Annotated in this window: 54 protein-coding genes, 1 tRNA gene and 1 pseudogene (2 of these 56 running past the window's edge); 25 read left to right on the plus strand and 31 right to left on the minus strand. The window is 68.8% G+C overall.

Annotation, left to right across the window (positions count from 1 at the left end; all coding sequences use genetic code 11):
- Window positions 1–519, minus strand: the 5' portion of a protein-coding gene (locus tag DAT37_RS04505; RefSeq protein WP_109523408.1) for an SAM-dependent methyltransferase. It extends 288 nt beyond the left edge of the window; the window shows 519 of its 807 coding nt (coding positions 1–519); the start codon lies at window positions 517–519; the stop codon falls past the left edge of the window.
- 219 nt (window positions 520–738) lie between these two features.
- Here DAT37_RS04505 and DAT37_RS04510 point away from each other — a divergent pair, with 219 nt between their 5' ends.
- The 5 genes and pseudogenes from DAT37_RS04510 to DAT37_RS04530 all read left to right on the plus strand — a co-directional run.
- The gene (locus DAT37_RS04510; protein ID WP_232839515.1) at window positions 739–2,760 is read left to right on the plus strand and encodes a putative bifunctional diguanylate cyclase/phosphodiesterase; all 2,022 of its coding nucleotides are present in this window, start codon (window positions 739–741) and stop codon (window positions 2,758–2,760) included.
- A 45-nt stretch (window positions 2,761–2,805) separates the two neighbouring features.
- The gene (locus DAT37_RS04515; protein ID WP_109523410.1) at window positions 2,806–3,528 is read left to right on the plus strand and encodes a Mut7-C RNAse domain-containing protein; all 723 of its coding nucleotides are present in this window, start codon (window positions 2,806–2,808) and stop codon (window positions 3,526–3,528) included.
- Between the two features lie 157 nt (window positions 3,529–3,685).
- Window positions 3,686–4,471: a bestrophin-like domain gene (locus DAT37_RS04520; protein WP_109523411.1), complete on the plus strand. Its 786-nt coding sequence runs from the start codon at window positions 3,686–3,688 to the stop codon at window positions 4,469–4,471.
- A gap of 8 nt (window positions 4,472–4,479) precedes the next feature.
- Window positions 4,480–5,256 carry a hypothetical protein gene (locus tag DAT37_RS04525; RefSeq protein ID WP_109523412.1) on the plus strand — a complete coding sequence of 259 codons (777 nt, stop codon included), beginning with the start codon at window positions 4,480–4,482 and terminating at the stop codon, window positions 5,254–5,256.
- Window positions 5,257–5,652: 396 nt separating this feature from the next.
- Window positions 5,653–11,736: pseudogene (locus DAT37_RS04530) on the plus strand (amino acid adenylation domain-containing protein); the annotation flags it as partial.
- A gap of 7 nt (window positions 11,737–11,743) precedes the next feature.
- Here DAT37_RS04530 and DAT37_RS04535 read toward each other — a convergent pair.
- The 3 genes from DAT37_RS04535 to DAT37_RS04545 form a co-directional block, all read right to left on the minus strand.
- A complete protein-coding gene (locus DAT37_RS04535; RefSeq protein WP_109523414.1) occupies window positions 11,744–12,433 on the minus strand; it encodes a hypothetical protein in 690 nt (229 codons plus the stop codon).
- 68 nt (window positions 12,434–12,501) lie between these two features.
- Complete coding sequence (locus DAT37_RS04540; protein WP_109523415.1) at window positions 12,502–13,731, minus strand: M14 family zinc carboxypeptidase; 1,230 nt, start codon at window positions 13,729–13,731, stop codon at window positions 12,502–12,504.
- A gap of 69 nt (window positions 13,732–13,800) precedes the next feature.
- A complete protein-coding gene (locus tag DAT37_RS04545) occupies window positions 13,801–14,457 on the minus strand; it encodes a GAP family protein (RefSeq protein WP_109523510.1) in 657 nt (218 codons plus the stop codon).
- A 515-nt stretch (window positions 14,458–14,972) separates the two neighbouring features.
- On the opposite strand from DAT37_RS04545, the gene DAT37_RS04550 reads away from it, so the two are divergent.
- The gene (locus DAT37_RS04550) at window positions 14,973–15,353 is read left to right on the plus strand and encodes a hypothetical protein (RefSeq protein ID WP_157978276.1); all 381 of its coding nucleotides are present in this window, start codon (window positions 14,973–14,975) and stop codon (window positions 15,351–15,353) included.
- Window positions 15,354–15,357: 4 nt separating this feature from the next.
- Here DAT37_RS04550 and DAT37_RS04555 read toward each other — a convergent pair whose 3' ends face one another.
- Window positions 15,358–16,380, minus strand: a complete 1,023-nt coding sequence (locus DAT37_RS04555) for an AraC family transcriptional regulator (RefSeq protein ID WP_109523417.1) — start codon at window positions 16,378–16,380, stop codon at window positions 15,358–15,360.
- A 147-nt stretch (window positions 16,381–16,527) separates the two neighbouring features.
- On the opposite strand from DAT37_RS04555, the gene DAT37_RS04560 reads away from it, so the two are divergent.
- Together DAT37_RS04560 and DAT37_RS04565 are read left to right on the plus strand one after the other, a co-directional pair.
- Window positions 16,528–18,144, plus strand: coding sequence for a GMC family oxidoreductase (locus DAT37_RS04560; protein ID WP_109523418.1), 1,617 nt, complete (start codon window positions 16,528–16,530; stop codon window positions 18,142–18,144).
- Window position 18,145: 1 nt separating this feature from the next.
- Complete coding sequence (locus tag DAT37_RS04565; protein ID WP_109523419.1) at window positions 18,146–19,663, plus strand: aldehyde dehydrogenase family protein; 1,518 nt, start codon at window positions 18,146–18,148, stop codon at window positions 19,661–19,663.
- 6 nt (window positions 19,664–19,669) lie between these two features.
- Here DAT37_RS04565 and DAT37_RS04570 read toward each other — a convergent pair whose 3' ends face one another.
- Entirely contained in the window at window positions 19,670–20,860 is a 1,191-nt protein-coding gene (locus DAT37_RS04570; RefSeq protein WP_109523420.1) for a TetR/AcrR family transcriptional regulator, read from the minus strand.
- 358 nt (window positions 20,861–21,218) lie between these two features.
- Here DAT37_RS04570 and DAT37_RS04575 point away from each other — a divergent pair, with 358 nt between their 5' ends.
- Window positions 21,219–22,763, plus strand: a complete 1,545-nt coding sequence (locus DAT37_RS04575) for an acyl-CoA synthetase (protein ID WP_109523421.1) — start codon at window positions 21,219–21,221, stop codon at window positions 22,761–22,763.
- A gap of 12 nt (window positions 22,764–22,775) precedes the next feature.
- Here DAT37_RS04575 and DAT37_RS04580 read toward each other — a convergent pair whose 3' ends face one another.
- The 4 genes from DAT37_RS04580 to DAT37_RS04595 form a co-directional block, all read right to left on the minus strand.
- Window positions 22,776–23,291 (minus strand): nucleoside deaminase, encoded by a 516-nt coding sequence (locus DAT37_RS04580; protein WP_109523422.1) that lies wholly within the window; start codon window positions 23,289–23,291, stop codon window positions 22,776–22,778.
- 121 nt (window positions 23,292–23,412) lie between these two features.
- Entirely contained in the window at window positions 23,413–24,252 is an 840-nt protein-coding gene (locus DAT37_RS04585; RefSeq protein ID WP_109523423.1) for a DUF72 domain-containing protein, read from the minus strand.
- Between the two features lie 59 nt (window positions 24,253–24,311).
- Complete coding sequence (locus DAT37_RS04590) at window positions 24,312–24,662, minus strand: hypothetical protein (RefSeq protein WP_232839516.1); 351 nt, start codon at window positions 24,660–24,662, stop codon at window positions 24,312–24,314.
- A gap of 67 nt (window positions 24,663–24,729) precedes the next feature.
- Window positions 24,730–26,043, minus strand: coding sequence for a hypothetical protein (locus DAT37_RS04595; protein ID WP_109523425.1), 1,314 nt, complete (start codon window positions 26,041–26,043; stop codon window positions 24,730–24,732).
- A 634-nt stretch (window positions 26,044–26,677) separates the two neighbouring features.
- Between DAT37_RS04595 and DAT37_RS04600 the strand changes: the two genes are divergently transcribed.
- The gene (locus DAT37_RS04600) at window positions 26,678–27,106 is read left to right on the plus strand and encodes a hypothetical protein (protein ID WP_157978277.1); all 429 of its coding nucleotides are present in this window, start codon (window positions 26,678–26,680) and stop codon (window positions 27,104–27,106) included.
- Between the two features lie 13 nt (window positions 27,107–27,119).
- Here DAT37_RS04600 and DAT37_RS04605 read toward each other — a convergent pair whose 3' ends face one another.
- The 3 genes from DAT37_RS04605 to DAT37_RS04620 all read right to left on the minus strand — a co-directional run bounded on the left by DAT37_RS04605 (window position 27,120) and on the right by DAT37_RS04620 (window position 30,010).
- A complete protein-coding gene (locus DAT37_RS04605) occupies window positions 27,120–27,620 on the minus strand; it encodes a CGNR zinc finger domain-containing protein (RefSeq protein WP_109523427.1) in 501 nt (166 codons plus the stop codon).
- 257 nt (window positions 27,621–27,877) lie between these two features.
- Window positions 27,878–29,176 (minus strand): sensor domain-containing diguanylate cyclase, encoded by a 1,299-nt coding sequence (locus DAT37_RS04615; protein ID WP_109523429.1) that lies wholly within the window; start codon window positions 29,174–29,176, stop codon window positions 27,878–27,880.
- 24 nt (window positions 29,177–29,200) lie between these two features.
- Window positions 29,201–30,010, minus strand: coding sequence for an SAM-dependent methyltransferase (locus DAT37_RS04620; protein ID WP_109523430.1), 810 nt, complete (start codon window positions 30,008–30,010; stop codon window positions 29,201–29,203).
- A gap of 420 nt (window positions 30,011–30,430) precedes the next feature.
- Between DAT37_RS04620 and DAT37_RS04625 the strand changes: the two genes are divergently transcribed.
- Entirely contained in the window at window positions 30,431–31,339 is a 909-nt protein-coding gene (locus DAT37_RS04625; RefSeq protein WP_232839517.1) for a cation diffusion facilitator family transporter, read from the plus strand.
- A gap of 60 nt (window positions 31,340–31,399) precedes the next feature.
- Here the strand turns inward: DAT37_RS04625 and DAT37_RS04630 are convergent, their stop codons facing one another.
- A complete protein-coding gene (locus DAT37_RS04630) occupies window positions 31,400–31,891 on the minus strand; it encodes a methylated-DNA--[protein]-cysteine S-methyltransferase (RefSeq protein WP_408637364.1) in 492 nt (163 codons plus the stop codon).
- Window positions 31,892–32,036: 145 nt separating this feature from the next.
- Between DAT37_RS04630 and DAT37_RS04635 the strand changes: the two genes are divergently transcribed.
- The gene (locus DAT37_RS04635) at window positions 32,037–33,119 is read left to right on the plus strand and encodes a DNA polymerase III subunit beta family protein (protein WP_109523433.1); all 1,083 of its coding nucleotides are present in this window, start codon (window positions 32,037–32,039) and stop codon (window positions 33,117–33,119) included.
- Entirely contained in the window at window positions 33,116–33,601 is a 486-nt protein-coding gene (locus tag DAT37_RS04640) for a hypothetical protein (protein WP_109523434.1), read from the plus strand. Before DAT37_RS04635 ends, DAT37_RS04640 begins: the two co-directional genes overlap by 4 nt.
- A gap of 69 nt (window positions 33,602–33,670) precedes the next feature.
- Here DAT37_RS04640 and DAT37_RS04645 read toward each other — a convergent pair whose 3' ends face one another.
- Window positions 33,671–34,189, minus strand: a complete 519-nt coding sequence (locus DAT37_RS04645) for a hypothetical protein (RefSeq protein ID WP_109523435.1) — start codon at window positions 34,187–34,189, stop codon at window positions 33,671–33,673.
- Window positions 34,190–34,563: 374 nt separating this feature from the next.
- Between DAT37_RS04645 and DAT37_RS04650 the strand changes: the two genes are divergently transcribed.
- Both DAT37_RS04650 and DAT37_RS04655 read left to right on the plus strand, forming a co-directional pair.
- Window positions 34,564–34,803 carry a hypothetical protein gene (locus tag DAT37_RS04650; RefSeq protein ID WP_109523436.1) on the plus strand — a complete coding sequence of 80 codons (240 nt, stop codon included), beginning with the start codon at window positions 34,564–34,566 and terminating at the stop codon, window positions 34,801–34,803.
- 71 nt (window positions 34,804–34,874) lie between these two features.
- Entirely contained in the window at window positions 34,875–35,489 is a 615-nt protein-coding gene (locus DAT37_RS04655) for a class I SAM-dependent methyltransferase (protein WP_109523437.1), read from the plus strand.
- Window positions 35,490–35,523: 34 nt separating this feature from the next.
- Here the strand turns inward: DAT37_RS04655 and DAT37_RS04660 are convergent, their stop codons facing one another.
- From DAT37_RS04660 to DAT37_RS04670, 3 genes are all read right to left on the minus strand, one after another.
- Window positions 35,524–36,531 carry a TIGR03617 family F420-dependent LLM class oxidoreductase gene (locus DAT37_RS04660; protein ID WP_109523511.1) on the minus strand — a complete coding sequence of 336 codons (1,008 nt, stop codon included), beginning with the start codon at window positions 36,529–36,531 and terminating at the stop codon, window positions 35,524–35,526.
- Between the two features lie 175 nt (window positions 36,532–36,706).
- On the minus strand, window positions 36,707–37,129 hold the full coding sequence (locus tag DAT37_RS04665) for a DUF7144 family membrane protein (protein WP_408637363.1): 423 nt from the start codon (window positions 37,127–37,129) through the stop codon (window positions 36,707–36,709).
- A gap of 63 nt (window positions 37,130–37,192) precedes the next feature.
- Window positions 37,193–38,326 carry an AI-2E family transporter gene (locus DAT37_RS04670; RefSeq protein ID WP_109523438.1) on the minus strand — a complete coding sequence of 378 codons (1,134 nt, stop codon included), beginning with the start codon at window positions 38,324–38,326 and terminating at the stop codon, window positions 37,193–37,195.
- 179 nt (window positions 38,327–38,505) lie between these two features.
- Between DAT37_RS04670 and DAT37_RS04675 the strand changes: the two genes are divergently transcribed.
- Both DAT37_RS04675 and DAT37_RS04680 read left to right on the plus strand, forming a co-directional pair.
- Window positions 38,506–41,175: a LuxR C-terminal-related transcriptional regulator gene (locus tag DAT37_RS04675; RefSeq protein WP_157978278.1), complete on the plus strand. Its 2,670-nt coding sequence runs from the start codon at window positions 38,506–38,508 to the stop codon at window positions 41,173–41,175.
- 128 nt (window positions 41,176–41,303) lie between these two features.
- The gene (locus DAT37_RS04680; protein ID WP_109523513.1) at window positions 41,304–41,519 is read left to right on the plus strand and encodes a hypothetical protein; all 216 of its coding nucleotides are present in this window, start codon (window positions 41,304–41,306) and stop codon (window positions 41,517–41,519) included.
- A 4-nt stretch (window positions 41,520–41,523) separates the two neighbouring features.
- Here DAT37_RS04680 and DAT37_RS04685 read toward each other — a convergent pair whose 3' ends face one another.
- Window positions 41,524–43,035 (minus strand): flavin-containing monooxygenase, encoded by a 1,512-nt coding sequence (locus DAT37_RS04685; protein ID WP_109523440.1) that lies wholly within the window; start codon window positions 43,033–43,035, stop codon window positions 41,524–41,526.
- Between the two features lie 69 nt (window positions 43,036–43,104).
- On the opposite strand from DAT37_RS04685, the gene DAT37_RS04690 reads away from it, so the two are divergent.
- The gene (locus DAT37_RS04690; protein ID WP_109523441.1) at window positions 43,105–44,112 is read left to right on the plus strand and encodes an AraC family transcriptional regulator; all 1,008 of its coding nucleotides are present in this window, start codon (window positions 43,105–43,107) and stop codon (window positions 44,110–44,112) included.
- A 3-nt stretch (window positions 44,113–44,115) separates the two neighbouring features.
- Here the strand turns inward: DAT37_RS04690 and DAT37_RS04695 are convergent, their stop codons facing one another.
- Entirely contained in the window at window positions 44,116–44,859 is a 744-nt protein-coding gene (locus DAT37_RS04695) for a hypothetical protein (protein ID WP_109523442.1), read from the minus strand.
- A gap of 42 nt (window positions 44,860–44,901) precedes the next feature.
- Here DAT37_RS04695 and DAT37_RS04700 point away from each other — a divergent pair, with 42 nt between their 5' ends.
- From DAT37_RS04700 to DAT37_RS04710, 3 genes are all read left to right on the plus strand, one after another.
- Complete coding sequence (locus DAT37_RS04700) at window positions 44,902–45,279, plus strand: hypothetical protein (protein ID WP_109523443.1); 378 nt, start codon at window positions 44,902–44,904, stop codon at window positions 45,277–45,279.
- A gap of 64 nt (window positions 45,280–45,343) precedes the next feature.
- Window positions 45,344–46,072 carry a VIT1/CCC1 transporter family protein gene (locus tag DAT37_RS04705; RefSeq protein WP_109523444.1) on the plus strand — a complete coding sequence of 243 codons (729 nt, stop codon included), beginning with the start codon at window positions 45,344–45,346 and terminating at the stop codon, window positions 46,070–46,072.
- Window positions 46,073–46,203: 131 nt separating this feature from the next.
- A complete protein-coding gene (locus DAT37_RS04710; protein ID WP_109523445.1) occupies window positions 46,204–46,887 on the plus strand; it encodes a phosphoribosyltransferase in 684 nt (227 codons plus the stop codon).
- Between the two features lie 41 nt (window positions 46,888–46,928).
- On the opposite strand, the gene DAT37_RS44775 is transcribed toward DAT37_RS04710, so the two are convergent.
- The 4 genes from DAT37_RS44775 to DAT37_RS04725 form a co-directional block, all read right to left on the minus strand.
- The gene (locus DAT37_RS44775) at window positions 46,929–47,084 is read right to left on the minus strand and encodes a DUF6131 family protein (protein WP_198654093.1); all 156 of its coding nucleotides are present in this window, start codon (window positions 47,082–47,084) and stop codon (window positions 46,929–46,931) included.
- Window positions 47,085–47,120: 36 nt separating this feature from the next.
- Complete coding sequence (locus tag DAT37_RS04715; RefSeq protein WP_109523446.1) at window positions 47,121–47,576, minus strand: hypothetical protein; 456 nt, start codon at window positions 47,574–47,576, stop codon at window positions 47,121–47,123.
- 95 nt (window positions 47,577–47,671) lie between these two features.
- Window positions 47,672–49,252 carry a Na+/H+ antiporter gene (locus DAT37_RS04720; protein ID WP_109523447.1) on the minus strand — a complete coding sequence of 527 codons (1,581 nt, stop codon included), beginning with the start codon at window positions 49,250–49,252 and terminating at the stop codon, window positions 47,672–47,674.
- Between the two features lie 272 nt (window positions 49,253–49,524).
- A complete protein-coding gene (locus tag DAT37_RS04725; protein ID WP_109523448.1) occupies window positions 49,525–50,592 on the minus strand; it encodes a DUF418 domain-containing protein in 1,068 nt (355 codons plus the stop codon).
- Window positions 50,593–50,731: 139 nt separating this feature from the next.
- Between DAT37_RS04725 and DAT37_RS04730 the strand changes: the two genes are divergently transcribed.
- The gene (locus DAT37_RS04730) at window positions 50,732–51,211 is read left to right on the plus strand and encodes a MarR family winged helix-turn-helix transcriptional regulator (protein WP_109523449.1); all 480 of its coding nucleotides are present in this window, start codon (window positions 50,732–50,734) and stop codon (window positions 51,209–51,211) included.
- Window positions 51,208–51,588: a DUF5313 family protein gene (locus tag DAT37_RS04735; RefSeq protein WP_109523450.1), complete on the plus strand. Its 381-nt coding sequence runs from the start codon at window positions 51,208–51,210 to the stop codon at window positions 51,586–51,588. Before DAT37_RS04730 ends, DAT37_RS04735 begins: the two co-directional genes overlap by 4 nt.
- A gap of 354 nt (window positions 51,589–51,942) precedes the next feature.
- On the opposite strand, the gene DAT37_RS04740 is transcribed toward DAT37_RS04735, so the two are convergent.
- From DAT37_RS04740 to DAT37_RS04755, 4 genes are all read right to left on the minus strand, one after another.
- Entirely contained in the window at window positions 51,943–52,662 is a 720-nt protein-coding gene (locus DAT37_RS04740; protein WP_109523451.1) for a hypothetical protein, read from the minus strand.
- A gap of 37 nt (window positions 52,663–52,699) precedes the next feature.
- A complete protein-coding gene (locus DAT37_RS04745) occupies window positions 52,700–53,098 on the minus strand; it encodes a hypothetical protein (protein WP_109523452.1) in 399 nt (132 codons plus the stop codon).
- Window positions 53,099–53,240: 142 nt separating this feature from the next.
- Window positions 53,241–54,332 (minus strand): calcium:proton antiporter, encoded by a 1,092-nt coding sequence (locus DAT37_RS04750; protein ID WP_109523453.1) that lies wholly within the window; start codon window positions 54,330–54,332, stop codon window positions 53,241–53,243.
- Window positions 54,333–54,390: 58 nt separating this feature from the next.
- Window positions 54,391–54,786 (minus strand): nitroreductase/quinone reductase family protein, encoded by a 396-nt coding sequence (locus tag DAT37_RS04755; RefSeq protein WP_109523454.1) that lies wholly within the window; start codon window positions 54,784–54,786, stop codon window positions 54,391–54,393.
- A gap of 102 nt (window positions 54,787–54,888) precedes the next feature.
- Here DAT37_RS04755 and DAT37_RS04760 point away from each other — a divergent pair.
- Window positions 54,889–54,965 (plus strand) — tRNA-His (locus tag DAT37_RS04760).
- Window positions 54,966–54,974: 9 nt separating this feature from the next.
- Here the strand turns inward: DAT37_RS04760 and DAT37_RS04765 are convergent.
- Complete coding sequence (locus tag DAT37_RS04765; RefSeq protein WP_198654094.1) at window positions 54,975–55,778, minus strand: transglutaminase-like domain-containing protein; 804 nt, start codon at window positions 55,776–55,778, stop codon at window positions 54,975–54,977.
- A gap of 111 nt (window positions 55,779–55,889) precedes the next feature.
- On the opposite strand from DAT37_RS04765, the gene DAT37_RS04770 reads away from it, so the two are divergent.
- The gene (locus DAT37_RS04770; RefSeq protein ID WP_232839518.1) at window positions 55,890–56,561 is read left to right on the plus strand and encodes a phosphate signaling complex PhoU family protein; all 672 of its coding nucleotides are present in this window, start codon (window positions 55,890–55,892) and stop codon (window positions 56,559–56,561) included.
- A gap of 49 nt (window positions 56,562–56,610) precedes the next feature.
- On the opposite strand, the gene DAT37_RS04775 is transcribed toward DAT37_RS04770, so the two are convergent.
- Together DAT37_RS04775 and DAT37_RS04780 are read right to left on the minus strand one after the other, a co-directional pair.
- Complete coding sequence (locus DAT37_RS04775) at window positions 56,611–57,039, minus strand: PIN domain-containing protein (RefSeq protein WP_109523456.1); 429 nt, start codon at window positions 57,037–57,039, stop codon at window positions 56,611–56,613.
- Window positions 57,032–57,437: the 3' end of a LysR family transcriptional regulator gene (locus DAT37_RS04780; RefSeq protein WP_109523457.1), read on the minus strand. 500 nt of this gene lie beyond the right edge of the window; 406 of the gene's 906 nt are visible here — the last part of the coding sequence; the start codon falls outside the window, past its right edge; the stop codon is at window positions 57,032–57,034. Before DAT37_RS04780 ends, DAT37_RS04775 begins: the two co-directional genes overlap by 8 nt.

The following is a 57,437-nucleotide window of genomic DNA, read 5'->3' on the forward strand; positions in this document are numbered from 1 at the left end:
ACACCCGGCCGGATCGGCGTCGTCGGCGAGGAAATGCAGGACGCCGAGCAGCAGCACGGCGACGGGTCTGTCGAAGTCGATCAGCGCGCGTACCTGCGGATCGGCCAGGATCTTCGCGGGCTCGGCCGCGTCGGCGTGGATGACGGCGGCATTCGGGTCACCGTCGAGGATGGCGCCGCTGTGGGCGACGGCGACGGGATCGATATCGACGTAGACGACACGCGCGGAGGGATCGACCGCGTGCGCGACCTCGTGCACGTTGCCGACGGTGGGAATCCCCGAGCCGATGTCGAGGAACTGGTCGATACCGCTTTCGGCGAGGAAGCGCACACAGCGCCGCAACAACTCCCGATTCGCGCGCATCGTCTCGGGGATACTCGGGCTGAACGCGGCGATTTGCTCGGCCAGCGCCCGGTCGATCTCGAAGTTGTGCAGCCCGCCGATGAAATAGTCGTACACGCGGGATGCGCTCGGCCGCTCCAGGTCGATCCCCTCGGGAGCCCAACTCGGTCTGGTCATGGATCCCCAAATCCTCTCGCACCGACCTTGTTTCGCCGACAAGCCGTCTCGGCGTGGCCATCGTATCCCAGCTGGGCACGATGCGGGCTTCGTCCACTAGTATCAGGCCTCATGGGTTGGGATGCCGGGCCCGCACCACATCCTGTCGGCCCGCACGCCGATCTCGCCGACCGATGGGTCGCTGCCCTCCGAGAGGGGGCCCGCGATCACATCGTGCCGATGAGTACGGCGCAAGCGCAGCTGCTGCTCACCGAGCTGGCCGGCGAACTCGGCGATGCCGCGAGCAGCTCACCGCTGCCCGTCGACCGGGTCGAGGCGGTGGGCGCGCGCCTGGCCGAATCACGTTTCGTCGGCAGCGAGGTACTCGGTCGCAGCGTCGCGGTACTCGGTGGGTACTTCGGCGCGGACGCCTCGGAACTGCTCGCCGCGTTCACCACCGGCTACCTGCGCGCGTTCCGCGCCTGGCTGCTGGCCGAGCAGGAAAGCGTCAGGGCCGCCGAGATCGCGGCGCGGCGCGCCACCGAGGCACAGCTGCGCGACAGCGAGGCCAGGTTGCGCGCGGTATTCGCCCAGGCCGGGGTCGGTACCGGCATATCCGATATGTCGGGCCGGATCATCGAGGTCAACGCCGCGTTCGCCCATATGCTCGGCTACGAACCCGTCGAGATGTGCGCGATGGCGGTCCCCGAACTCACCCATCCCGACGATCCGCCCGAGATGTGGGATCTCTACGCCTCGCTGATCCGCGGCGAACACGACAACGTCCAGGTGGAGAAGGCCTACAGCCACCGCCTCGGGCACGCGGTGTGGACCAATCTCAACGTCTCGCTGATCCGCGACGCGGACGGCGAGCCGCAGTACACCCTGGTCCTGGTCGAGGACATCTCCGAACGTCGCGCGCTGCGCGAACGGTTGCACTACCGGGCCCACCACGACCAGCTGACCGGACTGCCGAACCGTTCGAGGTTCTTCGACGCGCTCAGCGTCGCGTTCGCCGACCCGTCCGCGCGCGTCGGGCTCTGCTACGTCGATCTCGACCATTTCAAGAGCGTCAACGACACCTTCGGGCACGCGGCGGGCGACGAACTGCTCGTCCAGGCCGCCGCCAGGCTCAGTGCCTGCGCCTCGCTCCCCGAACATCTGGTCGCCCGGATGGGCGGCGACGAATTCGTCGTCCTGATACCGCATCCCCACAACCTCGGCGAGGTCGCCGGATTGGCCCGCACCGTACTCGACGCGCTGGCACGGCCTTTCGACATCCACGGCAATCACCTCACGATCACCGCGAGTATCGGCGTGATCGAGGACCGCGGACAGCACCGGACCGCCGACGAACTGCTCCAGGCCGCCGACACCACCATGTACTGGGCGAAAGCGGCGGGCCGCGACCGCTATTCGGTCTTCGACGCCGACCGGGGCAGACGCGAGAACACCAAGGCCGAACTGTCCGCCGCCATGCCCGCGTCGTTCACCCGGGGTGAATTCTTCCTCGACTACCAGCCGATCGTCGGCCTCGGCGACGAGCGCCTGGTCGCGGTGGAGGCGCTGGTGCGCTGGCGGCATCCCGAACTCGGGGTGCTACCACCGGGCCGGTTCGTGGATCTCGCCGAGGACAACGGTCATATCGACGCACTCGGCGCACTCGTCCTCGAACTGGCCTGCCGCGACAGCAAGCGCTGGCACGACCTGTTCCCCGCGCACACGCCGACGGTCAGCGTGAACGTCTCCGCCTCGGAGGTGGCCGATCCGACCTGGCTCGGCCGGGTGCAGCGGATGATCGCCGAGACCGGCATCCCGCCGGACCGATTACAACTGGAACTGACCGAACGCACCTTCATGGAGGCCGAAGGGCTTCCGCTGCAAGCACTGCGCACCCTGTCCGAGACCGGCGTCCGCATCGCGATCGACGATTTCGGCACCGGCTACTCCAATCTGGCCTATCTCGGCCAACTTCCGCTGCACGTGGTCAAACTCGCGGGCCCCTTCGTGCAGCGCATCCGCACTCCCGAGACGGTGAATCGCACCGATCTGCTCGTACTGGAGACCATCATCGGGCTCACCCACGCGCTCGGACTGACCGTCACCGCCGAATGCGTGGAAACCGCCTATCAGGCCGAACGCCTGCGCAACCTGGGGTGCGACACGGCGCAGGGGTGGCATTTCCACCGGCCGATGCCCGCGCACCGGATCACCGATCTGCTCGCCGAGCCCGCGATCGACGGTTCCCGGCGCCCGCGATGAGAAACGCGCTGGGCGCGGGGGCCCGCGCACTGGCATGCTGACTGGGTGAACGCCGGGGAGATCACCATCGACTTCGCGCCCGAACAGGACCTGTTCATCGCAGCGGCGCGCAGGGGTGGGCGATCCACCGTACGGATCGACGGCGTATCGACACTCGGACATCTGGTCGAAGCGCTCGGGGTGCCGCTCACCGAGGTCGGCGCGCTGCTGGTCGACGGTCGCGCGGTCATCCCCGCGCACGTTCCGATCGCGGGGCAGGCGACTTCCGTGCTCGCGGTGACCCGTCCGCAGCGGCGCGCCGAACCACTGCGTTTCCTGCTCGACATCCACCTGGGCACGTTGGCGCGGCGGTTGCGTCTGCTCGGTATCGACGCGGCCTACGAGAACCCGGATATCGGCGACGCGGCGCTGGCCACCCGGTCCGCGACCGAGCGCCGGGTGCTGCTCTCCCGCGATCGCGGACTGTTGCGGCGGCGCGAGATCTTCGCGGGCGCGTATGTCTACAGTCATCGGCCCGACGATCAACTCGACGATGTGCTGTCCCGTTTCGCTCCCCGCCTCGCGCCGTGGACGCGCTGCACCGCGTGCAACGGCGCGCTGCGGGCCGCCGACAAGGAGTCCATGCGCGGGCAACTGCCCGGCAGTACGGAACAGACCTACGACACCTTCGCGCAGTGCGTGGAATGCGGTCAGGCCTATTGGAAGGGCGCTCATCACGCGCGCCTGGACGAGATCGTCGCGAACGCCGAGGCGAAATTCGGTGCCTGACAGGTCTTCTCGACGGCAGATCCGGAACCCGATCCGCCACAGCTGATCCCGGACAACGGCTTGTCCGCTATCCGCCCGCCGCGCCGCGGCGAATACCCGTCTGATCACGACCGTCCGCCGAGGACGTTCCGATGCCGACGAAGGGTGGAGCGCTGTCATGGCCCAGTATTCGATCATCGCCGTGCTCGCCGCGGTCGTGGCGATGACGGTCTTCGTCGCCGGGGATCGTGTGCGGCCGCGGTCGTGGCGGCGGACCGACGACGAATACGCGGGCACCCTGGTATTGGACCTGATCAAGACCTTCTTCACCGCCGTCGTCGCCTTCGTCGTCGTGATCGGCTGGCAGCAGTATCAGAACGCCCGCGCGCACACCATCGCCGAATCGCAGGCGCTGGTCGACGCCTACTGGGCCGCGAACGCGCTGCCCGCCCCCGACGGGCGGCGGATCCAGGACGGGATAAGGGCTTACACCGAGCAGGTGATGAATGCCGAATGGGCCGCGATGGATCGGGAGGGCAGTCTGAGCGAGGCCGCCCAGCACACCCTGGATTCACTGCGCACCACGGTATCCGCGGTGTCGACCGCCGATACCGTGGTCGCGGATTCGCGCGCCGACGCCGTCGACGGACTGGACCGGGTGGCGCAAGCGCGTCAGGATCGCGCCGTCGACGTGCGCGAGGGTCTGCCCGGATTCCTCTACATCGCACTGATCTTCGGGACGGTCATGCTGCTGCTCAGTCCCGCCCTGTCCGGTGTCGGGGTCACCGCGCGCAGCATCGTGCTGATCGCACTGCTCGGGGTCGTCGTCGGGTCCGCGCTGTTGCAGATCCACAATCTCGACCACCCGTTCTCCGGGGGCAACCTCGTCTCGCGGGAGGCCTACGAACTCGCGGTGACCCGCTTCCAGCAGATCGCACCGTCGCCCGGCGCGCGGGTCGGCTAGCGGTCGCGATGGGTTCGATCGGATCACGCGGGGGTGGGCGCGAACTCGCCGTCGTCGCGGTGTCGGCGCTCGTCGTGCTGGCGTCCGGTGCGACAGCGCGGGCGGAAGGAGCACTCGGCGATCTGATATCGGGTAGTGCCGCACCGGACTCCGCGAGCGGAAATGCCGGGGGTGGAGTGGAACTCGCACTCGAACCGGCGGACCCGGTGTCGACCGGGACGACGCCGACGCGAGACCCCGTGGATGTTCCGGTCCCCGCGAATTCGGCCGAAGCGCTCGGACTCGACCCGGGCAGTGTCGCGGTCGCGTGCAGCGGCAGCGCGGCGGTGGGCAGTAGCGCGATCGGGTCGGGGCTCGCGACGGGTAGCGGATCCGGCACACCCGCCCTGATCGGCACGGGTTCGGGCGGTTCCGGGCTCGGCAGCGCCGCGGTCGGCAGCGCGGCGGCCGGGAGTGCTGTCCTGACCTGTGTGCTGTTGCTGCCCGCGCCCGCCTCGGCGCAACCCGCGATCCCGCTGCGCCTGGAACCACCGAATCCGGCCGTACCGGTGCCGAATCCGGTCGCGCCGCAGATCGTCGTCGCGCCGTCGGCAGCGGTACACGAAGTCGGGAGGCCCGTCTCCGCGCCCGTGTTCCGTCCACCGGAGGCCGTGCGGTCACCACCCGATCCGCTGGCATGGAATCTGCTGGAACTGGTCACGATTCTGGTGATGACGGTGGTCGCCGGAATCCGTACCGGATCGTCGGGCGCGAACATACGAACTCGCGGTGTCGACGTGGACTGATCGCCGGCGGAGGGTCGGGGCGTGAGAGTCGGGATCGAGGGTGCCCGCATCCCTGCCACACCACGTCGTTGAGGATTCCGACTCGGTGCGGTCGCTGTCACGACGACCGACTTCGGCCGACACGGCGAGGACGCCGACCCGGTCACCGGCGAGGGGGTTGTCATGGACTCGGGTCCGCGGGGAAGAGCGCGGACGAGACTTCCCGGTTCACCCGGATTTGCTGGCTACTGCCACGCCCAGGGATGACTTACCGGACGGCATCGTTATAACATCGGCCCGCTCAGCTCATCGCACGAGGCGGGACAGAACGTGACCAGTGGAGTTCAACGGGCCGCGTCGTCGCGCCGGGACCGTGCGCGACGGCGGACGACGACGGCGACTCCCACTCTCGGGAGTTTGCTGTCCTCGGCGGCCGAGGCCAATCCCGACGGAATCGCGGTGCTGTGCGACGGCGTGACGCTCACCTATCGGGAACTCGACGGGCGCTCCTCCCAGTTGGCCCGGATGTTGCTGTCGCGTGGGGCCGGTCCGGAATCGGCCGTCGCCGTGGCGCTGCCGCGTTCGGTCGATTCGATTCTCGCGATCTGGGCGGTGGTGAAGACGGGTGCGGCGTTCGTGCCGATCGATCCCGGTTTCCCGCGATCGCGTATCGAATTCCAGGCGCGTGACTGCGGCGCGCCGCTCGGCCTGACCAGGACCGAACACCACCCCACCCTGCCCGCCGAAATCGACTGGCTCGTCCTCGACGATCCGGGCCATGTCGCCGAGGCCGCCGACCAGCAGGCCAATCCGCTGTCCTACCTGGACCAGACCGTGCAGGCGCTGCCATCGAATCCCGCCTACGTCATCTACACCTCGGGTTCGACCGGCAAGCCCAAGGGCGTGACCGTCACCCATACCGGCCTGGCCGCGCTGTGCGCCGAGCAGATCACCCGTTTCGGTCTCACCGAGACGGCGCGGGTCCTGCATTTCGCCTCACCGAGTTTCGACGCGTCGATTCTCGAACTGCTGCTCGCCTTCGGTTCGGCGGCCACGCTGGTGATCGCGCCGCCGACCATCTACGGCGGCGCCGAATTGGCGACCCTGCTGGCGCAGCACGCCGTCACGCACGCGTTCCTGACCCCCTCGGCGCTGGCCTCGATCGAACCGGCGGGACTGGACGCACTGCGGGTGGTGATCGTCGGCGGTGAGCCGTGCCAGCCCGCGCTGGTGCGGCGCTGGGCATCGGGCGGCCGCAGTTTCCACAACGCCTACGGCCCCACCGAGGCGACCATCGCGGCCACCCTGAGCGGTCCGCTGACGGCCATGATGCCGGTGACCATCGGCTCGGCGGTGCCGGGCACACGACTCCAGGTGCTGGATTCCCGGTTGCGGCTGGTGGGCATCGGGGTCGCGGGCGAGCTCTACATCGGCGGACCGGGCGTCGCCCGCGGCTACCGTGGCCGCGCCGATCTGACGGCTCAGCGGTTCGTGACCGACCCGCACGGCGGACCGGGCGCGCGCATGTACCGCACGGGAGATCTGGTCCGCTGGACGACCGGCGGGGAACTCGAATACCTCGGGCGCGGCGACGACCAGGTCAAGATCCGCGGCTTCCGCATCGAACTCGGCGAGATCGATGCCGCGCTGGCCGAGCTACCCGGGGTCAGGTCGGCGGTCACCGTGGACCGCAGGACCCCGGCCGGTGACGCCGAATTGGCCGCCTACGTGGAGACCGAACCCGGGCACGCCCCCGATCCCGGTGAACTGGCGAATACGCTCGCGGGTCGGCTGCCCCGGTTCATGCTGCCGAGTTCGATCACCCTCGTCGACCGGATTCCGCTGACGCCCACCGGGAAGACCGATCGCGCGGCGCTGCGGGCCAGGGTCACCGAAACGCAGACAACGCGGCGGTTGTCCGGCCTCGGCGAGGAGTTGGTGGCGGCGGTGTTCGCCCATGTCCTCGGCCGCGAATTGGTCGGCGCGGATTCGGATTTCTTCACCGCGGGCGGTAACTCCATTCTCGCGACCCAGGTCGCGGCCCGGCTCAGCGAGACCTGCAAACTCCAGATTCCGGCCCGGCTGGTCTTCGATCATCCGACCGTCGCGACGCTGGCGCGGGCGATCCAGTCGCAGCGATTCGACACCGCCCGTCCCGCGCTGCTGGCGCGGCAACGGCCCGACCGCGTTCCGCTCTCGCCCGCGCAACTGCGCTTCTGGCTGCGCAACCAGTTCGACACGGAATCGGCCGTGGACAATATCGGCTTCGCGATGCGGGTATCGGAGGATCAGCTCGAGGTGCCCGCGCTGCGGGCCGCCTTCGCCGACATCATCGCCCGCCACGAAGCCCTGCGCACCCGCTATCCCGCCGACGCCGACGGTCCGAGGCAGGAAGTGCTCGACACCGACAGTGTGCTCGGCGATTTCGCCGTCGAGGAGGTGGACCCGGCGGCCGTCGACGCGCGGGTCAGCGAAATCCTCGGGCGCGGTTTCGATGTCGCCGCCGAGGTGCCGCTGCGGATCGGGCTCCTGCACAACGCCGAGGGATACGTCCTGGTCTTCACCGTGCACCACATCTGCGCCGACGGTTCGTCGCTGGCCCCGCTCGCCGGTGATATCGCGACCGCCTACGCCGCGCGCCGCGCCGGTGCGGCGCCGAGCTGGCGACCGCTGGACGTGCAATACGCCGACTACGCGCTGTGGCAGCGGGAGGTGCTCGGCGACCGCGCCGACCCGGGGTCCGCGCTCTCGCGTCAGCTCGACTACTGGACCGCCGAACTGGCCGGGCTGCCCGACGAACTCGACCTGCCCGCCGATCGTCCGCGTCCGCCGGTGGCCTCGCTGCGCGGAGCGGCGGCACAGCGCAGCGCCCCGGCCGAACTGCATCGCGAACTGCTCGCGCTCGCCCGCGCCAATCGCGCGACGCTGTTCATGGTGATGCGGACCGCGCTGGCCGCGCTGCTGTCCCGGCTGTCCGGGACCTCAGATATCGCGATCGGTGTGCCGATGACCAACCGCGCCGAACCCGCGCTGGAACATCTGGTCGGCATGTTCGTCAACACCACGGTGTCCAGGACCACGGTCGATCCGCAGGAGAGTTTCACGGGTCTGCTCGCCCGGACCAGGGACCGCGATCTCGCCAATTTCGCGCATGCCGAAGCGCCGTTCGAACATATCGTCGACGCGGTCGACCCGGTCCGCTCGCCGGGCCGTCATCCGCTGTACCAGGTCGGCTTCGCCTTCCAGAATTTCGCCCAGGCCAGCCTGGAACTGCCGGGCCTGAGTTTCTCCTTCGTCGACGTCGACGCGACCACCGCGAAGACCGACCTGCACATCGTGGTGGTCGACACCGTCGGGGTGGACGGTGGACCGGGTCCGATCATCGTTCGGTTCTGTTACGCCACCGACCTTTTCGACGAGCCGACGGTTTATCGGTTCCTCGACGGATACCTGCGCGTGCTGCACGAGATCGCGAACGATCCGGCGTCGGCGGTCGGCGATCTCGATATCGTCGACCCCGCCGAACGGCAACGGCTGCGCGCCTGGTCGTCCGGCCCCGACATCACCGTGACACCCGAACTGCTGCACACCGCCTTCGAGCGGCAGGCCGACGCGGCACCGGACGCCGTGGCGGTCGTGTCCGGCGCGGACTCGGTGACCTACGGTCTGCTGCGGGCCCGCGTGAATCGTCTGGCGCGCTGGCTCATCGATCAGGGCGTGGGACCCGAAACCGTTGTCGCGGTGTCCATGCGCCGGTCCATCGACCAGGTGGTCGCGCTGTACGCCATCGTGGCGGCGGGCGGCTGCTGGGTGCCGATCGACCCGGATCATCCGGCCGAACGCATCGGTTACGTGCTCGAGGCGGCGGCACCGCGCTGTGTGCTCACCACCGTCGCGGACGGCGTCGCCGACGCGCAACCGGTCGACACCCTCGATCTGTCCCGATTCGGCGCGGGCCCGGTCACCGACGCCGAACGCCGCGCTCCGCTGCGCGGTGACCACCCGGCCTACGTGATCTTCACCTCCGGCTCCACCGGAAGGCCGAAAGGCGTCGTGGTCACCCACGACGCGATCGTCAACCAGTTGGTATGGATGCGCGAGGCCTACCTGGTCGAGCCCGAGGACCGATATCTACAGAAGACCCCGGCGACCTTCGACGTGTCGCTGTGGGGGTATTTCCTGCCGCTGCGGGCGGGTGCGACGCTGGTACTGGCGGGCCCGGACGAACATCGCGATCCCTCGGCACTGTGCCGGTTGATCGCCGAACATCGCATCACACTCACCGATTTCGTCCCCTCCATGCTGTCGGTTTTCGCCGCGCACGCGTCGGCGGACGAATTGGCCTCGCTACGAGCGATTTTCGTGATCGGTGAGGCGCTGCCGCCGGAGACGGCGAGCGCGTTCGCCGCGATCAGCGCTGTCGGGGTGCACAATCTGTACGGGCCGACCGAGGCCGCGGTGAGTATCACCGAACACCGGGTCGGTTCGGCCGATCTGATCGCGACCACGGTGCCGATCGGTGTGCCGGAATGGAATTCGCGGACCTTCGTCCTCGACGGCAGGCTGCGGCCGGTGCCCGTCGGCGCGGTCGGCGAACTCTATCTGGCCGGGATCCAGTTGGCGCGCGGCTATCACGGCGCACCCGGGCTCACGGCGGGACGATTCGTCGCGAATCCGCTCGATCCGGGCGGGGAACGCATGTACCGCACCGGCGACCTGGTGCGCTGGAACGCGCGCGGCACATTGGATTACCTGGGGCGCACCGATTTCCAGGTCAAGGTGCGCGGACATCGCATCGAGCTCGGCGAGATCGAGACCGCGCTACTGGCCGACCCGTCGGTCGGCCAGGCCGCGGTCACGGTCCAGCCCTCCGACAGCGGTGACCGTTTGGTCGGCTACGTGGTGGCGGTACCGGGCGGCTCGGTCGATCCCGAGACGCTGCGACGGTCGGTCGCCGAGGTGCTGCCCAGCTACATGGTGCCCGCCGCCGTCGTCGACATGCCGTCGTTCCCGGTCAACACCAGCGGCAAACTCGATCGGAAAGCGCTGCCGCAGCCGGTGTTCACCGTCCGCGACGGCGCGCCGCCGACGACCGAACTCGAACGCGATATCGCCGAGGTCTACGCCGAGGTGCTGACGGTGTCGCCGATCGGCGTCGAGGACGATTTCTTCGCGCTCGGCGGCTCGTCGCTACTCGCCTTCACCCTGCATCAGCGGCTGACCGCCCGGCTCGAGCGCGACGTGCCGATGTCGGCGCTGCTCGCCCACCCCACCGTTGGCGGGTTGGCCGGATTCCTCACCGGATCCTCCGCCCCCGCCGGTGGGGCGGGCGCGGCCGCCGACGCCGTACTCGACCCCGATATCACCGTCGCGCGCTGCGCACGGGCGGTGACCGGGCCGCCGCGCGAGATCCTGCTCACCGGCGCGACCGGATTCCTCGGCGCGCACCTGCTGCGTGAACTGCTCGACACCACCGACGCGCGCGTGTGGTGCGTGGTCCGGGCCGAGAGCGCCGAAGCCGGAGCCAACCGGATCCGCCGGGCGTTGACCCGTTTCCGGCTGTGGGATCGTGACAGCGCCGATCGGATCGTCGCGGTGCCCGGCGATATCGCCGCGCCACGGCTCGGATTGAGCGCGGCCGACTACGAACGCGTGGCCGCGATGGTCGAGGTGATCTACCACAACGGCGCGCGGGTCAACCATGTCGATCCGTACGCGCGGCTGCGCGAGGTCAATGTCGAGGCCACCAGGGAGATCCTGCGGCTGGCCACGACCTACCGCGTCAAACCCGTGCACCACGTCTCCACCATCGGCGCCACCGTCGGCACCGCGCCGGTGCTCGCCGATATCGAGGAGTCGGCCAGGTTGCGCGCCGACCAGCTCCCCGACAACGGCTACGCCCAATCCAAATGGGCCGCAGAGGAATTGGTGCGCGAAGCGGGCACGCGGGGGATTCCGGTCGCCATCTACCGGCCGGGCACCATCTGCGGTGATCCGCGCTCCGGGGTGAACAGCCCCGACGACTCGTTCTGGAATATGGTCCGCGCGGCGGCCGTCCTCGGGATGGCCCCCGAGGTCGGGGACGCGACGGTCTCGATCGTTCCGGTGAGCTACGTGGCGCGCGCGATCGTGGCGATCTCGCGCATGGAACGCCGGGACACGGTCTACCACCTGGTCAATCGGGTCCGGGTACCGGTCAGCGAGGTTTTCGACAGTCTGCGCGAGCACGGACTGCCGGTGGCGACGGCCGAACTGGACACCGTGCGCGACGCGCTCGACCGCGAATCGCGGCTGCGCAACGACGCCGGTGACGACTCCCTGGTCCGCGCGGCGCTGCTCACCGCCGACTACGACGTCTTCGCCGCGCAGTTCGAATGGGCCGACGACAACAGCAGGCTGGCACTGCGCGACACCGGTATCGAATGCCCGGAGCTGGACCGGCGCGCGATCGACGCGTTCGTCCGGGAATTCCTGGTCTCGGGATTCCTGCCGCAGCGGTGATCCGGGGTCAGAACAGGCGGTGACGGCTGGTCGGCACCACGTCGAGATCGCGGTCGGCGCCGAAGGTCGCGACACTGTCCATCATGCGCCCGACGCGCTCGGTCAGTTCGGCCGTGTCGCCGCCGGTGCCGTAGAACGCGTGCGGATCGGTGAGGGCTTCGATCGGGAACTGTTCCTCGACGATGGCCGCGACCTCGCCGATCCTTGCGCCGACCCCGTCGTCGGGCGTCACGGGTTCGATGACACGGTTCTGCACGTATCCGACGGTGGCCTGGGTCTCGATGGCGACCCGGGTGTGGCGGACCTGCCAGCATTCCAGCCATTCGTCGTAGGGCTGATCGGCGGGACGGCGCAGGAAGGCGATATTGGCCAGACCCGGTGTCCGCTCCCCCGGTTCGGTCGCCGGTGGTTCGAGGGGAACGCGTTCCTCGACCAGCCAGCCCGCGCACCGATCCGCCGACGCGCGGACGGCCGCGATCATCGCGTCCCGGTCACCGTCGTCGGGCAGCAGGAGGCAGACGACGGCCTCGATCGGACGCTCGAAGGTGCTCAGGCGCAATATCGCCGACGCCACCGCCGCGTCGGCCACATTCACCTGGAGTCCGCGCGCGCCCGCCGCGCGACAGGCTTCGGTCAGGGCCGGGCCCAGCGGGTCGCGGGCGCCCCAGAGTGCGAAGACGAACTTTGCCGAAGCCACGGGACCACCCTCGATCTATAACACGTTTCAGTTTGTCCGCGCAGCGTAGGACGCGCGACGACGACGGGTCAACGGCCGCTGTCCGAATACGGGGCACGCGCCGCGCGGGCGGCCTCGACGAAGCTCGGTAGCAGCGTCGGCCAGAACAGCGAATCCACGCAGGAGTACTCCGGCAGGAAGCCGTGACACGGTTCGTCACCGCGCGGGCCGACCTCCACCACCAGCGCCGCGACCCCGAGCGCGGCGTAGGCCTGGTCCGAACTGGTGCCGGAGACCTCGTAGCCGACCGTTTCCGCCGAGGTGCCGCCCCGATAGCCGGGCGGTGCGAGGCGTTGGGTCAGCCGCCGCAATTGCCGGGCGTCCTCGGGGGCCGTCTGCGTCGGAATCAGCAGGTAGTCGCCGAACGCGTGCAGGTCGATGACCAGGCCGGAGGCGGAATCGGGAACCTCGACCTCGGCCGAACCCGCCCGCTGGTCGGCGAAGATCCGCGACATCAGCCCCTCGAGCGCCGCGGTCTCCGGTTCGGAGGCCGGAGCCGGTCCGCGATAGTTCTCGTCGCAGGGATCCGCGCCCGAGCCGGGCTCGCCCCAGCGCGCGGTGAAATTCCGCTCCAGATCGACGCCCTGCCGGTAGTAGCGGACCTCGCCGGTGTCGTCGCGGCACGAATCCGGCGCGAAATCGACATTCTTGCGCTGATATCTCGGATCGTCGCCGCCCGAGGACACCACGTCGACACCGTCGGGATTGGCGACGGGCACCACCCAGATCTCGTTGTGGTCCAGGATCTCGGTCGCCACCGGATCGATGCCGTAGCCGTCGGCCAGGTAATCGATCCAGCGCCAGGCCAATTCGCCGGTCACGATCTCCCTGGCGTGGATCTGGGCGATCAGCAGGAATCTCGGTTTGCGGCCCGCCGTCGACATCGCGCAGCCCTCGGGCCGGAAGACCCCGAGACCGGATTTCGCCACCGCCGCGACCGCGCCGGTGACGCCCGGTTCGACACCGGTGAGACAGATCGCGCGCAACCGGTGACCGCCGCGCCCCTGGCTCGCCGACCAGGATTCGCCGATGTCGTGCACCGTGGCGATGCCGGGGTAGGCGGCGCCGACGGCGTCGACGTGGCGCAGCATGTCGGTGGCGGTCCGGTAACCGCCGTAATAGGTCGGACCGTATGTCGCGCAACCGGTCCCCGCGCACATCAGCGGCCGGACCGGTTCCCTGGCCGCCGCGCTGCCCGAGGCTGTCGCGACCAGCATCAAGGCCGAGACCACGGCGATCACCGCCCGCGGCAGCGTCATCGCCGACCTCCCTCGTGTGAACACCACGTTACCCGGTCGCGAGAAGGGCTGGGGCTGTTCACAATCCGCTCACAATCCGCGCAGCCCCTTGCCGATCACCACCGCACCCATGACCAGCAGCAATGTCGCCATCACCGCGTGATTGTTGGCGAGCAGCCAATTCTTGAGGGTGGCGAGAGCGCCGCTCATCCGGTCGGCGGCCACCAGGTAGCCGAAGACGGGAACCAGGACCGAGATCGCGGCGATCGCCGTGAACACGAGCAGCACCACCACCTCCTGCCCGCCGCCGAGGCCACCGGTGCCGATGGTGATGCCCGCGGAGAGGCAGAGCAGCAGATTCTTGGGGTTGACCGCGGCCAGCGCCACACCGAGGGCGGCGGCCCTCGGCATCGTCAGCTGATCGATGGCCTGCATCCACTTGGGCACCGAGGTGTCCGAGCGGGTCTGCCACTGCCGTCCGGCGAGCAGGACGAGCAGCGCCCCCACCACGATCTTGGTGGTCGACACCGCCGTCGACGATTCGGCGTTCTCGGTGTGGATCGATCCCGACAGCAGCATCACGACGCCGGTGACCGCGACGATGCCGACGACCCAGCCGATGCCGAATCCGATACTGCTCGCGCCCGCGTTCGTGGACAACAGCATGAGGATCGCGGCGATGATCGGGATCGGCGAGATCGCGACACCGATCGCCAGTGCGAGCACATCGCCGATCACATCGAGGATCATCGCCACTCCTTGGGCTCCGGCTCCGGCATCCGCGCCGTGCTGTCGGCACGGAGGGTGCGGGCCGACCGTGTCGCCACGGACTGGCATCGACGGTAGGGGCGCGGGTCGGGCACCGTCCTCACACGTTGCGGATGAGACACGGCGGCCCGGTGGTCACCGGATGACGGCGGCACACGGGCCCGGTGAATTCGCGGCGTCCATCCGACCACCGCGAGGTTATCGCTGTCGGCCCGGCGACGGGAACGCTATATTGTCGTCCCACGCCGAACCCGGCGTGCGACGACGACGCAGGTGCGCACGAGGAGGTAGATATCCACCGGAGGGCCGGGTGGGTATCTACGGGGAAGTCGCGATGGGCACGCGACCTCCCGCGGGCTTGCGGCGAACAGAGCTGGACGAGCGAGCGGATAGGTGAGACCGCAATGATCGCGGAGGCGAGGACGCCGGAGCAGTGGGCCCAAATGTACGTATCCTGCGGTCTACCCGGAACGCATTCCACGACACCGGGTTTCGTGATCCTTCCGCTGAGCGACGAGGTCACCGCGGTGAATACGCCCGGCGAGATCGGTGACCGGGTGGTCGCGCTGATGCCCGAACGTCATCTCTACGGACCCGTGCTGGCCCGGCCCAACCCCGCGCGCTACACCTTCCTCACCCACTACGACCGGGTCACCGAGCCCGACATGGTCGAGACGCTGCTGCGCTACGGCGTCGACACCGGCCCGTACCGGGCCAATGTCATCCTGCCGACCGGCCTCGGGCCCATCACCCGGGAGGAACGGTACTGGCTGCGCTCGCCTCGGCCCGACGAACCGTTGCCGCCGCTCACGATGTTGCTCGAGGTGGTGGCGGCGTGCCTGGAAGCGCCCGCCGCGTCCGACCCGCGGGACTGAACGCTCACGCGCCCCGGGCGACCCGCTGCCCGCGATGGGCGCGCGGCGGCGCGCCCGTCCAGCGCCGGAACGCGTGGGTGAAGGCCGCCGTCTCCGCGTAGCCGAGCCGTTCGGAGATCTCGGCCACCGACAGATTCGTCTCGTCGAGCAGTTGTTCGGCGACGCCTCGGCGCACGTCGTCCAGGATCGCCCGATAGGAGGACCCCTCCTCGATGAGGCGACGGCGCAGCGTGCGCGGGGTCATGAACAGCGACGCGGCCACCTGGTCCCCGGTAGGGGGCCGCGTGGGATTGCCGAGCAGCAGATTGCGAACCTGCCCGGAGACGCCGGTGACGACCCGGCGTTCCAGCAGCGCGCGACACTGCTGTTCGGCCATGGCCGCGGTATGCGGTTCGGCCAGCGGGAGCGGATCATCGATGCGGGCCATATCGAAGGAGTAGGCATAGCGGCCGGTGTCGTAGCGCGGGGCGAGCCCGAGCGCGCGGCGGATGGCCTGGCAGTGCCCCGCGTCGGGGGCCGGATAGGCCAGTTCCGCGCCGCGCGTCCGCGCGCTCGGGCCGACCAGTTCGCGATGCAGCGAACCGATGATGCCCAGATCGCGTTCGGCGACGAAACGGCGCACCGGCTCGGGCACGGATTCCGGGTCGACGACCAGGGTCATCACCGAGCCCTCCTCGTGCGCGGTGATGGCGCAGAAGGAGAACGACAGGTCGAGGTAGCGCAGTCCGAGGGTGATCGCGTCGCGCAGGGTCCGGCTGCTGATCAGCGCGTATCCCCAGATGCCGTGGGTGGTGACGTGGTAGCGGACACCGGCGGCGATGCCGAGACCCGGCCGGTCGCCCAGCGCCGCGACGAGGGCCGCGATCACCGCCGATTCCTGTTCCGACGACACGACCGGATCGACCTCGGCCAGCCGTGCCACGCTCAGTCCGGCCCGCTTCAGGCACACCTCGGCGGGCACACCGTGCTCGGCCGCGAAATCGACCAGCAGCCGCACGCTCGGCGCCCTGCGGGTGGTCGTCGACACGGTCGCGCGCTCCCTCCTGCCGAACCGAACTCGTGGCCTAATCTATCAAATTTCTGTCCGCTCCCATCCTGGGATCCCGCACCGCACGGTCGTACATTGAGTAATAGGACGTGACGCAGGTCACGCCGAATCGAGGAGGAGGCGCGGGTGCCGGAACAGGACTGCTTCGACTACGTGATCGTGGGCGCCGGAAGCGCGGGCTGCGTGCTGGCCGATCGGCTGAGCGCGCGGGCCGAGGTATCGGTGCTGCTGCTCGAGGCGGGCGGTGCGGACGACGCGGACGAGATCCACATCCCCGCGGCCTTCTCCAGCCTGTTCAAGACCAAGTGGGACTGGAACTACCAGACCACCGAGCAGAAGCACATGGACGGCCGCACGGCGTTCTGGCCCAGGATGAAGGCGCTCGGCGGCTGCTCGTCGATGAACGCCATGATCTACATCCGCGGCAACCGCGCCGACTACGACGGCTGGCGCGACCGGCACGGCGCGACCGGCTGGGGTTACGACGATGTCCTGCCCTACTTCCGGCGCTCGGAATCCAACACCCGTTTCGATGACGACTTCCACGGCGCGCAGGGCCCGCTGCACGTCGAGGACCGGCGCTACACCCACGAGCTCACCGATGCCTGGGTGCAGGGCGCCGTCGCCTCCGGACTCAAGCCGAACGACGATTTCAACGGCGCGACGCAGGAGGGTGTGGGCCGGTACCAGGTCACCTGTAAGAACGGTCGCCGCTGGTCCACCGCCGACGGATATCTACGCCCCGCGCTCGACCGCCCGAATCTGACGGTGCGCACCGACTGCCTCGTGACGAAGGTGCTGTTGCGCGGCACCACGGCGACGGGTGTGACCTACCGGCGCGACGGCGTCGAGCACACCGCCAACGCCGCACGCGAGGTCATCCTGTCCGGCGGCGCGATCAATTCGCCTCAGCTGCTGATGCTCTCGGGTATCGGACCGGCCGCGCACCTGCGCGAGTTCGGCATCGAGGTGGCCGCGGACCTGCCCGGCGTCGGCGAGAACCTGCACGACCATCCGGTGGTCCCGATGCTCTGGTACACCAAGGGCACCTCCGACCTGTCGGACTACGTCAACCCGGGACGTCTGGTGCAGTGGCAGGTGACCGGCCGAGGGCCGCTGACCTCCAACGTCGGCGAGGGCGGCGGGTTCTTCACCTCACGCGACGACCTCGCCGCGCCCGACATCCAGATCCATATCGCGCCGACCGGTTTCTACGACAACGGTTTCCGTGAGCCGATCGCACCCATGTTCACCGCGGGTGTCACCCTCGTCGACGTCGCGAGCCGGGGCAGGCTGCGGCTGCGGTCGGCGGATCCGGCGTGGAAACCGGAGATGGATCCCGGCTACTTCTCCGATCCGATCGATATGCGCGCGACCATCGCGGGAGCGCGGCGCGTCATCGAGATCTCCCAGGCGAGCGCGATCGGCAAATACCTGGACCGGCCCTTCATGCCGAACCGGATCGCGGGCGTCACAGACGACGATCTGGCCGACCACATCCGCGCCACCGCCCAGACGCTGTACCACCCGGTCAGCACCTGCGCGATGGGCAGCGGCGAGCAGTCGGTGGTCGATACCGCGCTGCGGGTCAACGGGTTCGACGGTCTGCGCGTCGTGGACGCCTCGGTGATGCCCGCGATTCCCCGGGGCAACACCAACGCGCCCACCATCATGATCGCGGAGAAGGCCGCCGACCTGATCCTCGGCCGTACCGCCCTGCACCGACACCCCGAGGAGAAGTGACATGACCTCAGCACCGGAAACCTCAGCACCGGAAACCTCGGTGCCCACCACCGCGGTCGCCACCTTCGAATCCCTCGACCCGGCCACCGGCGACGTCGTCGGCACCTACCCGATCGATGACGCCGAGCGGGTGAACGCGACCGTCGCCGCGGCGCGGGACGCGGCGGACTGGTGGGCCGGGCTCGGCTTCGCCGAACGCGGAAAACGGTTGCGCGCCTGGGCCGGTGTCATCACCCGGCGCATCAATCAACTGGCCGACGTGGTGCACGCCGAGACGGGTAAACCGCATTCGGACGCGGCACTCGAGGTCGCGCTGGTCCTCGACCACATCTCCTGGGCGGCCAAACACGCGCCGAAGGTACTCGGCCGCAAGCGGGTCTCGACCGGACTGGTGATGTCGGATCACTCGGCGTCGGTGGAGTACCGGCCGATGGGTGTCGTCGGCGTGATCGGACCGTGGAACTATCCGGTGTTCACCCCGCTCGGTTCCATCACCTACGCGCTGGCCGCGGGCAACGCGGTGGTCTTCAAACCGAGCGAGTACACCCCCGGCGTCGGCGCGTGGCTGGTCGACGCCTTCGCCCAGGTGGTTCCGGAAAAGCCGGTGCTGCAACTGATCACCGGATTCGGCGCGACCGGCGAGGCGCTGTGTCGTTCCGGGGTGGACAAACTCGCGTTCACCGGGTCGCCCGCCACCGGCCGCAAGATCATGCACGCCTGCGCCGACACCCTCACCCCCGTGGTGATCGAGGGCGGCGGCAAGGACGCCCTGCTCGTCGACGCCGACGCCGATATCGCCAAGGCCGCCGACGCCGCGGTCTGGGGCGGGATGGCGAACGCCGGGCAGACCTGCGTCGGTGTCGAGCGGGTCTACGTGCACGAGCGGGTCTACGACGAATTCCTCGACAAGGTCACGGAATTGGTCGAACCGCTGCGGGCGGGCTCGGACGCGGCCGCCAAGATCGGACCGATGACCATGCCGAGCCAGCCCGATGTGGTCCGCCGCCATATCGCCGACGCGCTCCAACGCGGCGGACGCGCGATCATCGGCGGCCTCGGCGCGGTGGGCGAGCGGTTCGTGCAGCCGACGGTCCTGGTCGACGTGCCGAGCGATTCGCTGGCCAATACCGACGAGACCTTCGGCCCCACCCTCACCATCGCCAGGGTCGCGAATATGGACGAGGCGGTGCGGTTGGCGAACGATTCCCGGTACGGACTCGGGGCGACCGTCTTCTCCAAGAAGCGCGGTAAGGAACTCGCCCGGCGCATCCGATCCGGGATGACGGCGGTCAATTCCGTCATCGCCTTCGCCGCCATCCCCTCGCTGCCCTTCGGCGGGATCGGCGAATCCGGTTTCGGCCGCATCCACGGTCCGGACGGGCTGCGCGAGTTCACCTACGCCAAGGCGGTTGCCAGCAGGCGGATGCCCGGTCTGATGAATCTGACCAGTTTCGCGCGCACCGCGGCCAACGACAAGAACCTCACCACCCTCGCCACCCTGCTGCACGGGCGCGGCTGAGCGGGGCTACCGGAGTTCGAGCAACGCGGCGCTGACATCGTGCAGCGCCGCGTCGACACCGGCGCGGGTGCGCAGGCTGGGGATGAGCGCGATGTCGTTCATCGTGGTCTGCGCGGCCTGCACCCGGATGCGGGTGGTCAGCGGATCCCAGTCCGGGTGCACCTGGACGGCGAGGTGCACCCATTCATCGATGTAGGTGTACTGGGTGGATCGGGCGCGCTGGCGATCGGCGTCGGGCAGGTGCGCGGTCTCCGACACCAGCAGTTGGATCAGATCCGGGTTCTCCAGGACGAATCCGCTGTAGCTGTCGATCAGGCGGTGCAGGCCGTCGCGGGCGTCGGCGGCGCGGGCGAAGACCCGGTTCATCTCCATCCGCAGCCATTCGTCGCCCCGGTACATGACGGCGGCGAGGATGTCGGACTTCGCGGCGAAATGGTTGTACAGGCTCGGGCCCGCGATTCCGACGCTCGCGCCGATATCGTCCATGCTCACCCCCGCGAATCCGTCCCGGGCGAACAGCCTGGTGGCCTCGGCCAGGATCACCTCGCGCCGCGACTGTGTGGGCAGGCCCGCGGCCGCCCCGACCGCGCCGGCTTCCGACGGCGGGGCGGGCAGGGTGATCGGGGCGTCGACGACCCGGGTGACCAGATCCGCGAGGACGGCGGCGAATCCCGGTTCCGGCAGCGAGAGACTGTGGAACGAGACGCTCGTGGCGGTCGCCAGCGCGCACCAGGGCAGCAGCCCCGCCTCCGCGCCGCCGAGTCCCGGTCTGCGCAGGCGGATCAGCACCGTCAACCGCGCGCCGATGCGTTTGGTGACCTCGCGCAGTTCGGCTCGCTGCTCCGCGGGCAGGTGGCGGGCCTCGCGCTGCCACAGCACGCCGACCCTGCGGTGTTCCAGCGACACCGCGGCCAGACGTTCGGCGACGTCGTCGGGGGTGGCCTCGGCCAGCACCTGCTCCAATGTGCGCATCGCGTCATCGACGACGGTGACGAGCAGATCCTGTTTGCCGCGGAAATGCCGGTACAGCGCCGACGGCCCGATCGCCACCGCCTCGGCCACTTCGCCCATCCCGACCTTGGCATAGCCCTTGCGGTAGAACAGGTCCTCGGCGGCGCGCACGATCAGCTGCCTTCTGTTCGCCGGGCGGGTCCCGCGTGCCGGGCCACGTGTGGCCCGGCTTTCCGTGCTCGCCATCTCCTCCTCCGATCCTCGCCCGGCAGCGAGCGATCATTCCAGATGTCGAGGTCGTACCACGGACGAGTTCCAGCGCGCCTCGGCCGTATCGCGCCGAGACCCCTTCGCGCCCCGCCGCGCCGTTCTTATCAACAATGACTATTACATATTCACTTAAGGGTCGATGAGGTGCCAACTCGGATAAAGCGAAGGCATATATTGACTTGATCTCGTGGAAAGCGTGGCGAAGTACGTACTCGCCAACGATCTAGTGACCGCTGTTACACTATGGACCGTTCACTTCAGCGGCGACGGCACGACCGGCCGCAGCCCGCGATCCGTCACACCGCGCTACGTCACGACACGAAGGAATTCGCCGATGTACCTCACCCAGGGCCTGCACCGCGCCGTGCAACAGAATCCCGACGGCATCATGACGATCTACGGCGAGCGGTCGACGACCTTCCGGCAGGCGGCCGATCGGGTGGCGCGACTGGCGGGCGGATTGCGCGGGCTCGGCGTCCGGGAAGGCGACCGGGTCGCGATCCTGGCCCTGAACTCCGACCGCTACAGCGAATACCTGCTCGCCGTGCCGTGGGCCGACGCGGTACTCAATCCGGTGAACATCCGGTGGAGTCCGGCCGAGATCACCTACAGCTTCCAGGATTCCGGCACCAGCGTGCTGTTCATCGATGACGCCTTCGCGCCGATGCTGCCCGCCATCCGCGCCGCCCACGAGGGGCTGACCGCCGTGATCCACTGCGGCGACGGGCCGACGCCGGAAGGCACCCTGTCCTACGAGGCGCTGGTGGCCGAATCCGAGCCGATCGAGGACGCGCGACGCGGCGGCGACCGCCTGGCCGGACTCTTCTACACCGGCGGCACCACCGGATTCCCCAAGGGCGTCATGCTCAGTCACGCGAACCTGTTCGCGTCGACCCTCGGTTCGATCGCCACCGGCTATCTGTTCGGCCCCGACGGCCGGTACCTGCACGCGGCGCCCATGTTCCACCTCGCCGATCTCGCGGGCTGGATCGCGCAGACCGCGCTCGGCGGCACCCACGTGATGATCCCCGCCTTCGATCCGGTCGCCACCATGAAGGTGATCGCCGCCCACCGCATCACCGGTTCGCTGCTGGTGCCGGTGATGATCCAGATGCTGGTCGACCACCCCGAGATCACCGAACACGATCTGTCGAGCGTGGAACAGATCATGTACGGCGCGTCCCCGATCGCGCAGGCGGTGTTGGAACGCGCGATGAAGGTCTTCCCGAACGCCCGGTTCACCCAGGCCTACGGCATGACCGAACTGGCGCCGGTCGCGACGCTGCTCGGACCCGACGACCACCGCGACGGCCTGCTGCGCTCGGCCGGACGCTCGGCCCCGCACGCCGAGGTCCGCATCGTCGATCCCGAGGGCAACGAGGTCGCGCGCGGCGAGGTCGGCCAGATCGCGGTGCGCGGCGATCACGTCATGCTCGGCTACTGGAACCGGCCGGAGGAGACCGCGGCCGCCATCCGCGACGGCTGGATGCACACCGGCGACGGCGGCTACATGGACGAGCAGGGCTATGTCTTCGTGGTCGACCGGATCAAGGACATGATCGTCAGCGGCGGCGAGAACGTCTACTCCGCCGAGGTGGAGAACGCCGTGGCCGCGCATCCGAATGTCGCCGCGTGCGCGGTGATCGGCGTGCCGGACCAGGAATGGGGCGAGCGGGTGCACGCGGTGATCGTCTGCGTTCCCGGCACCACGGTGACCGTCGAGGAGATCCGCGAATACGCCAAGGGGCTCATCGCGGGATACAAGGCCCCGCGCACCATCGAACTGGCCGAGACGCTGCCGGTGTCGGGTGCGGGCAAGATCCTCAAACGCGAACTGCGCAAACAGTATTGGGGTGACGCCGACCGCCAGGTGCACTGACGTCGCTACCGGTCAGGCCGAACGGCCCGCCGCCGACCGCCGGTGCAGTTCGCGCAGGGTCTCGGCGAACTCCGGCACCGGGCCGAGCACCGGAATTCCCGGTGCGACAACGGTGATCGGCAGCGCGTGGAAAGCGGCCCGAGGTGCCTCCGTGTCCGCGAGCCAGTCCGCGAGCTGTGCGGAGGAACCGGCGTAGACGATGCGCCCGAGACCGACCAGCGCGTGCGCGGTCGAACACATCGGGCAGTGCTCGCCGGAGGTGTAGACGGTGGCGGCGGCCCGCTCCGCCGCGCCGAGATGGTCACGCGCCCAGCGGGCCAGCTCGATCTCGGGGTGGCGCAGCGGATCGTTCGCGCTCACCACGCGATTGCGATCCTCGGCCAGCACGATGCCGTCGGCGGCGACGAGCACCGACCCGAACGGGTGATCGCCCGCGTCCACCGCCTCGGCCGCGAGTTCGACGCAGCGGCGCAGATGCCGCAGATCGGACTCGGTGAGTTCGGTCGCCGTACCCCGTCCGGATTCCATCGCACCACTCCGTTCCCGGTCGCATTCGATGACGTGCCGACTGAACAGTTCGACAGTAGCCCGATGGAATCCGGCCCGACCGTTCGACCGACTCGCGTCCTCGGGAACGAGCGGCGGCGGTTCAGAACAGCGTCATCGGTTCGGTCGGGATCGGTTCCGGCAGTGGTTCCAGTTCCGGCAGGCGCGCTCGGACCGCGTCGTGGAACCGGCGGGCCAACGGCAGTGAACTCGCGTTGTCGGGGGTGTGCACGAAAACCGTCGGCGATCTACCCTCACGCAGCCAGGCGGTCACGACGTCCAGCCACGGTTCCCATCCGGCGACCGTGCGATCGGGGTCGTTTCGTCCGTGGTAGCGCACTATCGGGAATTCGGTGAGCGCGCGGGTGCGGCGCGGCACCCTCGGCTTCTTCGACCAGGCCTCCTGCTCGGCCGCGCCGACAGGCAGTCCGTCGAAGAGCACGGTGGTGTCGAAGGTGACCCATTCCGCGTCGACCCGGCCCAGCACCCGCTCCAACTGTTCGGCGACGCGCCGGTCCTCGAAGAACGCCGGATGGCGCACCTCGACGGCCGTCCGGCACGACGACGGCAGGCGGCGCAGGAATCCGGCCAGCGCCCCGAGGTCGTTCGGGCCGAACGAGCCGGGCAGCTGAACCCACCACGCGTGCACCCTCGGACCCAGCGGTATCATCGCGTCGAGGAACGCGCGCAATTCGGCGTCGATCTCGACGAGTCTGCGTTCGTGGGTGATCGGCTTGGGCAGTTTCACCACGAAACGAAAATCCGGATCCGTCTGCGCCGCCCACGATTCCACAGTCCGCCGCGACGGCGTCGCGTAGAAGGTGGTGTTCCCCTCGACCGCGTTGCACGAACCCGCGTAGACGCGCAATGCCTCGGCGGCGGGCAACTGCCCCTCCTGCCAGGCGGCGTGGCGCCACATCGCGCATCCCACGTGAAGCCGCATACAGCGAAACTAGCGCACCGCGAATCCGCGCCTCTACCGGGCGATCATCGGCGCACGGGCTACCGGTGCGGCTTTCCGATCACCGTCATGACGCGGGCCGACAGATCCGGCCACGGCGGACGGCGCAGGAACACCACCAGCATCAGCACGGCACTGACCAGACCGATCAATTCACCGAACAGTGCGATACGGGTGCCGTCGTCGGCGGATTTCCACGTCACCTCGCCGTCGTGGACGACGAAGACGCCGACGGGGGTCGCGGTCTGGTGAACCGCGCCCTCCGCTTTTCGTTTCGCGCGGATCCGCGAGACGGTGACGATCGTCGTCCCGTCTTCGGTCTCGTACGGCTCACCGAACACCCGCGTACCGCCGTCCCTGTCGAACTGTTCCATGAGCTGGCGCAATGCCACAGATCCCCCTCGATGTCGAAGTAGCTCTCCGATACTGGCACGGGTCGTGGCCCATCGCGAGCGGACCTCACACCTCGTCACCGCCCGCGCCGCCCGCCGCGGCGGGCGCGGGGAAGGTCACGGGGTCGACGTCGGCGAGCGGACGACGGCGCAGCAGGAGTAGACCGCACGCGGCGCCGACGGTGATCAGTATCGCCGCGAGCCCCGGCACCGAATTGTCCATCACCACCCCGGGGTCGGTGGTGAAGATCCGGCCGCGCATCGCGATCACGACGCCGGGAACGAACAGGACCGCGATGCTGAGCATCACGCTCGAACTCTGGCCGGGCAGCGCCGCGCCGAAGCTGTATCCGGTCAGCAGCGAGAGAACGAGCGTCCCGACGATCGCCGCGCCCGGCACCGACGTATGCGGACCCGCGGCGACCGCGACGAATATCGACAGCGCCAACAGCCCGGCCATCGCCGCGACCGGAGACGGCCGTGCCATTCCGCACCACAATCCGAGCGCCATACTGGCGATGAGCAGCGGCACCAGCCATTCGGCCAGCGGAATCAGCACGATGGCGCCGCCGATCGCGGAGGTCGCCGAGCAGAGTTGGATCAACACGCCGTCGCGGCCGGGCAGCAACCAACCGACCACGAACGCCTTCACCACGACCAGCACCGAAACCAGCACGAGGTCCGGGGTGTCGTAACCGCTGGTCACCAACCATTCGGACATGACGACCGGCACGCTGACCGCGATGGCGGCGGCCAGGATCGGCCGCATCGGCAATTCGACGCGGATGGTGAGGTATCTGCGGGCCGAGCGGAACCGTCGCGCGCACCAGAGGACGAGCAGGGCGCCCGGCCAGATGAACCACAGTGACGGCGAGGCGATGATCCACCAGGCGATGGGCGCGAACTTCTCGCCACCGGCGTCGTCGACGGGTGACATCGTCAGACCGCCGGCGATGACGCTGGTGAGCGCGCCGAGGATGAACGCCAGCGTCATCGACAGGCGTACCGCCACGGCGGCCGCGGCTCCGCCGAGCACCAGCCCGCCCGCGAGCGAATCGATGAAATTCAGGGTGGTGAGCGGGATCATCTCGGAAAACCTGCGCCCGAGTATGTGATTGGCGAGCAGCACCGCCATCCCGGACAGCGTCGCCACCCACGGGACCAGCAGCGATTCGGTGGTGCTCGTGAACACCGTGACGACCACGGCGACCAGACAGCCGACGGCGACGGCACGCGGGAGACTGGTCGCCAGCAACTCCATCTCGAGTGTCGCCGCGCCACGCGCCCACGACAGCGAGATCGGTGTCGTGAGCGCCATTCCACCGATCACGGCGCACACGAATGCGGTGATCACCTCGGTCAGCCTTGCGGCGCTACGCACCTTCTCAACTTATCGGACCAGCGGCGGACGACATAAGGTTTACGCAGCAAAACGGCTATTTTCATCATGGAGACCACTCGGCGTCGCGCCCCCGCCCGACGGTCGGACCCACGCGGGTTCCGCCATGCGAATCGTCGCGCGCGGGCATCCCACACCCCGCGAGAGCGCACGCGATCGGAGGCACCGTTCACCCACGGAAACGGCTATGCGAATATCGATCAGCACACTCACAGCTATCACACGGGGGATGTCGTGGACGCGGACTCGCATCGAATACGCGATGGCGCCGTCGCGGGCGATCCATCGACGGTGGGCATCGGGATTCCAGCACCGGACCCACCCTCACGAGCATCGACACCGCGAAACCGACGGCGCCCGAGACATTTCCGAAGCGAAGCGAATTGCGATGTCGGCGAACGTCTTTCGGTAGACGATCGGCCCGCACCCGAACTCGGGACGCTACACTCATTTACAGGTCGGATCTCCTATCAAATAATCGACACGACACATGCGGGATTTCGTAGCCGGGAACAGCGCACTCGGCTACCGGAAAAAGTTGGGAGGCAAGGGGATTCACTATCGCAGCAGCACAGCCGACACCGTGCCGACCGGAGACCGTCACCGGAGGCACAGGATGATCGAGGGTTCGCACGGGTCCGACAGCGGGAGCACGGCCGATCATCGCGACCTCCCCGTCCCCGACGCACCGGCGAGCCGCCTGCCGCCCAATCGCATGTGGACCGTCTCCGCGGTGGTCGTCGAGGGTGACGATCTCGCGCCACGGCACGGCGTCGTCGCAGCGGCCGATCTCGGGGACGCCGCCGAACAACTCTGCGAATACCTGCCGGAGACCCGGCCCGACGACGGTGACTACTACCTCGTCGCCAGGGAGGTACCCCTGATGGCGCGCGGCGGCCCCCGCAGCGGCGGACAGGTCCCGCGCCGCACCTGGGTCAGCCCCATCCGACGCGACGACGACACCGGCCAGACCACCTACGGCCGTTGGACCGTCGCCGATGAACATCCGCATTTCCGCGGGCACGGCCCCGGCTACCTGAACTGAGGTCGGCACAAGGTCAGGCGCCGCGCCTGGTCCGGTGTTCGGCCACGTGCACGCGCGTGGAACAGCGCGTCGAGCAGAACCGGCGGCGGCCGTTGCGCGAGGTGTCGACGAAGACGAATGCGCAGTCCGGCCTCGCGCAGCGCCCGATACGGGCGGGATCCTCGCAGAACAGCGTCGCCAGCCCCGCCGCCGTGTATGCCTTGACCCGTTCGTCGGTCGGCGCGTCCTCGCGCGCGTAGTGCAGATGCGGCGCGCGGCCGTCGTGGGTGGAGATGTACGGGACACCCGCCGTCGCGGCCAGTAATTCGTTCAGCACGTCGACGCCGGGAGCGGTGAAGACCGCGTCGAGCCGCACGATCCACCCGCGCAACTCGGCGACCTGGTCCGCGTCGAGTGTCCCGACCGGTTTGTACCCGGCGTCGCGGAGCAAGTCGGCGAGATCGCGTTCGGGTTCCGCGTTGACCAGCAGCACCGCCAGTTCCGCCGCCGCGCCGCCGTAAGGGTTGAAATGCATTGAGCCATTACATCAGGCTGGTCCCGTGATCGCTACCTGCCCCGCGTGCGCCTGGCCCTCCCCCGCTCCCCTGTCCTCGCACGGTCGCGTGCAGTACGCGAGATGCGTGTGCGGACAGTGGCTGATCAGCGAATCCGGGCATGTGATCGCGACGGCGGGAGCGAGTGCGTTCGCCGAGGACCCGGCGAGGCCGGATACGGCGCGGACACGGTGACCCGAGCAGTCGCCGACGGTGTTCGCCGGATCGAGCGCTTCGGTCAGATCGCGTGGCGGGGGCGGCGCGAGGAACGGCCCGCCGCGCCCGGTTTGTTCCGGTACATGGCCGTGTCGACCGCGTGCATCAGCGCGTCGACCGCGGTGGGCCGGTCCTCGACGAAAACCGTGCCGATACTCGCGCCGACCACGACCGGATAACCCGCGACGTCCAGCGGCGCGGCGAGCGTGCGGTGCAGTCGCGCGGCGACCGAGGACAGATACTCCTCGCTGTCGCAGTTCTCCACGAGCACGATGAACTCGTCGCCACCCACCCGCGCCGCCAGCCCGCCCATCGATTCGACGGCGGCGCGCAGTCGCTGGGCGACATCGCGCAGTACCCGGTCACCGACGGTATGACCCCATTCGTCGTTGACCGCCTTGAACCCGTCGAGATCCAGGTAGCAGACGCCGAGCGGCGGTGTCGCGCCCGCCAGTCGATCGAAGAACTGCACCCGATTCGGCAGACCGGTGAGACTGTCGTGATTGGCGTCGTGCCACAGCCGGTCGGCGAGTTGTTTGCGTTCGGTGACATCGACGGCGACACCGGTCAGGAATTGGATATCGCCGGTCCGATCGCGAACCGCCGACATCGACAGGTCGATATAGGCGAGCGCGCCGTCGGGCCTGCGATGCTCGGTCTCCATCCGGAAACGCTCGGTCTCGCCCGCGAGCATGCGCTGCAATTGCGCGAAGGCGTGTCCGATATTGGCGGGCCCGAGCAGTTCGGCCACCGAACGCCCCGGCATGACCTCGGCGGGAATGCCGAGCATCTCACCGAAGGCCGCGTTGACGTCGAGCACTTCGCCCCGGATGTTGAGGATGCCGATGCCGACCGACGCCCCGGCGAAAACCGCCTGGAATCTGGCCTCGGAGAGCTGACGCCGCGCCTCGGCCTCCTGCGCCGCGGCGAGCACCGCGCTCAGCGTCCGCTCCTGCTCGCCCAGCGCAGCCGAGCGCAGGGCCCCGGTGAAACCGGTGGCGAATTCGGCCGCCACCAGCACCGAACGATTGCGCACCGTGGGATAGCCAGGATCGGAGCGGTCGGGGCAGACGGCGTCGACCATGTCGCGGCAGATCACCAGCACCGACCGTCCGACCGCGATGGGGTCGCGGTAGTTCGCCGCGACGAGGGCCGAGGCGGCGCTGTGGGCGACCCGCAGATCCGCGGTGCCGCGCACCGCGCTGATCAGGGCTTCCCCCTGTTCGGCCAGCAGATCTTCGATCTGGGTCCTGGTGAGCGTAGGAGCCACCACGCCGTCGAGCGCGTCCGCCCAGCGGATTGCCACTTCGTTCAGACCCACTGTCAACCCCTGCCGCTGCCGCGGTCAGCCTTTCCGGCCGACGCCGGCGAGGCCGAGCGAGCGTCCCGGGGCCTCGTGGCGGTCGCGCTCGGATTCGGGTCGCCAGAGCGGGAGTTCGACCACCCCCGGCTCGATCGGATCCCAGCCCGCGAACATGGCCTCGATACCGGCGCGCGGCCGGAAGTGGATGCCGATCTTGCTTCCCGACGCGGTATTCGCGCCGAGCAGGGCGGCGTCCTCCGGTCGCTGTTCGGAGGTCAGATGCGAGATCGCCACGTAACTGCCCGGCACGACCGCCTCGCGCAACCGTCCGACCTTCTCGACCGGAAGATCCTCGTCGGAGAGCAGATGCAGGACCGCGATCAGCAGCACACCGACCGGCTGGTCGAAGTCGATCAGCCCGGTTTCGTCGACCGCCGTGAGCAGTTCGTCCGGCTTGCGCAGATCCGCCTCGATCGCGCCCGCCAGTGCGTTCGTGTCCAGGATCGCCTTCGAGTGCGCGACCGCGACGGGGTCGATATCGACGTAGAGCACGGTGATGTCGGGGTTGATCCCCTGCGCGATCTCGTGCACGTTGCCCGCGGTGGGAATCCCGGAACCGATGTCGAGGAACTGCGTGATCCCCGCGTCGGCGAGGAATCGCACCGCGCGGCGCAGAAACGCCCGATTGCTCAGTGCCAGCCGAGGTAGGTCCGGGACCAACTGTTTTCCGCTCTCGGCGGCCATGCGGTCGACCTCGAAGTTGTGGGAGCCGCCGAGTAGCGCGTCATACATTCGCGCCGGACTCACGCGCTGCATATCCACGCCCTCCGGTGCCCACGCAGGCCTGTCCATCCGAACCCCTCTGCCTAGCCGCTGCGGCCGCCCGTACGGCCGACCAGCACCATCGCGGCCGTGCGGCGAACCGACCAGCCGGATGGTGCTGTCCGAATACTAATCGCGACGATGAATCCCGGTGCATCGCACTTGATCACGTTTGGGCAGCGGTCAGCCGGTCAAACCAACGGGTCCGGGGCGTATTCGATTCGGCCGATAAGATGCAGACATGCGCATGTCTGCACAATCGGTTAGGCTGTCCGAAGTCAACGCGTAACGAGAGGGCACAGGATCATGGGAGATCAGTGCGTGTCGCCGGATCAGTCCGCCGGAACAGCTCCGGCGCGGACCGCCGGGCCCGCTGTCGAGCAGCACGCCCGTGATCAGGGCCACGGCCATGATCACAGCCACGGCGAGGGACACGGTCACGATCACGGCGTGTCCGCCGATTCCGATCCGCGCTGGCTCTCGATCGCCCTGGCGCTCATCGTCAGCTTCATGGCCGCCGAAGTGGTCGTCGGGGTCATCGCCGATTCCCTCGCGCTGATCTCCGACGCCGCGCACATGCTCACCGACGCCGCGTCGATCGTGCTCGCGCTCATCGCCATCCGGCTCGCCAAGCGCCCCGCGCGGGGCCAGTACACCTACGGGTTCAAACGCGCCGAGATCCTGTCCGCCCAGGCGAACGGCATCACCCTGCTGTTGCTCGCGGGCTGGTTCGTCTACGAGGGCGTATCCAGGCTGATCGATCCGCCCGACGTCGAGGGCCCGTTGGTGCTCGCGACCGCGCTCGTCGGCATCGCCGTCAATATCGCCGCCGCGTGGAGTATCAGCCGTGCCAACCGGACCAGCCTCAATGTCGAAGGCGCTTTCCAGCACATCCTCAACGATCTCTACGCGTTCATCGGCACCGCCATCGCGGGTACCGTGGTGTGGCTGGCCGGTTATCCCCGCGCCGACGCCATCGCCGCGCTCGTCGTCGCCGCCCTCATGGTGAAGGCGGGCTGGTCGCTGGTGCGCGAATCGGGTCGCATCTTCCTCGAAGCCGCGCCCGCCCACCTCAACCCGGACGATATCGGCGCCCGCGTCGTCGGCATCGAGGATGTCGTCGAGGTCCACGACCTGCACGTCTGGCTGATCACCTCCGGCCAGCCCTCCCTGTCGGCCCACATCCTGGTGACCGACGGCGCGGACTGCCACGCCGTGCGATCGACCATCGAACGCGCACTCGACAGCGAATTCGGCTTGGCGCACACCACCTTGCAGGTCGATCACGTGGGAGATGTGGACCGGCCGTACGCCGAAGGGCACTGCGTGGACGCGCACGGTCCGGTGCACCGCGCCTGAGGGTGACTCCGCCGGGCACAACCGCCGGGTTACCGGCGACGGGCAGATCCGTGCCCCACCTCACGTCGCCAGAAGCACTCCCTCCATCTCGAGCAGGCGCTGCTTGCGCGCCAACCCACCCGCGTAGCCGGTGAGCGATCCGTTCGCGCCGATCACTCGATGGCAGGGCCGGATTATCGAGACCGGGTTGGCCCCGATCGCGGACGCGACCGCGCGTACTCGTTCGCGCGGCATACCCGCGCGGGTGGTGACCTCGCCGTAGGTGACCGTGGTTCCGTACGGGATGGTGTCGAGCACCGACCAGACCCGTCGCTGGAATTCGCTTCCGCCAGCGCCGCGTTCGATGTCGAACGCGGTGGCGGCACCGGTGAAGTACGCGTGCAGCTGTGCGGCGATATCGGCGAAGGCCGGGCGGTCCTCGACCCAGTCCGCGCGCGGTCGCGTTTCGCCACGCTGTCCGGCCATCGTCAACGAGGTGAGCGCGGGGCCGCGCGTGGACGGCGCGCCTACCAGCAGTAATTCGCCCAGTGGGCTGTCGACCGTCGCGTACATGGTCACGGCCTTCTCCTTCCGCTCGCGTGTGTTCCTCCCAATCTGCCGTAGGCGACAAGGAAGAACCGGCGGGAAAAAGACATGACGATCCGCCCGCGACGCGCCGACTTGACCTTCGAGTTACCTGAAGGCCCATGCTGGGGCGATGACGGACGGCGCGGCGAACGAGTTGATCACCATCGGTGCGATGGCGCGGGCCAGCGGGCTGACGGCGAGCGCGCTGCGCTTCTACGACGACGGCGGCCTGTTGGTTCCCGCCCACGTCGACGCGACGACCGGGTACCGCTACTACGCGCGCGGTCAGACCGAACGGGCCGCGCTGATCCGCCGGTTGCGCGGGGTCGGCGTGCCGCTCGACGCGATCGCCGCGATCCTGGCGGGTGATCCGCGCGAGGCGAAACGTCTGCTCGACGACCATGTCCGCGAACTCGCCGAGCGGGCACGGGAGGCGGCGCGGGTGGCCGACGCGGTACAGCGGATTCTCGGATCGGACCGGTCCGGCGCGGTGCCGCTGTCCGGACCGACGCTGGCCCACGCGATCGCGCAGGTGGCGGGTGCGGCCGCACGCGAGGATGCCATCCCCGTGCTCACGGGCGTTTTCCTCGAGGTGTCCCCGAACGCGGTGACGCTCACCGCGACCGACCGCTACCGGTTGTCCAGCAGGAGCCTGGTTCCCGACCGGCACGGCGGCGACTGCTGGTCGGCGGTGGTCGCGGCGTCGGAGCTGGCCCGGCTCGACAACTGGCTGCGGCGCGTCGACGAGGTCGCCGTGTCGCGCGCCGACCGGGCATTGATCCTGCGCGGCGATGACACCGAACAACGATGCGCGACCATCGAGGAGAACTTTCCCGACTACCGCGCGATGCTGGCCGACCTCGCCCCGGTGACGACCAGGATCCTCGTGGACCGAGCCGCCCTGCTCGGCGTGCTCGACACCGCCGCCGATCCGCTGATCTGCGCGACGTCCGAGACGACTCTGACGGTGTCGACACCGGATGGAACGGCGCACGATATTCCGGCGTCGGGAACCGGTCCGCGCGTCGATATCGCGTTCACGGCGGCGACGCTGCGACCGGCTGTCGAAACCGCGCTCGGCCCCGACATCATGCTCGACCTCGCCGCCCCCGATCAGCCCGTCGTCATCCGCTCGGCGACCGACGGCGATCTGACCACCCTCGTCATGCCACGGGCCCTGCCCGCTCCCACCGAAACAGAGGACGACCGTTGACATCCACCGACACCACCATGAACGCCATCACCGAGGCCGTCACGCTCGGCCGCACCGGACAACGCGAGGCGGCCCGTGCCGCGCTCGGCGAGATCTGGATATCGCTCGGCCCGTCCGGCGATCCGCTGCACCGGTGCACCCTCGCGCACTATCTCGCCGATCTCCAGGACGACGCGGCGCAGGCGCTGGCCTGGGATATCCGGGCCGTCGACGCCGCGCACGCGCTCACCGACGAGCGTGCGCGACACCATGATCCGAACCTCGACGTCCGCGGTTTCTACCCGTCGCTGCACCTGAACCTGGCCGACAACTATCGCCGCCTCGGCTCCTTCGACGCCGCGCGGCGCGAGATCGACGCGGCCCGCACCCACCTGCACGCCCTCGCCGACGACGGCTACGGGGCGATGATCCGCACCGCGGTGGACGAGGTCGCGGCGGCGATCGTCGCGCGCGACACGACCGTGCGCGCCACCGCGCCATAGCGCGGTCCCCTCGCTGGTGCGGTAGCGGCGACCGCGAAAAGTCATTCGCGCAGTTGGCATTCCGCCCGGCTAACCGGGCAGCAGCGGCACCGGGCTCGGCTCGTGCACCGTCACGAGGACGACCAGATCACCGTCGAGAGCCTCACCGCGGACCAGTTTCCGGACGAATCGCACCAGCGGAATTCGCCACCGATACTTCATCTCGAGTTCCGACTGCACGTACGGGACGAGGGTGCCGGCGGTCACGAGCTGGGCTTCGCCCTGGAGCTGGTGGGTGCCGAGGGCGGGGTTGCCGCGCCAATCGCCCTGCTGCACGAGCACCCGGTTGTCGTGGGCGAATTGATCGGCCTCGGGCGAGAGCGAGGCGACGCCGAACGCGAGTTGCTTCTCCCCGATCGGCACCACCAGGCGCGGGACGGTCACCATCTCCCTGGGACCGGTCGACCGCGCCACCAGCACGGTTTTCGCGTCCCGCCACGGCGTCGCGATGCCGGCATGCGCACGGCGGGCCGGTACGGGAGGCGGGCAGATATCCGGGCGCGCGATCTGTTCGCGGCCTACTGGTACGTCGATCAGGGTGTCTGTCATCGCGTTCGATCCTTCCGGTGACGAAATCGGTGCGGGTACGACGAATCGGACGATCGATCGGCCCCGTCGCCGACACCCGCGTTCGCTCACCCGGTCGACCCGACCGACCGCCGTCGCCGACCCCTTCCGGCGAACGCGAAACCCGCGATCCCCCATGGATTCACCGCATACGCGTACTCGCGGAGCCATACCCGGATACGGCGACGCCAATCACGGTCGACCACATTCGGAGGTGGACCACGTTCCGTGAACAGCGAACGCGGTGGTCTGTCCGTCGCCCCGTCACACCCAGGTAGTGCCCTACTCGTGACGCTCACCTGTTCGGCTCGAAGACTGGATTCCGCCTCAGACCACACGAAGCCCCGGGAGTAGCCGTGACAGACCAGCGTGTATCCACCGACGCGATCACCCGACAGCACAGCGCACTGATCGAGGAATTCCGGGCCCTGCTCGAGAAATACCCCGACTCGGCCGAACACTTCGCCCTCGCCTACCTCCCCGCCGACCACCGCGACCCCTCCGCCCCCATCACGATCGGCATCACACAGCCGGTCTTCGAATGCACGAAGATCGAACCGGGCCTGGTCATGTGCGAACGCGTGGACGAGCAGTAGCGCGCGCGGATCCGGTCCACCGCCGACGGGCATGGTGGACAAGTCGCGGCCGCGAACAGGATGATCGGGGGATGAGTGGACGCGTCCCCAGCAAATGGGAGGAGATGACTGCCGCGGATCCGGCGCATTCGTCGTGGTACGTGGATCGGTTCCGGTCCCTGGCGGCGCGGGGGCAGGACATCGTCGGGGAGGCGCGGCTGATCGACGCAATGCTCGCGCGCGGCAGCAGGGTGCTCGACGCGGGGTGCGGGGCGGGACGGCTGGGCGGATATCTGCACGGGGCCGGACATACCGTGGTCGGCGTCGATGTCGATCCGGTGCTGATCGCGGCCGCCGAACAGGACCATCCCGGGCCGACCTGGCTGGTCGGCGATCTCGCCGAATTGGATCTGCCCGCTCGCGGGGTCGACGCCGATTTCGATGTCGTCGTGTGCGCGGGCAATGTGATGACCTTTCTCGCCCCGTCCACACGCGAGGCGGTGCTGGCCGGTTTCGCGCGTCATCTCGGCCCGACGGGCCGGGCGGTGGTCGGCTTCGGCGCCGATCGCGGCTACGAGTTCCCGCGGTTCATCAGCGATGCCGCGACGGCGGGCCTGACCCCGGATCTGCGACTGTCGACCTGGGATCTGCGCCCGTTCGACGACGATTCCGACTTCCTGGTCGCGGTGTTCTCGCGCGCGAACTGACGCGGATCGGACCGGCTGTGGGCCTCGCCCGAACCTACCGATCGCCGGTCAGGTATCCCACGAGTTCGCCCATCGTCCGATCGCTCGGCGCGTAGGGCTGATAGAAGCAGACCCGGTCCGAGATCCCGCCGACGCGGTCGCGGATATCGGCGGCGACCTGCGCGGGTTTGCCGCGCGCGGCGATGGTCTCGAGGATGTCGTCGTCGATGAGGCGGGCCATGTCCTGCCAGCGTCCGCGTTTGGACAGCGCGTTCAGATCCGTTTGCAGATCACCCCAGCCGTGCAGTTCGAGCACCGGGCGGTAGGCCGGGGTCGAACCGTAGAAGCCGAGCAGTTTGCGCGTCGCCGCGTCGGCGGCCGCCTGCTCCTCGTCGGTATCGCCGACCGCCACGATGACTTCGGGCAGGATCGTGAACGTCCTCGGGTCGCGACCGCCGACGGCGAGTCCTTCCCATACCGCGGGCAACACCCGCTCACGCAGGTAGCGCGCGGAATTGAACGGCATCACCAGGAGCCCGTCGGCCACCTCGGCGGCCGTTCTGGTCATCCTCGGGCCCAGCGCGCCGACGAAGATCGGCGGCGGGCCGAACGGATTCGGTCCGGGGTTGAAGGTCGGCGTCATCAGGGTGTGGCGGTAGTACTCCCCGCGAAAATCCAGCCTGGTGCCGGTGTTCCAGCAGTCGAAGATCGCCCGCACCGCGGCGACCAGTTCCCCCATCCGCGCGGTCGGACGCCCGAATTCGACGCCGAACCGCTTCTCGATCTGCGGCCGGATCTGGGTGCCGAGCCCGAGCGTGAACCGGCCCGAACTCAGCAGTTGCAGATCGTTGGCCTGGTGCGCGAGGTGGATCGGGTTGCGCGGGAACGCGATGGCGACATTGGTCAGCAGATCCATGTCGCCGACGGTGGAGGCCAGCGTCAGGGGCGCGAAGACGTCGTGCGGGCCCTCGAAGGTGAACACCCCGCTGACGCCCATCTCGCGCAGGGCCGCGGTGCGCTCGACCGCGTTCACCGGTCCGTAGATCGCCGTGTAGACCTTCATTCGGCCGGTCCGTGTGGTCGCATCAGCCATCCCATCATTACCGAGGCCACAGGAGTATCCATCGGAATGTCACGGCGGGCAAACGGAACGGCCGCGTGCCCGAGGCGGTCACACAGACGAAAACCGCGCCGTCGGAGGCCGGGGAAGCGGCCGCCGACGGCGCGAGATCGGGAGGTCAGACCGTATTCGGATGCCAGGTCGATACGGCCCAGATCACCACGATGCTCAAGGCGATGATCAGGATCGACCACCACGGGTAGTACGGCAGGGACAGGAAGTTGGCGATGATCGTCAAGGCCGCGATCACGATGGCGGCGACCTTGCCCCACGTGCTTCCGGTCATCAGGCCGATGGCGCTGATCACGAGGACGGCGCCGAGGACGATATGGATCCAGCCCCAGCCCGTGGTGTCGAACTGATAGATGTATTCGGGCCCGACGACGAAGAGTTCGTCATTCGCGACCGCCGAGATGCCCTCGAAGATCTGTAGAACACCGAGGGTGAGCAACAGGATCGCGGCGCCGATGGAGGTGCCCGCCGCGATTCCCTGTTTGACCGGGCTCTCGCCGGTCTGGTGTTTCGGAGTCGTCATGATCATCCCTTCCGCGAAGAAGAACCTGGATCGATCTCACCAAGTCGGTGCCCCCGGTTTCCTCACCCGCTACGGGTGATCGGGCTCCGGTGGCGGCTCGACGCGCCCGGCGTCGGTCGGCGCTTTGTCACTGATCAGTGTGTTCATCCACCGGGTGGTCGGATCGATATCGAGTAGCAGCGCCTTCACCAGCAGCGTCAGCGGCACCGCGAGCAGCGCCCCGAGCGCCCCGATCACCCAGGTCCAGAAGACCAGCGAGACGAAGGTGACGGTGACGCTGAGTCCGACGGCGTCACCGACGAATTTGGGCTGGATGATCGACTGGATGACGAAATTGATCACGCTGTAGAGCACGATCACCCAGATCATCAGGGCGGGACCGCTGTCGAGTAGCGCCAGCAACGCGGGCGGGACGAGTCCGATGACGAAGCCGATATTGGGGATGTAGTTGGTGATGAACGACAACAACCCCCACAGCACCGGCAGCGGTACGCCCATCAGCCACAGCGCCCCGCCGTCGAGCACCGCGACAATCAGACCGAAAACCGTCGACACGACCAGATATTTCCGGGTGCCGACGGCGAAGGACTCGATGGCGTAGGCGATTTCCGGACGTTGCGCGGCGATGACGTCGAGTTTCGTACCGATAGTCATGCCGTCGAAAGCCATGAACAGCAGCAGCGCCAGGATGAAGAACAGGCTGGAGAAGATCCCGAGCAGCCCGCTCAGCGCCGACTCCAGCGCGCCGACGAGTTTGCCCACGTCGAGTTCGCTGAGCAGGTTGTGGATCTGTTCACTGTTCACCCCGAATCCGGCCAGCAGCTCGCGCACGTTCGCCAGCACGTCGTCGAGTCGGTCGGTGTACTGCGGCAATTCGGTGGCCAATTGCGCGACCGAGACGATCAGCAGGCCGACCATGCCGAGCACGATCACCATGACCGCGACGAACGCGAGGGCCATACCGACCAGCGCGTGCCGTCCGCGCCGCTGGGCCCAGGTCTGGATCGGCTGCACGGCGACGGTCAGCATGAGCGCCAGGAACACCGGTCCGAGCAGACCGGCGGCGGCCTTCATGCCACCGACGGCGACCACCCCGCCCGCCGCGGCGAGCAGGACGATCAGTCCTCTCGGGATCGCCCAGTCGGTCGGCGTCGGCGCGGGCGCCGACCTGATCGGGCGCGACCCCTTCTCCCGCGGTGACATCGACCCTCTTCTCTTCCGCCCCGATCGGCACGGTAAGACACGGGCTCCGGTCCGCGACTCACCCATTACGGATGAGTCGCTATATCTTTGCTACGAGCAAAAAGTGCTGTTCGGTCGGTATGCTCGGCTGGTCGGAACGGCCGGCGGTTGATGAGGCAGCACCGTCCCAGGAGGCTAGGGTGGACTCTTCGCGGCGACTCCAACTTGCCGATGCTCCGACCGTGATCACCGGCGATATCGCCTCCGGTGACATCCCCGCGCCGCTGTTCACCCCGCTCGTACTGCGCGACATACACGTCCGGATCAATCAGGCCGCCGCGGCCGAGGCCCCCCGCGCCGTCCTGATGTGTTCGCCCGCCGGTAGCGGAAAGACCGTACTCGCCGCCGAATGGCTACGCCGCCATATGCGACTACATCCCGACACCCGCTTCTGCTGGCTCACCATCGGCGAGAATTTCGACAATGCCGCCCGGCTGTGGGCGGCGGTGCGCGCGGGACTCGGACTGCCCGCCGAACGCGGCCACCAACTCGCCGACCCGATGGCGAGCGCGCTGGAACTGGCCCACGAATTGGCCGGGCAGCCCGCCGTCCTCGTCCTCGACGACGCCCACCTGCTCACCGACCCGATCGCCCTCGCCGGACTGGAACATTTCCTGACCAACGCGCCCGCCCGGATGACGACCATCGTCACCGGCCGATACGAACCGCCGCTGCGCTGGCACACCCTCGACATCGCGGGCCGCCTGATCCGCCTCGGCGCGGCCGATCTCGCCTTCGGCCCCGAACAGATCGCCTCCGTTTTCGTCGAACACGGTTGCCCTCTCGCCGATTCCGAGGTCGCCTCGATCCAACAGCTCACCCGGGGATGGGCGGCACTGGTGCGGATCGCGGCGATCTACACGGCCATGCACGGTCCCGATCAGGCGGGCGCGCTGGCCATGCTCGCGCACGCCCCGCATCCGATCTCGGATTTCCTGGTCGGCGAACTGATCGAGGTACTCGACGCGGATGTCCGCGAATTCCTGCTCGCCACCTGCGTTCCCGAATCCTTCACCGAGGCATTGGCCGAGGAACTGGCGGGCCCGCACGCCCCGAGGATGCTGGACGACCTGGCGCGCATCAATTTCCCGGTCCAGCACACCGTCAACGCCGACCGGATCAGGTACTCCTACCACCCGATGCTGCGGGCCTATCTGCTGGCCGAACTGCAACGTGCCGCGCCGCAACGCATTCCGGATCTGCATCGGATCGCCGGGCAGTGGTACCTGGCGACGGGGACGCCGCTGGCCGCGCTCGCGCATCTGCTCGCCGAGCCCGGCCGACCCGAATTACCCTCGTACTTGCGGGAATACGGGTTGCAGGTCGTCCTCGACGGGGCGGGCTCGATCCTGTTCGAGAAACTGGACGCGGCCACCGCGCACCTCGCCGACGATCCCTTCGTTCGGCTGCTGCGGGTGATCGACGCGGTGGAGCGCGGTGACCACGCCGCCGCCGCGGCCTATCTCGACCAGGTCAGGGCCCACGGGCCGATCACCTCCACCATCGTGGGCGCCGCGTCGGCCGCGGCGGCCGGGCTGGCCGCGGCGTCGGCCGTCGCGGTGGCGACCGGGGTGGTGGCGACCGGGGCGGGCGCGACTTCGGACGAGTTCGGGCACGAGCAGATCCGGGCCGAACCGCCGACCACCGGACAGCCCGATCTGGACTGCTACGTCGCCATCCAGCTCGGCACCCTGCGCGTCTTCACCGGCGATACCGGCGCCGGCGAACAGTTGTTGCAGCGCGCGCTCGCCCTCGCCGAACATATCGGCCACCATCGCATGCAGTTGCGCGCGGTCACCCGCCTGGCCGCGGCGTCGGCACTGGCCGGACCGGTGCCGCTGATGCGCGAACGCGCGACGCGCGCGGTCGACCTCGGCACCGAATACGAACTCACCCACCTGTCCGATCACGTGCACGCGGTGGCGCTCGCCGCGCTGGCCGCGCATCTACAGGGCGACGACGTCACGCGCCACGATCTGGCCGCCCTGTCGCGGACGCGGCGCGGACTCGACGGGGCGAGCGAGCCCGCCGCGGGCAGACACGCCCATATCGTCGGCCTGCTGCTGACTTTCGACGACACCGCCGACAAACACGCGGCGGTCATGACGCTGCACACCGAGATGCACCGGTTGCTGGCCGAGAGTCCGTATCCGCCGCTGGGCGGCCGCCTGCTCATCCCGGTGGTCGCGATCCTGCTGCGGCTGCACGAACGCGATGCCGCGCAGCAACTCGCCGACGCGGGGTATCGCGCCATGCCCGGCGCACCGGACGCGGTGCTCGCCGCGGCGGCGGTGGCGGAGGCGGCGAACAAACCGCTCGACACACTCGACGCGGTCGGCCCGCTGCTGAAACGGTCGGCGGAGCTGCCCGCCTACACCGCCGTCACCGCGTGGCTGCTGTACGCGTCGGCCTGTCACCGGCTCGACCGTCAGGTGAAGTCCTACGAGGGTTTCGCCGAGGCGGTGCGCCTGGCCTCACCGGACCGCTTGGTCCGGCCGTTCTTCGAGGTTCCGGGAGTCCTCACGATGCTGCACGAGCACGCGGGACGTTTCGGCGCCGACAACGCCTTCGTCGAGACCGTCCGCGAGAATTCCGCGGCCAGGCCGCAACCGATGAGCCCCGCGCTCACCGACGCCGAACTGACCGTGCTGAAACAACTCCCGAGTGGACGCACAGCGTTGCAGATCGCCCAGGATCTCGGCGTCTCCATCAATACGGTGAAGACGCATCTGCGCTCGATCTACGCCAAACTCGGCAGCAATTCACGCGCCGACGCGATGCTGCGAGCCCGCCGCATCGGGGTGCTCTGAGGGCCGCTTCACCGGCGAGCGGACATCTCATCCCCGTCGGGTGAGGACGCCGCACCACTGCGCGGAGCACTCTCTGTTCGGGGCCCGATCCATATCCGCGCCGCGGACGACAGCCGAGAGGAGTGCCCGTGCCGGACCCGATCCGATACCAGTTCATCATCGACGGCAAGCTCTCCGAACGGGCGCTGGCGGCCTTCCCCGAACTCGACGCCTCCGATCGGGCCCCCGGCGAAGTGACCACCCTCTACGGCCCCATCACCGACACCGCCGCACTGCGCGGCATCATGGCGCGGATCGACTCGCTCGGGCTGACCCTGCTCGAGATGCGGCAGATGCCGGACTGAGGGATCAGCGCGCGTTCGCACCGACCTTCGGCTTCGGGGCCGAGGCCGACAGCGGCGCCAATGTCTTGCTCAGGTCGGTGCGCAGCGTGGTGACCGAATCGATCAGATAGTTCTGGCGGACCTTCCACGGACGCCGGTCACCCTGGCGCGGGAACTCCGCGATGGACCGCTGCACATAGCCCGAGGCCAGGTCAAGCAGCGGGCGCGGCCCGAGTTCGCCGTCGGGACGCGGGACGACGGCGGCGTAACCGTTGGCGTCGAGGTGGCGCAGCACCTTGCAGACCAGGCGCGAGGTGAGATCGGCGCGCAGCGTCCACGAGGCGTTGGTGTATCCGATGCAGACGGCGAAATTGGGGACGCCGGTGAGCATCGCACCCTGCCAGACGAACTGCTCGGACAGCGGCACCGGCACGCCGTCGACGCTCGGGGTGATCCCGCCGAAGGCGAGCAGTCGCAGCCCGGTCGCGGTGATGACGACGTCGGCGGGCAGCACCCGGCCGGACTTCAGCCGAATACCTTCCGGCACAAAGGTTTCGATGTGGTCGGTGACCACCTCGGCCTTCCCCTTCTTCATCGCCCGGAAGAAGTCGGCGTCCGGCACGGCGCACAGGCGCTGGTCCCACGGGTTGTAGGTGGGGGTGAAATGTTCGGCGACCGCCTTCTCGTCCTTCAGGATCCGGGTGGTCAGACCGGTGAGGAGTTTGCGCGCGGATTCCGGCCTGCGGCGGCAGTACTGGTAGAAACCGATGCCGAACAGGATGTTCTTGGCGCGGATCACCCGGTGCGCCAGGTTCGGCGGCAGCAGTTCGCGGATCTTGTCTGCCCGCTTGTCGCGACCGGGTACGGCGCTGATCCAGGTCGGGCTGCGCTGCAACATGGTGACCATCTCGGTCTGCTCGGCCAGGGCGGGCACCAGGGTGACCGCGGTCGCGCCGCTGCCGACGACGACCACGCGTTTGCCCGCGTAGTCCAGATCCTCCGGCCAGAACTGCGGGTGCACCACGCGACCGTCGAAGCTGTCCACACCGGGGAAATCCGGCGCGTGCCCGCGGTCGTAGTCGTAGTACCCGGCGCAGGCGTAGAGGAAGTTGCAGGTCAGGGTGGTTCGAATGGTGTCGCCCGCGCTGTCGCGCCGTGCGATGCTCAGCGTCCACCTCGCGGTCTCGCTCGACCAGTCGGCGGAGATCACCTTGCTGCCGTAGCGGATGTGGCGGTCGATGCCGTACTCGGCGGCGGTCTCGGTGATGTAGCGCAGGATCGACGGTCCGTCCGCGATCGCCTTGGCGTCGCGCCACGGCTTGAACGGGTAGCCGAGGGTGAACATATCCGAATCCGAGCGAATCCCCGGGTAGCGGAACAGATCCCAGGTGCCGCCGAGCGCGTCGCGCGCCTCGAGGACGGCGTAACTCTTGCCAGGACATTCGGTCTGCAACCGGTAGGCGGCGCCGATACCGGAAAGTCCGGCGCCGACGATGACGACGTCGAGGTGGTCGGGTGCGACGGCTGACTCGGTCATGATTCCAGTGTGCTGGGGATTCTTCTCACACGCTTGACTTTACCCGACAGTTATTTGATTCTGAGCGACATGTCGGTGATCAGGTCCGCTGGACTGCGCGGGTTTCGCGCGACCGTCGCCGAACTCGGCGGCGACGCCGAGGAGTTCGCCAGGACCGTCGGCCTGCCGATCGCGGCGCTGGACGCCGACGATCTGCTGATCTCCGACGAAGCGGTCGCCACGGTGCTGGAACTGGCGGCACACCGGCTGGCACGGCCCGATCTGGGACTGCGGATCGCCTACCGGCAGGACCTGGACATGCTCGGTCCGCTCGCGCTCGCCATCCGCAACTCCCCCACGCTGGCCGACGTGCTGGAATGCACCTCGCGCTACCTGTTCGTGCACGCGCGCTCACTGAGCCTGACCCTCGAACCGGACCCGTACGGCGACCGAGGGGTGATCGGATTGCGCTACGGCGTCCCGCCGGGTCGGGTGAATCCGGTCCAGGGCACCGATCTCGGCCTCGGTTTCGTCCACCGCGCGATCCAGCGGCTGGCAGGCGATCGCTACGGGCTGCGCTCGGTCGAACTGCCCTATCGTCCCGCCGCCCCGCTGTCGGACTACGAGGAGTTCTTCGGCGTCCCGGTCCGGATGAACCGCCCCGCGGCCCTGCTCCGCGTGCCGAGCGGCCTCGCGGACACACCGCTGTCCGGTGGCGACCGGAATCTGCACCGCTTGGCGATGGCGTTCCTGGCCGAGCAGACCGACGAGGCGGGCGCGTCCCTCGTGCCGCAGATCGCGGCGACACTGCGTCAACTGCTCGGCACGACACCGCCCGAGATCGGCGTGGTCGCCGCCCTGCTGGCGATGCATCCGCGCACCGTGCAACGCCGACTCGCGGCCGAGGGCACCACCTTCGCCGCCATACTCGACGATGTCCGCAGGCACGAGGCGCGGCGCTACCTGGTCACCACCGATATGCCGATGAGCCAGATCGCCTCCCTGATCGGGCTGTCCGAACAGGCGACGTTCACCCGCAGCGCACGCCGCTGGTGGGACACGACTCCCACCGCCGTGCGACGCGACGGCGTGCGCTGAGCGTCAGGCGGCCTCGCGCACCTTGTCGACGGCGGCGATGAAGAGTCGATCGAACGCGGCTTGGTCGGCCGCGTCGCTGAGCGCGGTGACGCGGACCAGCACGGTCAGGCCGCGCAGGGTGGCCATGCCCGAGTACGCGCTCATGACCAGGGGTTTGTCGGTGCCGATACTGGAGGAGGTCGTCGACCGGTAGACGATCGCGTCGACACCTTTCAGATCGGCAGGGGCCGTACGGTTCTCGGTCTCGCCCGTGACGTCGATCCGGGCGCCTTCGACCGACGAGGCGAAGGTGTAGCGGGCGCATTTCCCGTTGAGTTCGGTGATCCGCGCCAGGTCGGCGGTGGTGTCGGCGATGTACTCCACGTACATGGCGCCGGACTGTCCGGACGCGGCCGTGATCGACGACCGTTCCAGCAGATCCTTCATCGCCGTGCCGAGATCCTGTTGGGGACCGGCGCATTCCTGCGGGGTGAAGGTGCCGTTCTGGCCCGCACTCGCGAGATCGGCCGCCGCCGCGCCGACCCGGTCCTTGGGCAGCTCCATCTTCGTACTGCCCGCCGGGAATTCCTCCTGGGTCAACAGCAATTGTTCCCGCGGCGTGGTCGGGGCCGAGGTGGACCCGCCCGCCGATTCGTCGGTACCGCATCCGGCCAGCAGCAGCGCGCCGACCGCGACCACCACCGCACAGCGTGCGCGCATTCCGCGCAGATTGATCATGCGGGCCAGCATGCCAGCCGCGCGATCCACGTCATAGACTTCACGACCGGAGATCGACTCGGAAGGGGCCGCATGGACACGGTCAGGGAGGTTGCCGAAGAGGGCAAGCGGCTGATCGATCGGGCCTGGCTCGGCGAACTGAGCAGGGACGAGGCCGTGCACCGGTTCATCCAGGTCGGCGACGGATTGGTCGGGCCCGCCACCGCGGGCGAGATCGTCGACGACGGGATCCGCTGGCTGGAGGCCAATGCCACCCGGCTGCGCGTGCTGGCATGGTGCGCGCTGCTCGAGATCCCGCTGTTCCTCGGAATCGCCGTGCTCGCATTCGCTTTCGGCGACTATCTCACCTGCGTGGCGGCGGTGGTGCTGCTCGCCGGGCTCCAGGTGGTCCACCACCGGCTGATGCCGACACCGGTGCCGACGCAGCGGCGTCGGCGCGTCCGGCACTGATCCGAGGACGCGATATCGGCGGCGGTGCCGAACGGCGGCACCGCGGCGAGCTAGTCTGCGGCTCATGGCGGATTCGACCGGCACACCCTATCGACACCCACACGAGCCGCATTCGAGCGGCGTGGCCTCGCGGCTGAACTGGTTGCGCGCCGGGGTACTCGGCGCGAACGACGGCATCGTCTCGACCGCGGGACTGGTCGTCGGCGTCGCCGCCGCGACCACCGACACCGATCAGATCTTCACCGCCGGTATCGCGGGCTTGACGGCGGGCGCGATCTCGATGGCGGTGGGCGAGTACGTCTCGGTCAGCACACAGCGCGATTCGGAACGGGCGCTGCTGGCCAAGGAACGCAGGGAGCTGCGCGAAGACCCCGACTACGAACTCGAGGAGCTGGCCGGTATCTACCGGGCGAAGGGATTGTCCGACCGGACCGCTCGCCAAGTGGCCAGGGAACTCACCGAACACGACGCCTTCACCGCGCACGCGGAAGCCGAACTCGGCCTGAACCCGCGCGAGCTCACGAATCCGTGGCAGGCGGCGTTCTCCTCCGCGGTCGCCTTCACCGTCGGCGCGCTGCTGCCGCTGCTGGCCATTCTGCTTCCGCCTGCGACCGCGCGTATTCCGGTCACCTTCGCCGCAGTGTTGCTCGCCCTCGCGGCGACCGGCTCGCTCAGTGCGCGTCTCGGGGGCAGTCGGCGACGAAGGGCCGTACCCCGCGTGGTGATCGGAGGTGCGCTGGCGATGGCGGTCACCTACGGCATCGGGCAGATCTTCGATGTGTCAGGGATCTGACCTGGACGCCTGACCAGGAATCTCACCTGCGAAACTGCGATTCGTGCCACAGTGGGCGTAAAGTACGAGTCCTCGAAGAGTCCCGATGGCGTGGCTCCATTCGCCGCGGTACTCGACTGAGGAGGACCGACATGCCATTCCACGATCGCCGCGATGCCGGCCGCCGCTTGATCGAGCGGCTGCGGGGATTCGGAACGGGCGACGTAGTCGTGCTCGGGGCGACCCGCGGGGGCATCCCGGTCGCCTACGAGGTCGCCAACGCACTGCGAGCCCCGCTCGATGTGGCCGTTGTGCGCAAACTCGCCGTTCCGTTCCAGCCACGACTCGCCTTCGGGGCGGTCGGGGAGAACGGGATTCGCGTCATCGACGACGAAATGGTGCTGCGGACTTTCATATCCGACCAGGAACGGGCGCGAGTCGAAGCCGAAGCCCGAGACGACTTGGCGCGCAGCGCCCTTCGCTACCGCGCCACCCACCCGCCGATCCCGCTGAACGGCGCGACCGCGATCGTCGTCGACGACGGCGTCGCCACCGGGATCACCGCGCGGGCCGCCTGCGAGGTCGCCCGCTCCCAGGGCGCGAGCCGGGTGGTGCTCGCCGTGCCGGTCGGATCGCCGCGGGCCATCCGGGTGCTGGCGGGCCACGTCGACAATGTCGTGTGCCTGGAGACGCCGGGACTGTTCCATTCGATCGGGCAGTGGTACCAGGACTTCGAGGACGTCACCGACAAGATGGTCATCGAACTTCTCGACCGGGCCGCCCCCTTTCGCGGCGTATCCGGCGCCACCGGATACGCGACACCCCCGGTCGGATGACGACCGGGGGTGATGGCGACTGAGTCGGCTACTACCTGGGATCAGTAATAGTGACGTCGTCCGCCGACGGGACGACCGACCGACCCGGCGATCCAGAGCACCGCGCCGACGAGCAGGACGACGATACCGGCGGTGGTGAGCAACGGGATTCCGACCAGCCAGCCGACGAGCAGCAGAATGAGTCCGAGAACAATCATGACCTTTTCCTTCTTTCGACGATCGATGGTCGATCGTTATTTGGAGGCGGAAACATCGGCCGTGGGACGGCTCGATGTCGATACCGAGGCGGGCTCGGACGACTTGGGCAGGAACCGATTCAGGCTCCACACGGGCTTCTGAGCGGGCGCGGGCTCCGAGATCTGCTTCTTCGGCGCGGGAGTCGGGACCGTCGGCGCATTCCGCTCGACGGCGACCTTCTCGCGGCGGGTCTTACGCAGTTCACGCCGTGCTTCGGCGCCGCGCCGCGAGGAGCGCCAGACACCGAGGAGCAGCAGGCTCAGACCGAGCATTCCGATCGCGCCGACGGCCATTCCCCAGAGGAACAGCTCACCGGCCGACGCGGTGAAGTGGTAGTCGAACACTCCGAAATCGCTGGTGTCGGTTCGTACTTCGCCGGTATTGGCCGCGACTCCGGCGACACCGACGACTACCGCGGCGATCAGGACCAACAGTCCGATAAGTATGATCATGACATTCCCATGCGCTGAAGTTGTGTGACAACACCGCAATTCCCCGCGCCTCGGGGTCCAAACTCCCCGAGCGACGAATAAATTCGAAACTTTTCCTATCTGGTCGGGCCGAGGTCCAGGCGACGGGTCACCCGGTCCACCAGATCGACCGGGATTCCCGGTTCTCGGCGCGCGGCCTGTGCTTCGCGTCGGCCCGCCTCGATCACCTCGCCGCGGATCATCCGCAGTTTCGCCGAAACCTCCCGATCGCGCGTCCATCGCGAGCGGGCGTCCTCGTCGGCGGCCTCGGGATCGGCACGGGCGAAACGATGCCGGAACTGATCGCGCAGCCGTTCGTACACCTCGTCCGGCAGATGTTCGGATTCGGCGATCTGCTCGAGCCGCGCCAACTGCGCGTGCACCACCCGATCCCACAGCTGCCGCTCGAACTCCCGCTCGCGCTGGGTGTTCGCGTGCACGCCCGTCAGGCGCACCACCAGCGGCAGGGTCGGTCCCTGGAGCAGCAGGGTGAACAGGACCACCGCGAAGGCCACGAACAGGATCTCGGTGCGGCCGGGGAACGCCGCACCCACGTCGGTGACCAGTGGGATCGCCAGTGCCAGAGCCACGGTCGCCACCCCACGCATACCCGCCCACCAGGTGACGATCGTCTCGCGCCAGGTATAGGGCTCGTCCGCGTCCTGTTCGCGCCACCGCGACCGGCCCATGGCCCAAGTGCTCAGCAACCAGACCAGGCGCAAGGTCACGACCACCGCTATCACCGCGCCCGCGACGCCGAGGAGTTTCGGCCAGCCGGTGCCGGTCGTCGCGAGCACGACACCGAGTTCGAGACCGATGAGCCCGAACGCGAAGCCGCTCAACAGCATTTCGGTGATCTCCCAGAAGGCGTCACCGACCAGTCGGTAGTCACGGTCGCCGATTTCGGTCACCGCGTCGGTCAGGTACAGCGCGCAGACCAGCACGGCGAGCACCCCCGATCCGTGCCACGCCTCGGCGAAACCGTATGCCGCGAAAGGTAACAGCAGGCTCAGCGCCACCTGCCACGACGCTTCGGCCAGGTAGTCGGTCAAACGGCTGCCGAGCATCCCCAGCGCGAACCCGACCACCACCGCGACCACCGCCGAGACGACGAACTCCCCCATCGCGTCGACGGAGGAGAACCGTCCGGTGACCACCGCCTGGACCGCGACGGAATAGATGACGATGGCGGTGGCGTCGTTGAAGAGCCCCTCCCCGCCCAGCACGACCACCAGTCGGCGCGGCAGTCCGAGTCTGCTCGCCAACGCGGTCGCCGCGACCGGGTCCGGCGGCGCGACGATCGCACCGAGCACGACCGCCGCCGCCACCGGCAGCCCCGGATACCACGCGTGGAACACCGCCGCCACCGCCGCGGCCGTCACCACAACCAACCCCACCGCCCGCAACGCGATCGGCCCCCAGTTCTCCGCGAACTGCCGCCACGACGTCCTCCGAGCCGCCGCGTACAACAACGGCGGAAGAACCAGCGGAAGGATCAGATCCGGCGGCACATCGATACGCGGCACCGCCGGAATCAGCGCAAGCACACAGCCGAACAACGTCATCAGGACCGCCGACGCCACCCCGATCCGCCGCGCGACCGGCTCGGCGAGTATCGCGGCGAACAACAGGGCGAACAACAGCGCCAACTGGTCCATGACTTTCCAGTCTGCGACGTCACCATCCCCCCACCCCCTCGACGCGCCGCCCACCACCCCACGCGCACCACCCACGACCGCAAGCCCGCACACCCCACCCACCCGGAGCGAGTCTTGCGAGCAACCCGTTCGCGGCCGTCTCGCGTCCGAGCGGTCGAAGCGCATGCGACGCAGTCGCGAGTCTCGACCGCTCGGACGCGAGACATCTCGGCCGCGAACCACGCCGCACCAGCGGCCGAAATCACACCACACCCCACCCCCCGGAGCGAGTCTTACGAGCGACCGGTTCGCGGCCGTCTCGCGTCCGAGCGGTCGAAGCGCATGCGACGCAGTCGCGAGTCTCGACCGCTCGGACGCGAGACATCCGGGCCGCGAACCACGCCGCACCAGCGGCCCAAATCACAGCACACGACCCATTCCAGTGGCCCGTGCTGGAACCGGTACGACCACAGCAGGCTGGCCGCCATCTGGGCGACCGCGATTCCGGCCGCGGACAGCAGCACGGCGCCGTAGTCGGTGGAGCCGGAGAGGTGCAGGCGTTCGCCCGCGAACAGGATCAGTCCGGTCGCGCCGACGTAGTTCGTCAGTGTCATCCGGCCCATCGGCGCCAGCATCTCGGTCACCGGTCGGCCCGCCGGTGTGCGCAGGAGTAGGAGCAGCCCGGTCAGGTAGGCGAGCGCGCCGGTGAGTCCCGCGACGGCGGGCGCCGAGCTGCCGAGCAGGTCCAGGTAGGGGACGCGGTATTCCCAGGCGGCGGTGAGTACGGCCAGGGGCGCCGCGACGACGAAGACCAGCGCGATCTGCCAGGTCCGCTCGCGCAGGGTCTGGGGGAGGCGGAATCGGACGGCGGCGAGGCCGAGCAGGAACAGCCCGGGCACCAGGCCGAGTCCGCCGCCGAGCAGTGCCGCGACGCCTGCGGTGCCGAGCAGGCCGAGTGTCAGCAGTGTCCATCGTGGCAGCCCGGCCGAGGGGAGCACGATGACCAGTCCGACGACGGCGTAGGGCAGCAGGACTTCGCCGGGCTGGAACTGATGGTGGATCAGGCCGAGTACCGCCAGCGCGGCGAGTCGGCGCGCGAGGACCAGCCGAGGGCGGGCGCCGCGTTCGGCCGCCTGGTCCAGCAGCAGTCCGAAGCCGATCCCGAACAGGAACGCGAAGATCGGGAAGAAACGTCCTTCGAAGACGACGCTGAGCAGGTGCCGTGTCGGGTCCATGACCCCGGGCGCGATGGTGGCCGACATGTCGGTGATCTGCCAGGTTTCGACGACCAGGAGCCCGCAGAGGGCGAAACCGCGCGCGGCGTCCAGTTCGGGGATGCGCGCGTGGACCTCGGACTGCATCCGTCCACGCTAGCGAGCGCGGGCGGGCCTGGTCCGTAGCCGCGTTCCGATGTCGGGTTACAGAGAGTTCGCGCACATATGCTTAACGCACTAACTATTAACACGCTAACCTTGAATCCGGACGACCGGAGGAGGACCGATGGAGATCGATGATCCGTTGCGCCTGGATCGGCAGGTGTGTTTCGCGCTGGCTGTCGCGAACCGCGCTGTGCTGGCGGTGTACCGGCCGCTACTCGAGCCGCTGGGCCTGACCCATCCGCAATACCTGGTCATGCTGGCGCTGTGGGGGGACGCCCCGATGTCGGTGAAATCCATCGCCGAGGCCGTCCAACTCGACTCTCCGACGCTGTCCCCGCTGCTCAAACGACTGGAATCGGCGGGGCTCATCACCCGCGAGCGCGACTATCGCGACGAACGCAATCTGGTGGTGAACCTGACCGCCGCGGGCGCCGAGCTACGACGGCAGGCCGAGCGGATTCCGCCCGCGGTCGTCGAACGCCTCGGCGTGACGGTGGGCGACCTGGAGGAGTTGCGCGATGTGCTCACCCGGGTGAACGCGGCCGCACGGCACTGGCTGCTCACCGAAAACGACACCGAGACAACAGGAACGAGCGCATGAACAATCGAAACCGTCGCCCGGGACCGCTGCGGTGGATCGGCTACGCCTTCGGACGTCGCCTCCCGGATTCGATGCGGGACTGGGTCCGCGACGATCTCACCGGCGATTACGCCGGCGCCCGGCACGTGGTGCGCGGCATCGTCCCGTTCACTCCCCTGTTCGCGGCCTTCCTGCTGTTCCCCGGCGAGCTGTGGCTACGCGGCGCGATGGTTCTGCTCGCCCTGCTGCTCGCGCTGTTCTACACCGTCGCGTTCATGCCGATGAACCGCGCGCACCGGCTGGCGAAACACGGACTGCCCGCCGATCTGGAGAATCCGCGCCGGGCCCGGCTGCGGGAACTGGAACGGGCGCGCTACGTCGCCCGATACCCGCACTGACGCGCGCCTCAGTGGTAGCGACGATGGATCGGCACGCGACCGGCGGCGCGACCGGGCGGCCTGGTCACCGCTGTTCGGGAACGCCGCCGATCCCGCCATGGCGCGTCGGCCGGTCGAGCGATTCGCCGTTCCCGTCTACGCCACCACATCACGCTCGACTCGACACCGAAGTGGCGAGCGCCGACGGGGCGGCGGGAGCGGTCGGGCATTCACAGAGAAGTGGGACGGTATCGATCACGTATCGAGCATCTCAGTCCCGTCCAGCGAATATCCGCGCGCCCCTCGGCACGACTGGCGGAATTCGGACTAGCACGGGGTCCGCTGACGCGCACGGCGATCACCGTGGGGTCGCACTCACGGGGGCGGGGGCAACCACGGCAGTGGCGGCAGCGGAATGAAGATGACCGGGGGCGGCGGTGGGGCGGGGGCCGGAGCGGGGGCCGGAGCCGGAGCGGGCGGCGGCGCTTCCTCGGGGGTGTAGGTCTCGGCGGGCGGGGGCACGTACGGGGCGGCGGGCGGGACGTAGACCTCCGCGGGCGGTGGTACATAGGTGTCGGCGGGCGGGACGAAGGTGTCGGGGGGCGGCGGCGCCGCTTCGACCGGCGCGGGCTCCTGCACGGGGGCCGGTGCCGATCCCGGCGCGGGCGCGGTTCCGGGTGCGGGTGCGGGTCCGGCCTCCGAGGTGACCTTCTGCGGCACACAGATCCAGCGGCCGTCGGGAAATTCCCATTTGGCCGGGATGCCGTCGCGGGAACAGTCCTCGCCGGGGCGGTGGGCGTCGCGAACCTGGTCGCGCGGCACGCAGTTCAGCTGGCCGTCGCGCATATCCCATTGCGCGGAGATGCCGCCCGCCGAACAGTCGCCGCCGACCCGGTAGGTCGGGGCGGGCAGCGCGGCGGAGGCTTCGGGGGTGACGGCGGCGGGCCGCTTCGCCGCTTCGTCGAGATTGCCGCGCATCATGAAACCGACCGCGACCACGAGTCCGAGGAAGGTGCACGCACCCATCGCGAGGGCGAGCACCCGACCGCTCCTGGAATGGTCGACGTCCAGCGTCGTCCTTCCGGTTTCCATCATCGCACCGCCTTCGCTGTCGATCAGGAAAGAGCGGAGGTCAGGGACCTCCGGGAGTTGCGGGCGCCGTCGTCGCCGGGACGCAGACCCAGCCACGGCCGGTCACGACGTCCCAGCGGCCCGCGCCGCCGTCGACCGAACAGTCGTCGCCGACCCGGTGCGCGGGCTGGGTCGGCAGCGGCGAGGTGTTCGGCGCCGAGATGGACGGACGGGTCGGCGCCGGTGACTCGGTACTTCGCACCGTGACGGTCTCGGCCAGCGAGGTGAGAGTCGTCGACGGCGTCGGAACATCCTCGGTATCCTGATTCGATCGGATCAGCAATCCAATAGCTACCACGAAGGCGAGCACCGCGGCCAAACCGGCCGTGATGGCGAGAACCCTGGTGCCGTTCTCGGGCGCACCGCCGCCGGATGCGGGCCCGCCACCGGGTTCCACCATCGCGTACCGCCTTCACTGCTGGAACGGGGAAATCTGTGACGAGAGTTGATCTTTCTCGGAGGCTACCCGAACCGGAGCACACCGAACATCACCATTCGCGAACGATCGTCCAACCTTGAAGCTAATAGTTAGCTATCTATTTTTACGGGCTCGCGGCCAAGAAGACGAAGGCCGAGAACAGGGCGAGATGCACTCCGCCCTGGAGCAGGGTCGCCCGTCCCGGCACCACCGTGAGCACACCGACGACGACGGTGATCGCGAGCAGAACCATCTGCGTCGCCCCGAGTCCGAGCACCAGGGGCCCGTCCAGCCAGATGGTCGCCACCGCGAGCGCCGGAATGGTCAAGCCGATACTGGCCATCGCCGAGCCGAGGGCCAGGTTCAGGCTGATCTGCACCTGGTCACGGCGTGCCGACCGGACCGCGGCGAGCGTCTCCGGCAACAGCACGAGCAGCGCGATCACCACGCCGACGGCCGCGTGCGGCAGGCCCGCCGAGGCGACGCCGGATTCGATCGCGGGTGAGACCACCTTGGCCAACCCGACCACGCAGATCAGCGCGACCAGCAGTATTCCCAGGCTGAGCAGTGTGGTCCGCACCGTGGGACGTTCGCCGTGCAGTGCGTCCTCGGTGACGACGCCGCGCCCTTCCACGGGCAGGAAGTCGTCGCGGTGACGCACCGTCTGGACCATGACGAACAGCCCGTACAGCAACAGCGAGGCGACCGCGGCGAAGGCCAGCTGCGCCGGTGAGAATTCCGGGCCGGGTTTGCTCGAGGTGAACGTCGGCAGCACGAGACTCAGCGTGGCCAGGGTCGCCACCGTCGCCAGCGCCGCGCCCGTGCCCTCCGCGTTGAACTCCGCCACCCGTCTGCGCAGCGCGCCGACCAGCAGGGAGAGTCCGAAGATGCCGTTGCAGGTGATCATGACGGCGGCGAAAACGGTGTCACGGGCCAGGGTGGCGCTCTTCTCGCCGCCGGAGATCATGAGGGTGACGATCAGCGCGACCTCGATCACCGTCACCGCGACCGCGAGGACGAGGGATCCGAACGGTTCACCGACGCGCTGGGCGACGACCTCCGCGTGATACACCGCCGCGAGCACCGCCCCGACCAGGGCCGACGCCACGACGACCACCCCGAAACCGGGCAGATTCCGGCCCCAGGTGAGAAGTAGCGCGACGACGGCGAGTAGTGGGACGAACACGGTCCAGCGGGTAATCAACGCACGGATCATGCTTCTATCGTCCCAGCTAATTTCGGACATACCGCGGCCGGGTATCCGAGCCGGACGATCAGTCGTCCAGGTCGACCCGCAGCGTGAGGAGATCGGTGCCGACCGCGCGCACGGTCGTACTGTTGCCCCTCGGGAGTTCGCGCAGGCGCGCGATCGGATCGTCGTCGGGCAGCAGATGCGCCGTGCCGGAAAGCCAGTGACCCTTCAGGCGGACCCGAACCCGGTTGTTCGCCGTGATGTTCCGGACGTACTGCGACCGCAGGCCGAATTCGGAGACGAACCAGAATTCGTTCCCGACCCGACGTCCGCCTATCGGGGTGATCCGAGGTTCACCGCTGACCCGCCCGACGGTCTCCAGCAGCTGCTGTCCCGGGAGTCTGCGCAGGATCGGATTGCCGACCCGGCGTTGGAAAGTCGTGATCAGACGGTGCTGCACATCGTTCCTGGAGGGCACGACTCGACGGTAACACCGAGCGGACCGTCGGAAAATGGGTCGCGCGGTCCACGGCGCGGACGATACCGTCGAAATCGCACGGGGGGTTCGCCGCCCGGGATGGTGGGCGTAGCTCAGTCGGTCAGAGCGCCTGGTTGTGGTCCAGGAGGTCGCGGGTTCGATTCCCGTCGCTCACCCCAGCGCGATTCTCATTGCAACGTCACCGGTGTGACGTGGTCATCGAGCGGCAGGTAGCCCTCGACGAAGGCGTTCACCCACATATTGCTGACGTAGATCTCGCCGCCGTGGTTGTCGAGGAACGCGGCGTCGGAGGCGTCGCGCCCGGTGGCGATCCGCACGAAGGTGGTGCGCGGGGCGAGGCCGGTGGCGTCGAGGACATGCCACACGCCGTCGACGCAGGCTTCGGCCACCGCGTGGAAATCCATGGGGAACAGGCCTGGCGCGTAGACCGCGACCAGGCGGGCGGGCACCTTCACCGCCCGCAACAGCGCGACCGTCAGGTGAGTGAAATCGCGGCACACTCCCGCGCCGGAGAGCAGGGTCTCCACCGCGCCGTCGGTGTGATCGCTGCTCCCCGAGGCATAGCGCAACCGCTTGGCGACCCACGCCGCTATCGCGGTCGCGCGTTCCGATTCGGTCGCGGTGGCGTCGAATTCGGATGCGGCGAAGGCGTGCAGCCGATCCGATTCGGCGTAGCGACTCGGCCGCAGATACAACGCGCGGTCGTAGTCCGACAGGTGCTGCGGCGGTGCCGTGCCGAGGATCGTCGCGCGGTAGTCCGCCCGCAGGGTGCCAGGTCCGGCGGCGAAGCGGTGGATCCTGGTGCCGTGCGGACCCGCGATCTCGGCCGGGGTCACCGCGACACCGTCCAGTTCGAAGACCAGTGATTCCGAAACCTCGATTCCCGGCTGCCCCGCCACCGCGATCTGGAATTCGAGAGTGGTAGGTGCGGAGATCGCGACCTCCAGATGAGCAGAGACATCGCGTTTCACCTGGCCCATCCTGCCCCAATATCGCGTTGTCGGCCCGCGGGTCGGAACGGCACCGACAACCCGGCGAGGATTCGTCTACTTCTCGGGGCGGCGATAGGAGACAATTTGCGCGTGCGGACCCAGTTCACCCACGAGCTCGTCGCGTTGACCAACGATCTGACGCTGATGTGCCGAGTCGCCCACGACGCCGTAGAGCGCGTGATCGACGCCCTCGTCGACGCCGATCTCCAGGCCACCTACGAGGTTTTCGCTCTCGATGAGCAATTGCAGAAGATGTACGGCGCGTGCGAGGCGCGGACGGTGGTTCTGCTCGCGCTACAGGCCCCCGTCGCCCGTGACCTTCGTCACGTGGTGACCGCCATCCAGATCGCGAGTGAACTGTCACGCATCGGATCGCTCACCAACCGGGTCGCCGACCGGATCTACCGCAGCCACCCCGGACACGTCGGACCGCAGGGCGTGCTCGACATCCTCGCGGCGATGGGACGTCTTGCCGCACACCGCACCGCGGTATCCGGCGAGGCCGTCGCGACCGGCCACCACACCGAGGTCGCGCCGCCCACCGACGGCTCCATCGACGACTTGCGGACCAGGTTGCACACGGCGCTCGCCGAATCCGACCCGGACCGATCCGCCGATCTCACGATCGAGCTGACCCTGCTCGGCAGTTACCTGGAACGCTGCGTCGAGCACACCGACCGCATCGACAGCCTGATCCGCTTCCTGGACACCGGGATTCCGCCGACGGCCCAGCCCAGGGACGAGCCCGAACCCGAGGACTGATCTCACCGCGACTCCGAACCGGCTGTGAGTTCCGTTGCGTGGCACGCGGTTACGGATCGAGCCGATCCAGGAGCCAACGGGGTCCCGCGGTTTCGGCCCCGAGTGCTTCGACCCGACGCCGCAACTCGCGATCGGCGGTGACGACCAGGATGTCGCATTCACGGCCGGGCACGGCGGCGGCGACCACCGCCACGATCGTGTCGTCACCGGAACCTTCGGCGAGCACCACCCGCACGCCATCGAATTCCGTTGCGGCCGCCGCCTTCGCCGCGCCTTCGAGCACCACCACCAGTTCCACGGGCGGTCGCGTCCGCGCCGCGAACTCGCTCGAACGCTCCAGGAGCCGTCGCGCGGCGCCCGCCCGATCGCGCCACCACCCGTCGGGACGCGAGCCGACGACATTGGCGGCGTCCACCACGACGAGGCGGTCGGTCGATCCGCCGTCGTGTCCCGGTCCGCCGGGCGAGAGCTCAGGCACGGCGGGCGATGGCGTAGAGGTCACGGGCGGGACCGCGCAGACGCTCCCCCGTCGGCCAGACGGCGCGCAGGGTGCGCTCGAGGTCGAGTCCGGCGATCGTCGGGGACACCAGGGTGCCCGCGGCGATCTCGGCGGCGACCGCGAGCGAACTGAGCACGGCCGGACCCGCGCCCGCGGCCACCGCCGATTTGATGGCGGTCGTCGAGGACAGTTCCAGCGCGACATCCGGTCGCCTGCCGGGCAGATCGCGAGCGACGGCGTGCTCGAACCAGGTCCGGGTGCCCGAACCCGGCTCCCGATGGATCAGCGGGGTGTCGGCGAGTTCCTCCGCCCCGACGCGGTCGCGCGCGGCCCACTCGTGGTCGGGCGAGACCACCACGACAAGCCGGTCGCGCGCC

This window comes from Nocardia aurea (genome assembly GCF_003123685.1).
GTDB lineage: Bacteria > Actinomycetota > Actinomycetes > Mycobacteriales > Mycobacteriaceae > Nocardia > Nocardia aurea.

Coding starts and splice junctions, on each gene's coding strand:
- DAT37_RS04580 (WP_109523422.1), bottom strand. CDS start 23,291: ATGGAATCCGGACGGGGTACGGCGACCGAACTCACCGAGTCCGATCTG.
- DAT37_RS04710 (WP_109523445.1), top strand. CDS start 46,204: ATGCCATTCCACGATCGCCGCGATGCCGGCCGCCGCTTGATCGAGCGG.
- DAT37_RS04725 (WP_109523448.1), bottom strand. CDS start 50,592: ATGCAGTCCGAGGTCCACGCGCGCATCCCCGAACTGGACGCCGCGCGC.
- DAT37_RS04630 (WP_408637364.1), bottom strand. CDS start 31,891: ATGTACGCGACGGTCGACAGCCCACTGGGCGAATTACTGCTGGTAGGC.
- DAT37_RS04690 (WP_109523441.1), top strand. CDS start 43,105: ATGTCGGTGATCAGGTCCGCTGGACTGCGCGGGTTTCGCGCGACCGTC.
- DAT37_RS04570 (WP_109523420.1), bottom strand. CDS start 20,860: ATGGCGAGCACGGAAAGCCGGGCCACACGTGGCCCGGCACGCGGGACC.
- DAT37_RS04705 (WP_109523444.1), top strand. CDS start 45,344: ATGGCGGATTCGACCGGCACACCCTATCGACACCCACACGAGCCGCAT.
- DAT37_RS44775 (WP_198654093.1), bottom strand. CDS start 47,084: ATGATTGTTCTCGGACTCATTCTGCTGCTCGTCGGCTGGCTGGTCGGA.
- DAT37_RS04700 (WP_109523443.1), top strand. CDS start 44,902: ATGGACACGGTCAGGGAGGTTGCCGAAGAGGGCAAGCGGCTGATCGAT.
- DAT37_RS04565 (WP_109523419.1), top strand. CDS start 18,146: ATGACCTCAGCACCGGAAACCTCAGCACCGGAAACCTCGGTGCCCACC.
- DAT37_RS04655 (WP_109523437.1), top strand. CDS start 34,875: ATGAGTGGACGCGTCCCCAGCAAATGGGAGGAGATGACTGCCGCGGAT.
- DAT37_RS04525 (WP_109523412.1), top strand. CDS start 4,480: ATGGGTTCGATCGGATCACGCGGGGGTGGGCGCGAACTCGCCGTCGTC.
- DAT37_RS04740 (WP_109523451.1), bottom strand. CDS start 52,662: ATGATGGAAACCGGAAGGACGACGCTGGACGTCGACCATTCCAGGAGC.
- DAT37_RS04635 (WP_109523433.1), top strand. CDS start 32,037: ATGACGGACGGCGCGGCGAACGAGTTGATCACCATCGGTGCGATGGCG.
- DAT37_RS04745 (WP_109523452.1), bottom strand. CDS start 53,098: ATGGTGGAACCCGGTGGCGGGCCCGCATCCGGCGGCGGTGCGCCCGAG.
- DAT37_RS04735 (WP_109523450.1), top strand. CDS start 51,208: ATGAACAATCGAAACCGTCGCCCGGGACCGCTGCGGTGGATCGGCTAC.
- DAT37_RS04715 (WP_109523446.1), bottom strand. CDS start 47,576: ATGATCATACTTATCGGACTGTTGGTCCTGATCGCCGCGGTAGTCGTC.
- DAT37_RS04520 (WP_109523411.1), top strand. CDS start 3,686: ATGGCCCAGTATTCGATCATCGCCGTGCTCGCCGCGGTCGTGGCGATG.
- DAT37_RS04540 (WP_109523415.1), bottom strand. CDS start 13,731: ATGACGCTGCCGCGGGCGGTGATCGCCGTGGTCTCGGCCTTGATGCTG.
- DAT37_RS04605 (WP_109523427.1), bottom strand. CDS start 27,620: ATGCATTTCAACCCTTACGGCGGCGCGGCGGCGGAACTGGCGGTGCTG.
- DAT37_RS04600 (WP_157978277.1), top strand. CDS start 26,678: ATGATCGAGGGTTCGCACGGGTCCGACAGCGGGAGCACGGCCGATCAT.
- DAT37_RS04575 (WP_109523421.1), top strand. CDS start 21,219: ATGTACCTCACCCAGGGCCTGCACCGCGCCGTGCAACAGAATCCCGAC.
- DAT37_RS04620 (WP_109523430.1), bottom strand. CDS start 30,010: ATGGACAGGCCTGCGTGGGCACCGGAGGGCGTGGATATGCAGCGCGTG.
- DAT37_RS04670 (WP_109523438.1), bottom strand. CDS start 38,326: ATGTCACCGCGGGAGAAGGGGTCGCGCCCGATCAGGTCGGCGCCCGCG.
- DAT37_RS04645 (WP_109523435.1), bottom strand. CDS start 34,189: ATGACAGACACCCTGATCGACGTACCAGTAGGCCGCGAACAGATCGCG.
- DAT37_RS04750 (WP_109523453.1), bottom strand. CDS start 54,332: ATGATCCGTGCGTTGATTACCCGCTGGACCGTGTTCGTCCCACTACTC.
- DAT37_RS04730 (WP_109523449.1), top strand. CDS start 50,732: ATGGAGATCGATGATCCGTTGCGCCTGGATCGGCAGGTGTGTTTCGCG.
- DAT37_RS04720 (WP_109523447.1), bottom strand. CDS start 49,252: ATGGACCAGTTGGCGCTGTTGTTCGCCCTGTTGTTCGCCGCGATACTC.
- DAT37_RS04685 (WP_109523440.1), bottom strand. CDS start 43,035: ATGACCGAGTCAGCCGTCGCACCCGACCACCTCGACGTCGTCATCGTC.
- DAT37_RS04510 (WP_232839515.1), top strand. CDS start 739: ATGAGTACGGCGCAAGCGCAGCTGCTGCTCACCGAGCTGGCCGGCGAA.
- DAT37_RS04660 (WP_109523511.1), bottom strand. CDS start 36,531: ATGAAGGTCTACACGGCGATCTACGGACCGGTGAACGCGGTCGAGCGC.
- DAT37_RS04665 (WP_408637363.1), bottom strand. CDS start 37,129: ATGATCATGACGACTCCGAAACACCAGACCGGCGAGAGCCCGGTCAAA.
- DAT37_RS04585 (WP_109523423.1), bottom strand. CDS start 24,252: ATGCGGCTTCACGTGGGATGCGCGATGTGGCGCCACGCCGCCTGGCAG.